This window comes from Leptospira kanakyensis, from assembly GCF_004769235.1.
Taxonomy (GTDB): Bacteria; Spirochaetota; Leptospiria; order Leptospirales; family Leptospiraceae; genus Leptospira_A; species Leptospira_A kanakyensis.
Genome location: NZ_RQFG01000018.1, coordinates 57672 through 115342 on the forward strand (window position 1 = coordinate 57672; position 57671 = coordinate 115342).

At 37.9% G+C, this 57671-nt stretch carries 56 protein-coding genes, 1 pseudogene and 1 riboswitch (2 of these 58 cut by a window edge); of the genes and pseudogenes, 27 read left to right on the forward strand and 30 right to left on the reverse strand.

The window, feature by feature from the left end:
* On the forward strand, window positions 1–477 hold the final stretch of the coding sequence (locus EHQ16_RS12750; RefSeq protein WP_167482661.1) for a hybrid sensor histidine kinase/response regulator. It extends 1962 nt beyond the left edge of the window; only the last 477 of its 2439 coding nucleotides appear in the window; its start codon lies beyond the left edge, outside the window; its stop codon occupies window positions 475–477.
* Here EHQ16_RS12750 and EHQ16_RS12755 read toward each other — a convergent pair.
* From EHQ16_RS12755 to EHQ16_RS12770, 4 genes are all read right to left on the reverse strand, one after another.
* A complete protein-coding gene (locus EHQ16_RS12755; RefSeq protein WP_135634006.1) occupies window positions 469–1038 on the reverse strand; it encodes a DUF1569 domain-containing protein in 570 nt (189 codons plus the stop codon). The genes EHQ16_RS12750 and EHQ16_RS12755 overlap by 9 nt on opposite strands.
* Window positions 1038–1775, reverse strand: coding sequence for a TerC family protein (locus EHQ16_RS12760; protein WP_208742300.1), 738 nt, complete (start codon window positions 1773–1775; stop codon window positions 1038–1040). The genes EHQ16_RS12755 and EHQ16_RS12760 overlap by 1 nt, the downstream gene beginning before the upstream one ends.
* A gap of 77 nt (window positions 1776–1852) precedes the next feature.
* Window positions 1853–3286 (reverse strand): hypothetical protein, encoded by a 1434-nt coding sequence (locus EHQ16_RS12765; RefSeq protein ID WP_135634002.1) that lies wholly within the window; start codon window positions 3284–3286, stop codon window positions 1853–1855.
* Window positions 3283–4221, reverse strand: a complete 939-nt coding sequence (locus tag EHQ16_RS12770; protein WP_135634000.1) for an RluA family pseudouridine synthase — start codon at window positions 4219–4221, stop codon at window positions 3283–3285. Before EHQ16_RS12770 ends, EHQ16_RS12765 begins: the two co-directional genes overlap by 4 nt.
* A gap of 56 nt (window positions 4222–4277) precedes the next feature.
* On the opposite strand from EHQ16_RS12770, the gene loa22 reads away from it, so the two are divergent.
* Entirely contained in the window at window positions 4278–4847 is a 570-nt protein-coding gene (loa22, locus tag EHQ16_RS12775) for an OmpA family outer membrane lipoprotein Loa22 (protein WP_208742301.1), read from the forward strand.
* Window positions 4848–5007: 160 nt separating this feature from the next.
* A pseudogene (locus EHQ16_RS12780) lies at window positions 5008–5347 on the forward strand (LIC10707 family hydrolase); the annotation flags it as partial.
* On the opposite strand, the gene EHQ16_RS12785 reads toward EHQ16_RS12780, so the two are convergent.
* Complete coding sequence (locus EHQ16_RS12785; protein ID WP_244242072.1) at window positions 5329–6927, reverse strand: 7TM diverse intracellular signaling domain-containing protein; 1599 nt, start codon at window positions 6925–6927, stop codon at window positions 5329–5331. The pseudogene EHQ16_RS12780 and the gene EHQ16_RS12785 overlap by 19 nt on opposite strands.
* A 182-nt stretch (window positions 6928–7109) precedes the next feature.
* On the reverse strand, window positions 7110–7688 hold the full coding sequence (locus tag EHQ16_RS12790; RefSeq protein WP_244242073.1) for a hypothetical protein: 579 nt from the start codon (window positions 7686–7688) through the stop codon (window positions 7110–7112).
* A 324-nt stretch (window positions 7689–8012) separates the two neighbouring features.
* Here EHQ16_RS12790 and EHQ16_RS12795 point away from each other — a divergent pair, with 324 nt between their 5' ends.
* Both EHQ16_RS12795 and EHQ16_RS12800 read left to right on the forward strand, forming a co-directional pair.
* On the forward strand, window positions 8013–8480 hold the full coding sequence (locus EHQ16_RS12795; protein WP_135633996.1) for a DUF1801 domain-containing protein: 468 nt from the start codon (window positions 8013–8015) through the stop codon (window positions 8478–8480).
* A 103-nt stretch (window positions 8481–8583) separates the two neighbouring features.
* Entirely contained in the window at window positions 8584–9603 is a 1020-nt protein-coding gene (locus EHQ16_RS12800; RefSeq protein WP_135633994.1) for an alpha/beta hydrolase, read from the forward strand.
* 35 nt (window positions 9604–9638) lie between these two features.
* Here EHQ16_RS12800 and EHQ16_RS12805 read toward each other — a convergent pair whose 3' ends face one another.
* Both EHQ16_RS12805 and EHQ16_RS12810 read right to left on the reverse strand, forming a co-directional pair.
* The gene (locus EHQ16_RS12805; RefSeq protein ID WP_135633992.1) at window positions 9639–10073 is read right to left on the reverse strand and encodes an SRPBCC family protein; all 435 of its coding nucleotides are present in this window, start codon (window positions 10071–10073) and stop codon (window positions 9639–9641) included.
* 99 nt (window positions 10074–10172) lie between these two features.
* Window positions 10173–11141 (reverse strand): LA_2444/LA_4059 family outer membrane protein, encoded by a 969-nt coding sequence (locus EHQ16_RS12810; RefSeq protein ID WP_135633990.1) that lies wholly within the window; start codon window positions 11139–11141, stop codon window positions 10173–10175.
* A 151-nt stretch (window positions 11142–11292) separates the two neighbouring features.
* Here EHQ16_RS12810 and EHQ16_RS12815 point away from each other — a divergent pair, with 151 nt between their 5' ends.
* Window positions 11293–12906, forward strand: a complete 1614-nt coding sequence (locus EHQ16_RS12815) for a fumarate hydratase (protein ID WP_135633988.1) — start codon at window positions 11293–11295, stop codon at window positions 12904–12906.
* A 127-nt stretch (window positions 12907–13033) separates the two neighbouring features.
* Window positions 13034–13408 (forward strand): SRPBCC domain-containing protein, encoded by a 375-nt coding sequence (locus EHQ16_RS12820; protein WP_244242074.1) that lies wholly within the window; start codon window positions 13034–13036, stop codon window positions 13406–13408.
* Window positions 13409–13512: 104 nt separating this feature from the next.
* Here EHQ16_RS12820 and EHQ16_RS12825 read toward each other — a convergent pair whose 3' ends face one another.
* The 3 genes from EHQ16_RS12825 to EHQ16_RS12835 all read right to left on the reverse strand — a co-directional run bounded on the left by EHQ16_RS12825 (window position 13513) and on the right by EHQ16_RS12835 (window position 17701).
* Window positions 13513–15555: a cation:proton antiporter gene (locus EHQ16_RS12825; protein WP_135633984.1), complete on the reverse strand. Its 2043-nt coding sequence runs from the start codon at window positions 15553–15555 to the stop codon at window positions 13513–13515.
* A 39-nt stretch (window positions 15556–15594) separates the two neighbouring features.
* Window positions 15595–15718, reverse strand: a riboswitch (cyclic di-AMP (ydaO/yuaA leader).
* Between the two features lie 117 nt (window positions 15719–15835).
* The gene (gene fumC, locus EHQ16_RS12830; protein ID WP_135633981.1) at window positions 15836–17227 is read right to left on the reverse strand and encodes a class II fumarate hydratase; all 1392 of its coding nucleotides are present in this window, start codon (window positions 17225–17227) and stop codon (window positions 15836–15838) included.
* Window positions 17228–17368: 141 nt separating this feature from the next.
* Window positions 17369–17701: a hypothetical protein gene (locus EHQ16_RS12835; RefSeq protein WP_208729526.1), complete on the reverse strand. Its 333-nt coding sequence runs from the start codon at window positions 17699–17701 to the stop codon at window positions 17369–17371.
* 136 nt (window positions 17702–17837) lie between these two features.
* Between EHQ16_RS12835 and EHQ16_RS12840 the strand changes: the two genes are divergently transcribed.
* The 3 genes from EHQ16_RS12840 to EHQ16_RS12850 are packed head-to-tail and all read left to right on the forward strand — an operon-like array spanning window position 17838 to window position 18988.
* Window positions 17838–18290, forward strand: coding sequence for an ATP-binding protein (locus EHQ16_RS12840; protein ID WP_135633979.1), 453 nt, complete (start codon window positions 17838–17840; stop codon window positions 18288–18290).
* Window positions 18291–18338: 48 nt separating this feature from the next.
* Window positions 18339–18581, forward strand: coding sequence for an AbrB/MazE/SpoVT family DNA-binding domain-containing protein (locus tag EHQ16_RS12845; protein WP_135633977.1), 243 nt, complete (start codon window positions 18339–18341; stop codon window positions 18579–18581).
* Window positions 18578–18988, forward strand: a complete 411-nt coding sequence (locus tag EHQ16_RS12850; RefSeq protein ID WP_135633975.1) for a type II toxin-antitoxin system VapC family toxin — start codon at window positions 18578–18580, stop codon at window positions 18986–18988. Before EHQ16_RS12845 ends, EHQ16_RS12850 begins: the two co-directional genes overlap by 4 nt.
* A gap of 3 nt (window positions 18989–18991) precedes the next feature.
* Here EHQ16_RS12850 and EHQ16_RS12855 read toward each other — a convergent pair whose 3' ends face one another.
* The 4 genes from EHQ16_RS12855 to EHQ16_RS12870 all read right to left on the reverse strand — a co-directional run bounded on the left by EHQ16_RS12855 (window position 18992) and on the right by EHQ16_RS12870 (window position 20840).
* Entirely contained in the window at window positions 18992–19369 is a 378-nt protein-coding gene (locus EHQ16_RS12855; protein ID WP_135633973.1) for a type II toxin-antitoxin system VapC family toxin, read from the reverse strand.
* Window positions 19366–19572, reverse strand: coding sequence for an AbrB/MazE/SpoVT family DNA-binding domain-containing protein (locus tag EHQ16_RS12860; protein ID WP_135633971.1), 207 nt, complete (start codon window positions 19570–19572; stop codon window positions 19366–19368). Before EHQ16_RS12860 ends, EHQ16_RS12855 begins: the two co-directional genes overlap by 4 nt.
* Window positions 19573–19833: 261 nt before the next feature.
* The gene (locus tag EHQ16_RS12865; RefSeq protein WP_035983131.1) at window positions 19834–20097 is read right to left on the reverse strand and encodes an RNA recognition motif domain-containing protein; all 264 of its coding nucleotides are present in this window, start codon (window positions 20095–20097) and stop codon (window positions 19834–19836) included.
* Between the two features lie 257 nt (window positions 20098–20354).
* Window positions 20355–20840, reverse strand: a complete 486-nt coding sequence (locus tag EHQ16_RS12870; protein WP_135579545.1) for an FKBP-type peptidyl-prolyl cis-trans isomerase — start codon at window positions 20838–20840, stop codon at window positions 20355–20357.
* A gap of 99 nt (window positions 20841–20939) precedes the next feature.
* Between EHQ16_RS12870 and EHQ16_RS12875 the strand changes: the two genes are divergently transcribed.
* Window positions 20940–22616: a Na/Pi cotransporter family protein gene (locus EHQ16_RS12875; protein ID WP_135633969.1), complete on the forward strand. Its 1677-nt coding sequence runs from the start codon at window positions 20940–20942 to the stop codon at window positions 22614–22616.
* A gap of 14 nt (window positions 22617–22630) precedes the next feature.
* Here the strand turns inward: EHQ16_RS12875 and EHQ16_RS12880 are convergent, their stop codons facing one another.
* Both EHQ16_RS12880 and EHQ16_RS12885 read right to left on the reverse strand, forming a co-directional pair.
* Window positions 22631–24607, reverse strand: a complete 1977-nt coding sequence (locus EHQ16_RS12880; RefSeq protein ID WP_135633967.1) for a 7TM diverse intracellular signaling domain-containing protein — start codon at window positions 24605–24607, stop codon at window positions 22631–22633.
* A gap of 68 nt (window positions 24608–24675) precedes the next feature.
* The gene (locus EHQ16_RS12885; protein WP_135585617.1) at window positions 24676–25002 is read right to left on the reverse strand and encodes an LB_289 family protein; all 327 of its coding nucleotides are present in this window, start codon (window positions 25000–25002) and stop codon (window positions 24676–24678) included.
* A gap of 123 nt (window positions 25003–25125) precedes the next feature.
* On the opposite strand from EHQ16_RS12885, the gene EHQ16_RS12890 reads away from it, so the two are divergent.
* The 9 genes from EHQ16_RS12890 (at window position 25126) to EHQ16_RS12930 (ending at window position 33723) form a co-directional block, all read left to right on the forward strand.
* On the forward strand, window positions 25126–25593 hold the full coding sequence (locus tag EHQ16_RS12890; protein ID WP_135633965.1) for an LIC_11090 family protein: 468 nt from the start codon (window positions 25126–25128) through the stop codon (window positions 25591–25593).
* 117 nt (window positions 25594–25710) lie between these two features.
* Window positions 25711–26550, forward strand: coding sequence for an MbnP family copper-binding protein (locus tag EHQ16_RS12895; RefSeq protein WP_135633962.1), 840 nt, complete (start codon window positions 25711–25713; stop codon window positions 26548–26550).
* Window positions 26551–26607: 57 nt separating this feature from the next.
* The gene (locus tag EHQ16_RS12900) at window positions 26608–27807 is read left to right on the forward strand and encodes an MbnH family di-heme enzyme (RefSeq protein ID WP_135633960.1); all 1200 of its coding nucleotides are present in this window, start codon (window positions 26608–26610) and stop codon (window positions 27805–27807) included.
* Window positions 27807–28709: a hypothetical protein gene (locus EHQ16_RS12905; protein ID WP_135633958.1), complete on the forward strand. Its 903-nt coding sequence runs from the start codon at window positions 27807–27809 to the stop codon at window positions 28707–28709. Before EHQ16_RS12900 ends, EHQ16_RS12905 begins: the two co-directional genes overlap by 1 nt.
* Entirely contained in the window at window positions 28706–29617 is a 912-nt protein-coding gene (locus tag EHQ16_RS12910; RefSeq protein ID WP_135633956.1) for an LIC11086 family outer membrane transporter, read from the forward strand. Before EHQ16_RS12905 ends, EHQ16_RS12910 begins: the two co-directional genes overlap by 4 nt.
* Before the next feature lie 65 nt (window positions 29618–29682).
* Window positions 29683–30930 carry a crotonyl-CoA carboxylase/reductase gene (ccrA, locus tag EHQ16_RS12915; RefSeq protein ID WP_100789222.1) on the forward strand — a complete coding sequence of 416 codons (1248 nt, stop codon included), beginning with the start codon at window positions 29683–29685 and terminating at the stop codon, window positions 30928–30930.
* Between the two features lie 176 nt (window positions 30931–31106).
* Entirely contained in the window at window positions 31107–31538 is a 432-nt protein-coding gene (locus tag EHQ16_RS12920; protein WP_135633954.1) for a VOC family protein, read from the forward strand.
* 52 nt (window positions 31539–31590) lie between these two features.
* Window positions 31591–32601 (forward strand): zinc-dependent alcohol dehydrogenase family protein, encoded by a 1011-nt coding sequence (locus EHQ16_RS12925; RefSeq protein WP_135633952.1) that lies wholly within the window; start codon window positions 31591–31593, stop codon window positions 32599–32601.
* Window positions 32602–32805: 204 nt separating this feature from the next.
* Window positions 32806–33723, forward strand: a complete 918-nt coding sequence (locus EHQ16_RS12930) for a hypothetical protein (RefSeq protein ID WP_135633950.1) — start codon at window positions 32806–32808, stop codon at window positions 33721–33723.
* A gap of 139 nt (window positions 33724–33862) precedes the next feature.
* Here EHQ16_RS12930 and EHQ16_RS12935 read toward each other — a convergent pair whose 3' ends face one another.
* From EHQ16_RS12935 to EHQ16_RS12945, 3 genes are all read right to left on the reverse strand, one after another.
* The gene (locus EHQ16_RS12935) at window positions 33863–34264 is read right to left on the reverse strand and encodes a DUF2721 domain-containing protein (protein ID WP_135633949.1); all 402 of its coding nucleotides are present in this window, start codon (window positions 34262–34264) and stop codon (window positions 33863–33865) included.
* Window positions 34265–34269: 5 nt separating this feature from the next.
* Entirely contained in the window at window positions 34270–35226 is a 957-nt protein-coding gene (locus EHQ16_RS12940; protein ID WP_135633948.1) for a fumarylacetoacetate hydrolase family protein, read from the reverse strand.
* A gap of 85 nt (window positions 35227–35311) precedes the next feature.
* Window positions 35312–35533, reverse strand: a complete 222-nt coding sequence (locus EHQ16_RS12945; RefSeq protein ID WP_100789227.1) for a DUF1858 domain-containing protein — start codon at window positions 35531–35533, stop codon at window positions 35312–35314.
* Window positions 35534–35597: 64 nt separating this feature from the next.
* On the opposite strand from EHQ16_RS12945, the gene EHQ16_RS12950 reads away from it, so the two are divergent.
* A complete protein-coding gene (locus EHQ16_RS12950) occupies window positions 35598–35996 on the forward strand; it encodes a 6-carboxytetrahydropterin synthase (RefSeq protein WP_135585653.1) in 399 nt (132 codons plus the stop codon).
* 312 nt (window positions 35997–36308) lie between these two features.
* Window positions 36309–38117, forward strand: a complete 1809-nt coding sequence (locus EHQ16_RS12955; protein ID WP_135633947.1) for a PAS domain S-box protein — start codon at window positions 36309–36311, stop codon at window positions 38115–38117.
* A gap of 51 nt (window positions 38118–38168) precedes the next feature.
* Here the strand turns inward: EHQ16_RS12955 and EHQ16_RS12960 are convergent, their stop codons facing one another.
* Complete coding sequence (locus EHQ16_RS12960; protein ID WP_135633945.1) at window positions 38169–38786, reverse strand: TetR family transcriptional regulator; 618 nt, start codon at window positions 38784–38786, stop codon at window positions 38169–38171.
* A gap of 149 nt (window positions 38787–38935) precedes the next feature.
* On the opposite strand from EHQ16_RS12960, the gene EHQ16_RS12965 reads away from it, so the two are divergent.
* Both EHQ16_RS12965 and EHQ16_RS12970 read left to right on the forward strand, forming a co-directional pair.
* A complete protein-coding gene (locus EHQ16_RS12965) occupies window positions 38936–40021 on the forward strand; it encodes a ferredoxin reductase (protein ID WP_135633943.1) in 1086 nt (361 codons plus the stop codon).
* Window positions 40022–40088: 67 nt separating this feature from the next.
* On the forward strand, window positions 40089–41270 hold the full coding sequence (locus tag EHQ16_RS12970; RefSeq protein WP_135633941.1) for a fatty acid desaturase family protein: 1182 nt from the start codon (window positions 40089–40091) through the stop codon (window positions 41268–41270).
* A gap of 88 nt (window positions 41271–41358) precedes the next feature.
* Here EHQ16_RS12970 and EHQ16_RS12975 read toward each other — a convergent pair whose 3' ends face one another.
* The gene (locus EHQ16_RS12975) at window positions 41359–43077 is read right to left on the reverse strand and encodes an acyl-CoA dehydrogenase family protein (RefSeq protein ID WP_135633939.1); all 1719 of its coding nucleotides are present in this window, start codon (window positions 43075–43077) and stop codon (window positions 41359–41361) included.
* A 288-nt stretch (window positions 43078–43365) separates the two neighbouring features.
* On the opposite strand from EHQ16_RS12975, the gene EHQ16_RS12980 reads away from it, so the two are divergent.
* Window positions 43366–44172, forward strand: coding sequence for a dienelactone hydrolase family protein (locus EHQ16_RS12980; protein WP_135633937.1), 807 nt, complete (start codon window positions 43366–43368; stop codon window positions 44170–44172).
* Here EHQ16_RS12980 and EHQ16_RS12985 read toward each other — a convergent pair.
* The 6 genes from EHQ16_RS12985 to EHQ16_RS13010 are packed head-to-tail and all read right to left on the reverse strand — an operon-like array spanning window position 44121 to window position 52609.
* Window positions 44121–47231: an efflux RND transporter permease subunit gene (locus EHQ16_RS12985; RefSeq protein ID WP_135633935.1), complete on the reverse strand. Its 3111-nt coding sequence runs from the start codon at window positions 47229–47231 to the stop codon at window positions 44121–44123. The two genes, EHQ16_RS12980 and EHQ16_RS12985, sit on opposite strands and share 52 nt — an antisense overlap.
* A 2-nt stretch (window positions 47232–47233) precedes the next feature.
* The gene (locus tag EHQ16_RS12990) at window positions 47234–48373 is read right to left on the reverse strand and encodes an efflux RND transporter periplasmic adaptor subunit (protein ID WP_135633933.1); all 1140 of its coding nucleotides are present in this window, start codon (window positions 48371–48373) and stop codon (window positions 47234–47236) included.
* Complete coding sequence (locus tag EHQ16_RS12995; protein ID WP_135633931.1) at window positions 48370–49701, reverse strand: TolC family protein; 1332 nt, start codon at window positions 49699–49701, stop codon at window positions 48370–48372. Before EHQ16_RS12995 ends, EHQ16_RS12990 begins: the two co-directional genes overlap by 4 nt.
* A gap of 39 nt (window positions 49702–49740) precedes the next feature.
* On the reverse strand, window positions 49741–50136 hold the full coding sequence (locus tag EHQ16_RS13000) for a hypothetical protein (protein WP_244242075.1): 396 nt from the start codon (window positions 50134–50136) through the stop codon (window positions 49741–49743).
* A gap of 4 nt (window positions 50137–50140) precedes the next feature.
* Window positions 50141–51229 (reverse strand): DUF1574 family protein, encoded by a 1089-nt coding sequence (locus EHQ16_RS13005; RefSeq protein ID WP_135633929.1) that lies wholly within the window; start codon window positions 51227–51229, stop codon window positions 50141–50143.
* A 9-nt stretch (window positions 51230–51238) separates the two neighbouring features.
* Entirely contained in the window at window positions 51239–52609 is a 1371-nt protein-coding gene (locus tag EHQ16_RS13010; RefSeq protein ID WP_135633927.1) for an MBOAT family O-acyltransferase, read from the reverse strand.
* Between the two features lie 91 nt (window positions 52610–52700).
* Here EHQ16_RS13010 and EHQ16_RS13015 point away from each other — a divergent pair, with 91 nt between their 5' ends.
* Together EHQ16_RS13015 and EHQ16_RS13020 are read left to right on the forward strand one after the other, a co-directional pair.
* Window positions 52701–54665 (forward strand): acetoacetate--CoA ligase, encoded by a 1965-nt coding sequence (locus EHQ16_RS13015; RefSeq protein WP_135633925.1) that lies wholly within the window; start codon window positions 52701–52703, stop codon window positions 54663–54665.
* Window positions 54662–55423 (forward strand): hypothetical protein, encoded by a 762-nt coding sequence (locus EHQ16_RS13020; protein ID WP_135633923.1) that lies wholly within the window; start codon window positions 54662–54664, stop codon window positions 55421–55423. The genes EHQ16_RS13015 and EHQ16_RS13020 overlap by 4 nt, the downstream gene beginning before the upstream one ends.
* Window positions 55424–55434: 11 nt before the next feature.
* Here EHQ16_RS13020 and EHQ16_RS13025 read toward each other — a convergent pair whose 3' ends face one another.
* Both EHQ16_RS13025 and EHQ16_RS13030 read right to left on the reverse strand, forming a co-directional pair.
* The gene (locus tag EHQ16_RS13025; RefSeq protein ID WP_135633921.1) at window positions 55435–55851 is read right to left on the reverse strand and encodes a c-type cytochrome; all 417 of its coding nucleotides are present in this window, start codon (window positions 55849–55851) and stop codon (window positions 55435–55437) included.
* A 36-nt stretch (window positions 55852–55887) separates the two neighbouring features.
* A protein-coding gene (locus EHQ16_RS13030; protein ID WP_135633919.1) for a LamG-like jellyroll fold domain-containing protein crosses the window boundary here: on the reverse strand, window positions 55888–57671 show its 3' end. The gene runs 4093 nt beyond the window's last position; the window shows 1784 of its 5877 coding nt (coding positions 4094–5877); its start codon lies off the right edge, out of view; the stop codon is at window positions 55888–55890.

Below are 57671 nucleotides of genomic sequence, written 5' to 3' on the forward strand. Positions count from 1 at the left end.
CTTTGTATGAATATCCTCGAAGCCCATTTCGGAAAACTTCGTATCAAGTCAGTACTCGGAGTGGGTTCTTCTTTTGAAATTTCTTTATCTAAGAGTACCAAGTCTGTCCTTCTTGTGGACGACTCTGGAAACTTTAGGTCAGACTTAGCGGAGGTTATGCGAAGAAATCAATGGATTGTGATCGAAGCAGGAAACGGGGAAGAGGCTTTATCACATCTCTCTCGGATCACACCATCTCTACTCATCACCGATTTACAAATGCCTGGGATGAATGGAATATCCTTAATTCATGAATGGGAAGGCCGCCGCCACAAAGACCAAAAAATTCCTATCATTTTGATTAGTTCGGACGCCCCTCTTTCTGGTGGTGATAAATTTTTAGAAGAAGAGGGATTGGAATCTATTGTTTCTGCTTATCTTTCGAAAATGTATAAGGCAGAGGATCTCTGCCAACAAATAGAATTTATTTTACCCTAACACTCGTTCCATGTGATTTTTGATATGAAGGCTATGTGCCACATCATATTCTTCTTTGGTGAGTTCTCCATAAGCAAAATGAGGTCTTAAGGACGATTCTTTTGTTTTGGAAAAATCATCAATGGCTTGGATGAGTCTTATGATTCCGGCTTTGACTTCTGTGGCATTGGAAATGTCTTCTGCCCCAGGGATGGGTTCTTCTAGTCCGTGATTCATTTTGTTTTTGAATGCAAAAATAGAAAAGGCTACCTTCCCAATGGAACCACGAAAGATAGCGGACTTCATTTCTGGATATCCTTTGAGAGAATATTCAATGCTTTGGGCACAGTGGGCAAATACCTTTCCAACACTCCAATTCCCCGAAAGTTTGATCCCTTCGGGATCGGATTGTAAACTGACAAACAATTCACGAAGGTCAGCAAGATCATCAGCTTCAGCCCAAGGGGATTCTTTGGAGGGATCTTCTTTTGTATTTCCCTCCGTTGTCCCCTCCGCTCGAAGTGGGATTTGGAGGATGGTATAAGACAAGGCTGTTTTTTTTAAGAACTCTTTACGTTTCATTAGAACTTTCCTTTTAAGTTGATGGGTTTTTCCGGTTTGGAGCGGAGTTTCATATTTAGGAATTCAACGATCACAGAAAAACACATAGCAAAGTAAATATAACCTTTAGGGATATGTAATTCCAAACCTTCCCCAAGAAGTGCCACACCAATCAAAATTAAAAAACTAAGGGCTAAAATTTTAATTGTAGGGTGTCTGTCCACGAAGTCGGAAATACTCCCACTGGATAACAACATAAAGCCCACAGACAAAACTACCGCCGTAATCATCACACCTAATTGGTCAGTCATACCCACAGCGGTGATGACTGAATCCAAAGAGAACACAATGTCTAAAATCATAATTTGGATGATGACTTTGGTAAAGGAAACACGTTTGCCAGTTCCTTCTTCGGACTCAGATTCTCCTTCTAGTTTGTGATGGATCTCTGTTGTGGACTTGGCGATAAGAAAGAGTCCTCCCAAAATCAGAATGATGTCTCGGCCGCTGATCGCGTGGTTGATGATTGTAAAAACCGGAGCCGTGAGTTTCATAATCAGAGAAAGTGAAAATAGCAAAAGAATTCGTGTCCCCATAGCGAGCACCAAACCAATTTGGCGAGCCGACTTTTGTTTTGTTTTTGGCAACCGAGAAGAAAGGATGGAGATAAAGATAATATTATCGATCCCCAAAACAATTTCCAAAGCAGTTAGGGTAAAGAGCGCAAGCCATACCGATGGGTCTGAGAGAATTTCAATCATAACGTATCCTAAAGTTCAAAAAATGAAAAATGAATCAATCTAAATCTATAGTTAGGGGACAGGTAAGTATAAAACTACCGTCTATAAAAATACCAACCCGCGCATTCTTCCACGAGCCTTGTTCCCTTCCACAAATCCAAATTTTCTTTGTTATCTGTAATCCCCCAAGAAAATTCATCGAAAGGTTTTCCCCCTAGGCCCTTGTCCCAAGTTTGGTTGGAAATCCAGGGATAGTAGACCCCTTCTTTGGTAAAAGGAACCAGAGTCCAATTTTTTTCGGAAAAGGCATAACTGTATTTGATGGGCCAATAAGTGGCCGCTCCCGGAATGTTCGGGTCAAACTTAGATAAACATTCCATTCGGTGGGCCCGTTTGGTTTCTCCTTCCTGGACCTTTTTGGCGAGAAGGGGGTATTTATCATTATAAAAGAAAACTATCCCGAGAAACAAAACTAAGGTGGCGATGCGCCGAACGAGTGGTAACATAAGAACCAACCGAACGATGATAAAGATCATACAAAATGGCAAAAATAACAAGTAGCGAAAGTTAGGTTCTATTTGGAAAATAAATAAAGCAATCACCGAAAGAAAAGGTAAAAAAAGAAAAACCAAATCTAAAAAATGTTTTTTAAGTTCTAAACGAAGAAATAAAAATAAAACATAGAAAATACAAAGTACAAAATATAAGTAATACCAATCAGCAAAGATTGAATGTTCGGTGACAGAACGAACCACTCCTGAAATCCAAAGTTTAGGATCATTAGAAACCAAATCAATTGCAGTTTGGATTCGTTCCATCGTGGGAAGTTCTTTGGCGGTTAAAATTCCAATGCCTAACTTTCTGATTCCTTGTTGCCAAACCTTACCCAAACCAAATCCAAGAAAAACCAAACCAATCGGATAAATGGATTTTTTTCGCAAATGGATGATTGTATACACGAATAGAAAAGGGGCAACATTCACAAAATACCAATATTCAGAAATCCAAACAAGGGAAATCAAAATGAGAAATCGGAAACTTTGGATGCGATTTTTAGAATCCCAATGATTGATTTCATACAGAGTGTAGGCAGCAAAGAAAAAGATCATGGCATGGAAGGCCGGTAAAAAAAACTGACCGAGACTATTTGGCAAAACCCCAGCCAATGCCAAAATTCCTAAAGAAAACAAATATGCCTTTTTTTCTTTGAAACCCAGAGCCTTTGCTAAATAAAAAGGCATCACAAAGGACAAAAATCCAAAAGCAAAATGAAACCAATACACAGACTTTAAAACTGGATACGTGAATACAGCAATTAAGATCTCGGGGAAAAGATAGGAACAAGGAGGAAGATTCCAACCTCGAACTCCCGTCCATCCTCCCACCCAAAAATCCCGGGCAAACAAATAGGGATAAAACACATCGCTATTGGTTCTTTCACCCAAATGGTTTTCATAAATGGCATCGTAAAACAAATGAAAGGTGCCAAATAGAACCAAAAGTATTAAAATCGGTTTTAAATTTCTCAATAACTAGGACATTTCCTTTCAAAAGTTTTGAACCTTTCTGGAAAATCAAGTTCCACTAAGATTCGTTTGTCTGCAATGAAGGGATGTGGGAATTCCAATCGTTTGGCAAAAAGTAGCAGTCCGTACTGCGTATAATCTTTTGCCGAACGAGAGTACAAAGTATCTCCTACCACAGGACAGCCAATTTTTGACATATGAACACGGATTTGGTGGGTACGACCTGTTTCCAAACCCAGTTTCATCAAACTGTATTTACGTCCGGTTTGTGTTTGGACAATTTTTTCAGTTTTGTAATGGGTGACGGCCATTCGCCCATCTTCCCTTACACACATCTTCACTCGTTCGACGGGATGGCGACCAATGGGTAGATTGACAGTCCCTTCCGATTCCACAGGAGCTTGTAAAACCCAGGCGTAATACGTTTTATCCACAAGTCTATCTTGGAACATTTTAGAAAGTGCTGCATGGGCACGATCGGTTTTGGCAATGATGAGAACCCCTTCTGTGGGTTTGTCGAGCCTGTGCACAATTCCTGGACGACGTTCACCACCTGTGCCTGATAGGTTTTTGAATTGGTGGAGGAGACCATTCACAAGAGAAGGTTGGTCATCTCCCGGTCCACTGTGACAAGCAATCCCAGCTTTCTTATGGATAACCATAAATTCGTCCTCATCATAGAGAACAGGAATGTCCATGGGAATGGGTTCGAGTCTAGAAGGTGGCCTTGCGATCACATTCACGACGTACTCTTCACCAAGAGTCACCTTATATCCGTTTTTAGTGGCCAGTTGTTCTTTGGTTTTGTTTGTCACAAATCCAGAATCAATCCACTTTTGAACGGTAGAACGGCTGAGATCGTCTCCGGCATTGTCTTTTAGAAAGACATCCAGGCGACTTTGGTCATAATCTTCGGAAACGGTTACAAATATTTGCATTTTCGGTTGTTATCTAATGAAAAGAACTAAACTATGGAAACATTAAGGTAGGTCAACTGATGAAAAAAGGATTTTTTTTAAGCCTCATCCTCCTCGCAGGTCTTTCGCTTTCATTAACGAATTGTTCGTCTTCTGAAGAAAAAGAAACTCCGAAAGACACAACTTCCACTACGGGAACAACATCCACTGTATCTTCCAGAGATCTCAATGCAGCTCTTTTGGATGAAATCAATGTAGCACTCAAAGACTACCGCTATCCAGATGGTGTTCGTCGCAGAGGTTTTAGCTACAAACAAGCGGACATCCAAGCAGAAGATTTCAAAACTTGGGCAAAAGACAACGTTTCTTACATCAAAGACGCTCTTGCAAAACTTCCTGAAGGATACGCTTTAGAAGTGACTGGTCACGCAGACGCATCTGGTCCAGAAGAAGCAGAAGGTGCTAAAAAAGGTAACGGATACTATTCACAAATTCGTTCTGACGCAGTAAAGGATGCACTTGTAAAACAAGGGATTCCTACTGACAGAATCGTAACAAAAGCATCCGGTTCGTCTAAACCAATTTCTGGTTTTGATGAAAAAGACGCGATCAACCGTCGTGTGACTTTCCAAGTCGTTTCTAAATAAGAAAGTAATCTTTCTCAATTAGAGATCTTTCTCTAAATCAAACCCACCTTTTGGTGGGTTTTTTTATGCCTAAATATTTGGGCGCCTCGCATTGGTTATGCGAATGAAAATTCGGATGCTGTAACGACCGCGCTTTTCGTTCCAATCCTTCGGATTTCCACTGCAATCGCTGGCGCGGGGTGGGAAACTAACAAGAAAATGGTTATCTTTTTTGACAAAGATTGCAGTGAAACATATGAACGTCGTATTAATTTTTGAACTTCACCTAACGTAGCTCTGGTTATTTGGGAAATGATTTTTGGAGCAATGCCCTTCTTCTTACCTTTATGCCTTGGAAATTTGGATCGGTTGTGGATCGAGTGGTGTACAATACCAAAGCCATCCTTTACCAATTAAAGAATCCGCGTCGGAATAAAAACATATTGGTGATGGGAAATTTTCCAAATATCTCTTACAGCCCAACTCTCGGGCATACAAGTTCCTATTTTAAGCCGGTTTCTTTCAATTGTTTGCGATAGTCTGTTGGTGTAACACTTTTGATACGTTTGAAGGATTCGTTAAATGCTGATTTCGAATTAAAGCCAACTTCAAAGGCAACTGTTAGTATATTTCTTTCTGGATTTGATTTCATTAATTCACATGCTTTTGCAATCCGAAAACCATTAATCCATTGGTTAAAGTTGATTCCTAATGTTTGATTGATGATTGCTGATAATTGATCAGGTCGCAGTTGGAACTTGGAAGCAACATTTTGTAAATTCAAATCTTCATCTAAATATAAGTTTTCTTTTAACAGTGAATATTCGATATCATTTAGAATTTGTTCGGGATTTAGATTTGCGATTCGAAGGTTTGAAATATTTTGTTTTCCAGCATTCAAAGAAAACATAGGAATTTCTTTTGTTTCGTTAATCCTTGCGAATAAAGCAAATTGAAACAATATGATTTCAAAAAAGTTACCATATTGAATGGCATTACGCAAAATAAAATGATCTGGTAATAGATTGAATGCATATAAATTAAATGATACGATAGCAAATAACAAACAAAACCAAGCAATGATGTAATATTTAGCCATTTGGTATTTTTGTAAAAAAATAAAAATGCCAGCTCCCATCAATGTAAACGAAACTAAAATTGCTAAAAAATGAATGATCTGATCACAGATGATGTTTTTAATCAGTAAACTTAATATTGCGTTGGTTACGATCAGAACGGAAAACGTAAATATTGGAATTTTTAATATTGGTAGTCGTTTCGGTAATAATAAAAAACGATTTGAAAATAGTATGACACTAAATAAGGCAATGGAACCAGAAAATACTAGACTATGATCATTCCATTGGATCGAATTTGGCCAGAAATAAATTTTTCCATAACCTGTATAACTGATTTGATACATCCCTGAACAGAATATATAAAAACAATAATACAAAAAACTTGTATTTCTCGTACTCAAAAAGATACTTAAGTTTAGGAGAAATACAACAAACAAAACACTAAAGAAAACTATAAAATGATCTCGAGTTTGGATAACCGATTGAATCATTTCTTCTTTAGTCCAAAGATTTGGTGCAAACAAAAAATTAGAAACCGTATGAGCTTCTATATAGAGAATTTTTTGATTTTTTAATTCTTTTGTATCGATTCGAAAAATTGGGAATGGATGGTTTGGAAATAATGATAATCTTTTGGGATAAATATCACCGTCGAAATTAGTTATTTGGCCTTTTGCCGTATCTTGAACCAACTTGATAGAATCAAAGTAGGCTACTTGATTCTCTAAATATAATTCCTCCGGAATTTCATTACCATTCCATTCGAGCCGAAAATAAACAGGTTCTGTGTAAAATCCTAATTGTAATGGGGAATTTAAGTTAGTCCATTTTAAATGGGAACTGTATTTTAAGTCCTTTATTTCTTGGTTTTGTCCCATAGAATATTGGAATTGAAAATTGTCTTCAGAAATGTTGTTTTCTATTGGTAAACAATTGTATGAAAAACAAATACAGATATAAGTAAGAACCAGAAAAAAATTATTAATCCTGATACAATATGAACTCAGGTATTTCTTTTTCATTCTCCTGATCATCCATAAATGTTAAGAGCTGTCAAAACGAATTCTTTCTGTATCAAATAAGTAACAATGATCTTAGTTAATTTTCATACACTGAAATATTGATATATTAGAATCATTATTGAAAATTTGAACTATAGAAGGTTGGAATTTAATAAAAACTCAAACCTTCATTCTAGATTTGATTATCCGCAGCTACTACGGGGAACTATAGTTGCTCCGCCACCACCAGTATGTCTTAAACTAATCTCACAAGGAACGTTACCAACAGTAAACGAACGAGGTTGGGTTACACAAACTGACGCGCCTCCTTCTCTCACATATCCATAATAGTAATAAGGAACCGAGTTTGTGTTGGGGGAGGGCACAAAATCAAGGTATTTAGAATAGGTGCCGTTTTCAATGTTTGTCGTTTCTACTGCGGGTTGTGTACAAGAAGAATCATTATATAGACCTGCTCTTGTTGCAGTAGCACCACTTTCATTAAAAAATACGACTTGCGCAGGTGCAGTTGAAGTTCCAGTTACCAAAGCGGTTAACATACTTGTCTCTTCACAATCTGATTCCGACTGTTCACCAATTGGTAAAACAGAAATAGATTTAGTTTTTTGGTTAGTCTGACTATTGGTTGTAGTTGCGGGTATGTAGGCAAAGCAACTTTTCTTTTTTTCGCAATTGGAAAATATAATTTGCATTCCTAATAAGATGCATATACCATTTAGTAGATATGGATGGGTTTTTAAGATTTGGATTGTTTTGAACATTTCTTTTTCCTTTCTGTTGTTGGTGTTTAATTCTTTCCTCAATTATGAATTGCTAATGAATTGATGAAAGAGTCTAACTAAGACAAACGATCAAAGGAAAGTGTAGTCAATTTATTTCATTAAAATTGAATTTCTTGGTTTCAAAAAAGTGAATCACTTTTTATTCAATTTTTTTTGGAAATCAGAACGGAATCATAAATCCGGTCGATTGAATTTGCTCTTGCTTTATGTTTCGCAAAAGAAAGATGATCCAGTTTTAAATTTTCTCTAATAATTCTCAAACAGCTTTATCATAGCATTAGAAACATTAACAAATATTTAACCATGCCAAACACTGCCGAAGAATACATCCAATCCTTACCAGAAGATCGAAAAGAATCTTTCATCAAACTTCGAAACATCGTTAAAAAAAATCTCCCCAAAGGTTTTGAGGAAACCATCCAGTACAAAATGATTGGATTTGTTGTTCCCAAAAAAACTTATCCTGCTGGTTATCATGTCACTCCGGAGCTTGCGCTTCCCTTTCTCCATATTGCATCTCAAAAGAATGGGCTTGCTCTCTATCATATGGGAATTTATACCGATTTACAATTACTCAAATGGTTCCAAAAAGAATATCCCAAACATTGTAAAACTAAACTGGATATGGGAAAAAGTTGTATTCGTTTTAAAAAGTTAGATGACATCCCTTGGAAGTTGATTGGAGAACTGGTATCGAAGATGGGCCCCAAGGATTGGATTCAGATTTACGAAAAAAATCTGCCAAAGAAAGTAACTTCTAAAAAGAGTTAGGTAGGATGACCTTTTCGTTGTATCTCTCTGCTCGCTGGGTATTTCAAGATATGGTGATCAACCTATAGTTGACATATCTTTTTAATCTTTAAAAATTATATTTATGAAATCCTTACTTAGACTATTTAGTTTAGTTTTTTTGGTAACTTTGTTTTCCTGCGTTTCCTCTATCGAAAAACCAGACAGCTATAGTAAAATTTCGCATTGGCATAGATACCAACATTTCCTCCCAGACTACCTAAGGTTTAAAAAGAACAATCTACCCAAAGAAGAATTTGTCACCATTATGGATTACCAAGTTCATGTGGATCGATACATAAAAAAAGATGCCGACTGCAAAATCATTCTCATCCATGGAGGTGGAGGAAACGGACGGATCCTTGGAACGATTGCTGTTGGATTAGAGTCTCTTGGTTGTGAATGGGTGGCTCCCGACTTACCAGGTTTTGGTCTTACAAAAATTCCTGATGATAAAAGATATGTTCCTTATGAGGATTGGGTTTTGGTATTAAATGAATTCATTCAAAAGGAAAAACAGAGAAATCAAAAGTTGATTTTGTTTGGGCTCAGTATCGGTGGAATGCTTGCTTATCAAACAGCTGCTTACAATGGTGAGGTGGATGGACTGATCGCAACAACGCTTGTCGATCCAAGAAATTCAAAAGTGCGAGATGCAATCGCCTCTAACCGGTTTTTCAGTCGAGTGGGAATGCCAATCAATTCTGTTTTTTCTTTTGTCACCAATGGAATGTATTTTCCCATCAAATGGTTTAGCAAAATGCAATACATTACGAACGATCCAAGTTTTTCAAAAGTCTTTGCTGAAGATCCTTATGCGGGTGGTTCGAAAGTTAGTTTGGGGTTTTTAAATACATTTTTGAACTATAGCCCTAAGTTAGAGCCAGAAAAATTTGAAGTATGTCCCGTACTACTAGCGCATCCAAACATTGACCCGTGGACCCCAAAAGAATTGAGCAAATCTTTTTTTGATCGAATCCCATCTAAAAAAGAATATGTAGAACTCACAGGAGCAGGACATTTCCCTTACGAAGAACCAGGGGTCTCTGAATTAAAGGAATCCATCACAAATTTTGTTGGTCAGTTAAGATCGAAAAAAGATTAAAATAGAAAACAATTTATTTCATAAAAACAAATCGATCAAAGAGATTCAGTAAACTGTTTGAAACTTTGTAAATGTTGGAGGGATTGTTTTCGAAACATGGGTTGTAATAAGAAAGAAAACCATTTCATCGGAGCTTTCAGGCGAAACTCTTGGACAGAAGTATAACGGGTTAGATTGGGAGAGACCGCTTCAAATTGGTTTTGTACTAAATTCCAAATCCCACTGATTTCGTAAGTACCAGAAAATTCTTTCGGTAAATTTCGAACGGTAATGGTTTCTTCCATTTCCATTTTTCGGCCATTGTGGTTGAAAGTCAGTTTGGATTTGGCACCCGGTTGGCCGGGGGTTCCAGAGATAGGTTCAAATGATACTAATCCTGTCATCCATCGTTTCAAACTCTCTGGGTCATCAAATGTTTGGATCACAAAGTCTAGTGGTTTATTGATATCGATGGAAACCGTGTATTTCATAGTTCCCAGATGATATATCCCTTCCTCTCTTAAGTCAAGTAGGGAACCACTAGTTCCATTTACTTTTGATGGTAACGTGTAATTGAATGATACGGATCTCTAAAAACTCACCATCACACCCAAATAAATTCCTCGAAGGGTATCAAAGTTTTCTGATTTTTTTGGGAGGTTCCATTCCCAATTGCCAGTGAGGGAAGGATTTTGTGATCCTAAGTTTTCTGTACTGCGACTGAGTTGGATTTCGTTGTAGTTTAAATAAGAGAATTTAGAAACAATCAGATTGTAACCCACAAAGAATTTCATATTAGGATGAAAGGAATAGGAGAGAGAACCATCCAATTCATAACCTCGAAAGATTCCTCCTGTTCCGGCGGTGGATAAAGAATATTGGAACCGGTCTTCCATTAGGTTTGGTTGTTTGAAAAATCGAGTGCCTTGTGTGTAGAATACATCCATTGTTAGGCGAATTGCAAAATCATAGGGAAGTTGGTAGATACTTTGAACTGAGACTTGTGGACCGTAGGTGAAAAAGTATTCTTTAAAGGTTCCTTGGCCTAAATAATTTCCATAAAGATATCGGTTGATATTTCGAACCCCACCTCCCAGATTCAGTTTCAAATCTTTAGTAGGCGTAAAGGTTTTGTAAAGGTTCAGTTCAAACTCAGACCTTGCCATCGGCGAAAGATAAAACCGAGAGAGGTTCCCTCCTTGGGCTGATTGTTGGTAAAGTAAGGTGTTTGCATTTACGATTTCAATTTCGAAATAAGAGAGTTCCAGTTTGAATCCCTTTTCTAAGTTTTCATAACTGAATAGAAAAGGAATGAGAACCTTTCCATTTTCCTTCAGAGCCGAACTGGAACGTGTGGGGACAATGGATTCGTTTTTATCAGTGAGAGAACTGTATTCATACGGTAGGTATTGGTAGGTTTGTCTTTTTAAGAGCAAACTCCATTCCGATTTTTTACTGTTTCCTTCTGGTACGGGCCTTTCTGTTTCCCGACCTTCACCCTCAGCAAAAACCATGGAAGAGACAGAAACAAGGAATATGTAGATTAGGTTCTGTTTCATTTTCCTTTGTTATAGACTGATTTTAGAAAATGGAAACGATTTTTTCCATTTGGATATTTGTAATCTTCTGGGTGTTTCCAACAGTCCCTGCAAAAATTCATTTACGAAAGGAGGAATCCCTCGAAATTAGAAGTTATAAATAGAGGTTACCATGCCAGAGTTTTTTTACGCCGATCCTTTTCCTTTAAACGGGGACACCACCGAATACAAATTACTCACAAAAGATTATGTGAGTACAGTTCCCTTTGGTGATAAAGAAATTCTAAAGGTGGAACCGGAAGGACTTACCTTCCTGGCTGAAAAGGCAATGGAAGATGTATCCTTTTATTTAAGAACTGCACATCTTACAAAAGTTCGTAAAATTTTAGATGATCCTGAAGCAACACCAAATGATCGTTTTGTGGCAATGGCCTTACTCAAAAATGCGGTAATTGCTGCAGACAAACAACTTCCCTCCTGCCAAGATACAGGAACAGGGATTGTGATGGCAAAAAAAGGCGAGTATGTGATCACCGGTGGCGATGATGCAGAGGCACTTTCCCGTGGAATTTATAATACCTATGTCAATCGAAACTTACGTTATTCACAAGTGGTTCCTCTCACAATGTATGACGAGGTCAACTCTGGTTCCAATTTACCTGCTCAGATTGATATTTACTCCACTCCTGGTGACAAATACAGTTTTTTATTTTTGGCAAAAGGAGGCGGGTCGGCTAACAAAACCTATCTTTTCCAAGAAACAAAAGCACTTCTCAATCCGGCTTCTCTCGAAAAATTCATAACTGAAAAAGTATCCAACTTAGGAACAGCGGCTTGTCCTCCTTACCATATCGCTGTTGTGATTGGAGGGACTTCTGCAGAAGCCAATCTTAAGACCGTAAAACTAGCGTCAGCTGGTTATTTGGATCATTTGCCAACGAAAGGTGACAAGTTTGGTTCTGCTTTCCGGGATGTGGAACTCGAAGAAAAGATGTTACTTGCGGCTCAAAAATCGGGAATCGGAGCTCAGTTTGGTGGCAAGTATTTGGCTCATGATTTTAAAGTCATCCGCCTCCCACGTCATGGTGCTTCTTGCCCAGTGGGACTTGGTGTGAGCTGTAGTGCCGATCGTAACATCAAAGCAAAAATTACAAAAGACGGAATCTATCTAGAAAAACTAGAATATGATCCTTCTAAGTTTTTGCCAACCATTGATGAAGTGGATTCAAATACTGAGTCTGTACATATCAATCTCAACCAACCAATGCCTGAGATTTTAAAAGTCCTCACCAAGTATCCTGTAAAAACACGTGTTATGTTGTCGGGCCGTCTCGTTGTGGCTCGTGACATTGCTCATGCTAAGTTAAAAGAAAAATTAGATAAGGGCGAACCTCTTCCTGACTATTTTAAAAACCATCCAGTGTATTATGCAGGCCCTGCCAAAACTCCTGAAGGAATGCCTTCGGGTTCTTTTGGTCCAACGACTGCAGGTCGTATGGATAGTTACGTCCCTCTTTTCCAAGAAAAAGGTTATTCCATGATTTCTCTTGCCAAAGGGAACCGTTCTAAAGTGGTTACCGATAGTTGCAAAAAGAACGGTGGGTTTTATCTTGGATCCATCGGAGGACCTGCCGCCCTTCTTGCGAAAGAAAATATCAAAAAGGTAGAAGTCCTCGACTTTCCAGAGTTAGGTATGGAAGCCGTTTGGTCGATAGACGTGGAAAACTTTCCTGCCTTTATCGTGGTGGATGATAAAGGAAATGATTTTTTCCAAATGTTGAATTAAGTTTATATTTAAATTCACAGTTTTCGTTGGATCAAAAATTCGAAAACCGTACTAAGTGTACGGTAAAAAAATTTTGAAACCGTACAAGGTAAGGCAAATTGAGATGTGTAAAACAATTAAACAGAAAGTGAAATTTAAAGCCTCACCTATGACAATTTACCAATGCATTGCTGATTCGAAGAAGGTCACTTCACTCACTGGGGAAGCGGCCACAATCAGCAAACATATCGGTGGTACGTTTTCCACTATGTCTGGAAAAGTTTCCGGAATCATCGTCGATCTTGCTCCTTCAAAACGAATTGTCCAAGCTTGGAGAAGATCCGATTTTCCCGAAGGAATTTTTTCGATGGCATCCTTCACCTTCAAAGAAACTTCTGAAGGTGGAACTGAGGTTGTACTCACGCATCGTGGTGTTCCGAAGGAACTTATCCCTGATATAGAAGAAGGTTGGCGCCAAAACTATTGGGATAAGATTCGGAATGCGATCAAAACTTTAGTTTAAGAGAATCGAACCAAGGAAAGGAATACTTCCCTTGGAACGAATCATTTTAGATTTCACATTTCATTTGAGAAAAACCAAAGGAAATGGATTAAAATTGAAAACGTTTAACTTCGTTTTTTACCCAAAATCAAATAGTTCTTTTTCAGAAATTCGAAGTCTTTCTCTGTGTTCCAATCTCTAACAAATACGTGATGGTTTGGATCAAAATGATCCCCATCCTGCCATTGTTTGAATAAACTTGGATCTCCTCCCAAGCTGTTGATGATGGAAACTGCCACTTCTGAATCGGATTCCATAAAAATTTTGTTTAATGATTCTAGTCCTTTGTTTACGAATACTGCCACCGAACAATTTGAAGATTTGATAATTTTTTTAATTGGGCCTTTGTTAATTTCTTTCCATGACTCTACGTTAGGTGATCCTAATATCAAAAGATCTGGTTTGTATTCATCTAACTGTTCCCATAGGGCTGTTTCAAAATTTTCGGATGAGGAAAATTGAAAGTCCACAGGGATTCCTTCATTTGCAGAAATAAATCTAATATTTTCGAAGAGTATGGACATTTCATACTGAGATTGTTCAATATCAAAATTATAGTTTTGATTTACATGAAAAGTTCTGAAATTTGCGTTTGGAAAAATTTTATAACAAAGTTTTACCAAATCAATGCCTGTTTTGGGTCTGGCAAAGGCGATCAAAATTTTGGGATGAACACTTTGACCTGAGTTTTCCAAAACAGGGACAATATCAGGACTACTTTTCTTTTTGAAAAGTTTTTGCACAAGGTTGATGGCCGGGCCACTCATTGCCGTTGTAACCAAAGCCATAATCACCATAATGGTGAATAATTCTGGCCCGATGATTCCCATTTCTAATCCAATGTTTAAAACTATGAGTTCCATAAGTCCTCGAGTATTCATGAGGATTCCTATGATTAGAGAATCTTTCCAGGACTCACCCAAAAACCTGGCGGAAATGGTACTGCCACCTAACTTACCGAAAATTGCTACAAACAGAATCAATAAACAAATCAAAAATAAATTTGGATCTGATAAAAGACCAATTTGAGTTTTTAAACCAGAGTATGCAAAAAATAAAGGTAGAAGAAAGATTACACTTACATCTTGGAATTTGTTAATGATGATTTTTCTAATTTTATGATTTGCTGGGATCGTAGAACCAGCGATAAACGCTCCAAACAATGAGTGGATCCCCATTGATTCAGTAAATAAGGATGAAAAGGTGAGCCAAATAAAAAGAAAAAATACAATGTAATTTGGTAAAAAATCGATATTCTCTAATTTCGAAAGACTACTCGCAAACCTTGTTCTTACATATTTGAATGCCAAATAAAGAAAGAGAACCACTCCCAAAAAACAAAGTAAAACTCCGGACATGGAATCCGAAGAAGTGAGCCCTAAAATCAAAGCCAAAATCAACCATGCCGTGACATCATCCGCTGCGGCACATGTGATGGCGAGAACTCCCGATCTCTCCGTATTTAATTTTTTTTCCTGAATGATCCGTGCTAACACAGGGAAAGCTGTGATCGACATGGAGATACCCAAAAAAAGACTGAAGGATAAAAATGAAACTTTTTCTGGTGCTAGTGTTTCAAATAAAAATAAAGAAGAAATCACGCCGAGTAAAAAGGGAAACATGATCGATACATGGCTGATGACAACAGCGGTATGTAAACTTCCATGTAAATTTTTCCAGTCGGTCTCTAATCCGATGAGAAACATGAAAAAAATCAAACCCACTTGGCTAAGTAATTTTAATGAACCCATGGAAGAGGCGGGGAATATCATTTCTGAAAATTCTGGTGCCAACATACCAAGTAGTGAAGGCCCTAGTACCAAACCACCAGTGATTTCTCCGATCACGCTGGGAATTCTAATTAACGAAAACAAAAACGAAAAGATTTTGCATGTAACAAGGATTAGTAGAATTTGCAGAAGCAATCGCCCAAAGGGAGATTTTAAATGCGCAACAAAGCCGACTAAAAAAGAAGAGAAGTTTAATTCCAAACTCAAAGGATTTAAACCATGATTGAGTGGGAAATACAACTGACCGAGGTAAAAAACAAAAGCGAGTGCGCTGAAAAAAACAGCTACCGCTAGGGCGTAGAATAGTGAGGACTTCATAAACTTCCTTCCTTACAAAAAATAGTTTGCGGAAGGTGATTTACCTTCCCTCAAAGTCGCCGAGGTTAGCTGTCGGGCTAGGATTGAGAGATATCCTCTGCAATTGCAGTACGCCCCAAAATTTGGTTCCCCCGTCTCTATAAGAGCTAGACAAGGGCAAATAAAAAGAATGGGATAAAAAAGTCAATCACTTTATTAAGAAAGATATGTATTGCATTTTATAAGTCGGTATATTATGATATACTAATTTACGGTTTTGTTTGATCTTTAAAAGGAAAAACTACTCTTGAGGTGAGATCATCTCTTCCGGTTTCACCCATTCGTCAAACTGCTCAGCCGTGAGGATTCCTAATTTGATTCCTGCTTCTTTTAGGGTAGAGTTTTCTTTATGAGCGGTTTTCGCAATTTTGGCCGCTTTGTCATATCCAATATGTGGATTGAGTGCAGTCACAAGCATCAGTGACCGGTTTAAGTTCTGATCGATGGTTTCAAGGTTTGGTTCTATTCCTCGTGCGCAATGTTCTTCAAAAGATACGGTTGCATCCGCTAACAGACGTATGGAATTGAGAACATTAAATATAATCAGTGGTTTGAATACATTCAGTTCAAAATTACCGGAAGATCCTCCTACATTCACGGCAACATCATTTCCAATGACCTGTGCGGCAACCATCGTCATGGCTTCCGATTGTGTGGGATTAACTTTTCCTGGCATAATGGAAGAGCCGGGTTCGTTTTCGGGAATGGAAATTTCTCCAATCCCTGCGCGTGGGCCAGAGGCCAACCACCTGATATCGTTTGCGATCTTCATCAGAGAAGAGGCAATGGTTTTCAAAACTCCACTGACTTCGACTAACGAATCATGTGCGGCGAGTGCCTCAAACTTGTTTTCTGCGGTGATAAAAGGAAGTCCTGTTTCTTTAGCAATCGCAGCGGCAGCTCCCGCTGCAAACTCAGGATGGGTATTGAGTCCTGTTCCCACAGCTGTTCCGCCAAGTGCCAATCGGTAAACAGAAGGTAAGACCCGTTTGACTCTGTCTATGGAATACGAGAGTTGTTGTACATAACCCGAAAACTCTTGCCCTAATGTGAGAGGAGTGGCGTCTTGTAAATGGGTTCTTCCGATTTTGATGATGTTTGTAAACTCTTTCGATTTTTGATCTAAGGTATCATGAAGCGATTGTAAGGCGGGAATGAGTTTGTGAACTAATTGTTCGGCACAAGCAATGTGCATGGCTGTAGGAAAGGTATCGTTTGAACTTTGTGCTTTGTTGACATCGTCATTGGGATGGATGGGATTTTTGGAACCCATAGTTCCGCCTGTCATTTCAATGGCACGATTCGATATGACTTCGTTCACATTCATATTGGTTTGTGTTCCCGATCCTGTTTGCCAAATGACAAGAGGGAAGTGGTGATCCAAAGTACCTGAGATCACTTCTTCCGATGCCTTGATGATGAGTTCTGTTTTTTCTTTGGGTAAAATTCCGAGTCCATGATTTGTGATGGCTGCGCACTTTTTTAAAATCCCGAGAGCCCGAATCATTTCTCTGGGAAATTTATCATTACCAATATGGAAGTGGTGGAGGGAACGTTCGGTTTGTGCACCCCAATAACGAGAGTTTTCTACTTCAATTTCACCCATAGAGTCGGTTTCGATTCTTGTTTTCATATTCCCTCGCGAATCAATAGAGATACATTCTATTCATTATGTAGACAGAGTTTGTTTGGAGAATCGAAAAATAAAAAGGTATGAAAGAGAAAATGATACTCTCCCGCATAAGATTTTCCGGGAGAGTTTTGTTTTAGAAAATTAAAACGGTTGGTAAAATGCTAGGTAAGCTGCCGCGAGTCCCAAAAGCGGAAATACAAACCAAAGGATTTTGGCAAATTTTTCTTTTTTGGAAGCCATTGCTAAAAGTCCACCAAACGCAAGCCAGATGACGATTTTTAAAATCACCCAAACTGGAAGTGCGGAATGAGAAATTCCTCGAAACTTCATCAGGCCAAATCCGGCAACGATGATGAGTAGGAGGGCTACTCCATGAGTGATGGCCGCCACAGTTTTGAATTTGTTCTCCGATTTTTTTCCCCCGTTGACGGTGTAGAGAGTGATTCCCCCGAGCGATAAAAATAAAAGATACATTCCGAAAATATGGATGAGTTTATAAGCTTCGTATGACACAAAAGTCTCCTTGTTTCTGTTCTATCCTTTCAGATAGAATCATTCCAGGCGAGATTTTTCTCTTTCCCTAAGGGGAAAAAGAACTAGGATTTAGAAAATGGAACCGACGAAATCAGAAAACTTGAGAACCGATCTCAGTAATATCAATACAAACAAAACATTACTTGCTTTAAGAGGAATTCCTGGTTCCGGAAAAACTAGTTTGGCAAAAGCCCTTTCTCTTACGAATGGAGCCCCTATCTTTTCGATTGATTCCTATTTTGAAAATGAAGTTGGTGAATATCATTTTGATTATCAAAAAAATCATTTAGCATACAAAGACTGCGAATCCAAAACAAAACAAGCTCTCGAACATGGTGTTCCTTTTGTGATCGTGGATAATACATTTACTTTGGATTGGGAACTTTCACCTTACACTCAATTGGCGAAAGAATTTGGATATAGATTTCATGTTGTGACTGTGGAGAACAGGCATGGTGGAAAAAATGTACATCAGATTCCAGATGAACAAATCGAGAAGATGAAAGCAAAGTATCAGGTGGTTTTGTAGGGGGGGATTGGGCTTGACATTTCCTTACTTTTTCTATTAATGTAAGGTATGAAGCTGAGATCAAAAATAACTTCAAAATATCAGATAACGATACCTAAAGAGATTAGAGAATCGTTAAAACTTTCAATGGAAGATGTGATTGAATGGTCAATTGATGAAAAAGGGATTCATATCGAATCAGCAAACAAACCCTTTTTGGAATATAAGGGGTTTCTCAATCAAGGATCCTCTGATATTAAATCAGATATAGGAAAAGCCTGGAAAGAAAGGGCAAAAAGATATTCAAAATGAAATTGATTTTAGATACAAATTGTTACATTTCGTTTTTGAATCAAAGAAATTTAGAACAACATACAAAGATGGTGCAATTTTGGAACGAGGTATCTCGTTTGGAACATGAAGTCATTTTGACTTCACATAATATTTCTGAAATAGTCTTTGTATTCAAAAGTATTTACTCTATTGAACAAAACAAAATCAATCAAATGATAAGAGACTTGATTGCAAATCCAGGTGTAAAATATGAAGCAGCTTATGATCCAGACCTAATATTCCAATTTTGGCCTCACAACATTAAAGATTATGGAGATGCAGTACTTGCGGCAGCCTGTCAAAATTTAGATGCAAAAATTGTTACATTCGATCAGAATTTTTCCAAGTCCTTAAAAAAATTGAATTTGGAAGTGCATTCAATTTAAAATCTACTTATCGAAAAATTTCACCCCTGGTAGACCCCTGATATCATTGTATTGAGTCCAAAGTGTTGCTTTATTTAATTGGGCTGTTGCATAAATGATGCTATCTGCCATTGGAATCGAATTTTCTACACTGATCTTTGCAGCATAAATAGAAATTCTCGAATCCAAATTGATCACCTTGCCGAGTTGCATATGGGCTACAATTTTAAGAGCAAGGTCTTCACCCTTTTCTTTATAAACTTTTTTGAAAATTTCAAATAAAGACAAACTTGGAACAAGCAAGGTTTCCGTTTTTTCAATGGCTGCAGAAAATAAATCCGCTCGATTCGTCCCGCTGAAATACTCTAACCATCCAGAAGAATCGACTACATTTAAATTCAAATTCGATCTCCATCACGATCTAATTTCCTGTCCATACCGGATAACAAACCTTTCAATTTTTTAATGGGTTCTATAGGGATTAACTCCATACGATTTCCTAATGTTATGATTTCGAGTTTCATTCCAGCTTTAACACCAATTTGTTCACGAATTTCTTTTGGAATGACCACTTGAAATTTTGGTGAGACGGTTACTTTTCCCATATCGATACCTCTATCGTATTACTAAATGATGATCGATCATTTGTCAATGGGATAAGATGAAGAAATGGGAAAGAATTTATTTTGAAAAATTCAGTCTAGACAACAAATCTTGAGTATTCGTTTGTGTTTTGGTAATTGGGTTAGATAGAGTTTAAATGGAGGAGGAGAGGTTAGTGTATTGTTTTTAATTCAAAAACGGGGAAGGCAAAAAAAACCGCCGCGTAACCTTAAGTTAAGCGACGGTCTTTTAACAAACTTGGATTATCTCCAGTTGTTTGTTTTAGGTTTTGCGATGTTTACTTTCATCTCACGGTTAAGAATGTTCTTTCCGTTAAGTTCTTTAATTGCGTTATCAGCTTCTTTTCCATCTTTCATTTCGATGAATCCGAAACCTTTAGAACGGCCAGAATACTGGTCAGTGATGATTTTTGCAGAAGTTACTGCTCCGTGTGCTCCGAAAAGCTCACTGAGTTTACCTTCAGTCATATCGTAAGAGAGGTTGCCAACGTAAATGTTTACTGACATAGTTTTTGTCCTGTTTGTTAAAGTTGACTCGGGAATTCTAGATTTACAATCGTCGGAACCCTAAATAGGGATTTTGGGTAAGAACTCCAGAAAAATGCAGGGAAAAACTTAGGAAAGCTACCAGCGTGCAAGCTTGAAAGGACTACTTCGGCGGTGAAAATCAACAATACTCTGAATCTTCTGTCAGTGTAATTACCCTTTCTAAAAAAAGCAATCTGAAAGAAGACCCAGAGAGAAAATTACGAAAAAAGAGAATTCTAGTGGTGGTGGTGTCCGCCTGGACCGTGCACGTGACCGTGTTGTAATTCCTCTTCTGTAGCTTCGCGAATGGACTTAATTGTCACCGCAAAGTGGAGGGTTTCTCCGGCTAACGGGTGATTGCCGTTCAAAATGACATCTGCATCACGAACTTCTTGTAAGTATAGAACCATTCTACCTTCAGGAGTGTCGGTTTGGAATTCCATTCCCACTTCTAACTCTGCTTCCGCAGGAAGTTCCGTTTTGGGAACTTGAAAGATCAGAGCTTCGTTATATGTCCCATAACCATCTTCAGGTGGTACAGTTACATTTTTAGAATCTCCGTTCACTAATCCTTCTAGTTCTTTTTCCAAACCGGGAATGATATTTTGCCAGCCGTGGAGGTATAATAGTGGTTCGTCTGATTGGTCCAGAGTTTCTCCCTGGGCGTTCTTTAGGTGATAGGAAAATCCTACAACCATTCCTTTGCTGATGGTTTTTGACATATTGGTTACAAAGTACCAACGGAAAAAAATACTGCAACCGAATAAAAGGTTGGTACCAAATTGTAATCAAAGAAATTAAACCTTGGAAATATTACATCTATGAATTGGTCACTACTTATTCAAGTTTTAGGTGGGCTCGGGATTTTCATCTACGGGATGAAATTACTAAGTGAGTCCTTACAACGTGTGGCGGGAGATCGGCTTCGTTCCTTTCTTTCGTCTATGACGAGAAACAGAGTTTCTGCTGTTTTCAGCGGACTATTTATTACATCTACAATACAATCCAGCTCGGCAACCACCGTTCTTGTGGTTGGATTTGTGAATGCTGGTTTAATTTCGCTCGCACAAGCCATCGGTGTCATCATGGGGGCCAATATTGGAACCACCATCACTGCTTGGATTGTATCCTTTTTAGGTTTTAAATTTAACATTGCATCGTTTGCATTGCCAGCTGTGGCAGCAGGGGTGATCTTAAATTTTTCACGCAAAGAAAGCAGATCCGGTTGGGGAAGTTTCCTCATTGGATTTGGATTTTTGTTTTTAGGATTGGATTATTTAAAAAGTTCCGTTCCTGATAGTGCAAAAGATCCGGAAAGTTTTCTCTTTTTACAACAATATACAAATATGGGATTTAACACCATATTGTTATTCGTTCTGATTGGAGCTTTGTTAACGATTGTTATCCAATCTTCTTCTGCTTCTACAACGATTACCATTACACTCGCATTCTCCGGTTATATACCAATTGATGCTGCATACGGTATGATCCTTGGTGAAAACATTGGAACAACAATTACGGCAAACCTTGCCGCCATTCCAGGAAATCGAAATGCTAAAAAGGCAGCACTCGCACATACCTTGTTCAATGTGTTCGGAGTGATATGGGCGCTCCTTTTCTTCAAATTTTTCACCGGTATTGTCGATGATTTGATTCCAGGGGATCCACTCACTGATAAAGAATCTACAAGGTTCCATATTTCGCTTTTCCATACAATGTTTAACATCACAAACACTCTCATTCTCATTTGGTTTGTGAATACAATCACCAAAGTGGTGAGTGCCATTGTGGATGGATTTGCTTCCAAAACAGGAAAAGATAAAGATTCCATTCGACTTTTGCAAGCTGGATCTGTGAAAACAACAGAACTTGCGATGGTAGAACTTGTTGAGTTTACTAAAAAAATCATTCGTGATACGTATGATTTCCTTCGTTTGACTGAACAAATTTTATTACAACCTTACGATGCAACTCGTGTCCTTCAGGTATTAAAAAAAGAAGAAGAGTTAGACCAAGTTCGAACAGAGGTTTTGACTTACCTAAACCAAATCCAAGAGACCGGTATTACCGGAAACTATGCGAAAGACGTTTTGGGAATTATGGAAAGAGTGAAGGCTGTGGAAGAAATGGGTGATAACTTTGCATCCATTGCTAGGAAAATGAGAAAATCGTACCGTCAAAAGGTATCCCTGGACAAAACGTTCGGTCATACAGTCAAAGACCAAATTGATTTACTCAAACACCACTACGACATTCTACTTGTGAACTTGGACCAAAGTGAAACTTTCGATATCCTTGGAAACCCGCAGATTCGTAACCAAAGTCGTGAGTATCGTTTCCAAATGATTCGTTCTGTGAAAAAGAATGATTCTAAAGTGAAGAAGAAAAAGTATCAGAAAAAAGACAATTTGATGCCAGCACTTCTTTATCGTGATATTTCTCGTAACTTGGACAATATTTCCAGATTACTAAATGCGGCAATTTATGCGGACGTTTAGTCCGCATTTGTTTGTTATTTAATTTCAAATAGAATAAAAGTTATATCGTCGTCTGCGGGGCCTTCTTGGTTTCGTAGACGAATGTGTTCATCAATCCCACCATACAAAGATTCTACGGATTCTGACTTTCTTTTTAGTAACCAATTGATGAGTTCCTCTTCTCCCGAATCACCATTTTCCCACAAATCCCAAATCCCATCGGTAAATAGTAAAATTTTATCTCCAGTCGATAGTTTATGAGTTTCTTCTGGATATTGGACTTCTTTTGAATATCCAATGAGTTTGCCTTTGGGTCGGATCACTTCAATTGATGTAGAATTTTCATTGAACTTATATAAGGCGGGATGGCCTGCATTTGCCACTTTTAAAAGTTTCTGTTCCAAATCGATAAATATGGCACTGGCCGTTAGAAATTGATTTTTATAATTTCCTGCTAGAGAAACATTGATACTTTCCAAAACCTTTCCTGGTTTGTTCGCAAAAGCCAAGGTTTGCATATAAGCAATTTTTAACATGGCCGCTTCAATGGCAGCCGGTACACCATGGCCAGTGACATCTGCAATCAAACAACAGATTTGGTGTTTGCCAAACACCGTAAGATCATAAAAATCACCACCCACTAGAGATGCTGGAAAATAACCGGTTTTGATTACAAGGCCTGGAAATTTGGGAAGGATTTGTGGGAGTGTTGACTCTTGTAATTTTTGGGCTAGTTTAAGTTCTTTTCCAAAAGCAATTAACTTTTGTTTGTCGATTTCTGCTTTGAGTTGGATTTTGTCTTTTTCTTCTCGAACCACGGAAATTCTGTCACCAAGTCCAAATGCCATGAGTAAAACTTCAATGGCCATACCCACTTGGAATGAATTCTCGGTGAAAACATTGACCGGAAAAAATCCCATATATTTCAGAACAGTGGCAAGCCCACCTACAATCACCATAAAGTATCCGTAAAAATAAAATCTTGCTGGTGGAAATTTTTTGACAAAGGCTACGTAATAAGAAACGAACAAAGCAAAGAATGCTAATAAAAACGAAAATATATCTCCTGTTTGGTTCATCAACCGGTAGGACAAAAAAGGCAGGAGGCAAATACAAATCACTGAAAGAATCATGAGTCCCAAAAACCATTTCCGAATCATCGGCGCATTGGTTTTTAAATTCATAAAAGTAATACTCATTGGGAAACAGGTGAGTAAAAATAAAAAGTAAAGTAAGTTGTGTGAGTTGTATACTAACTCAGGAGAGTTCGGGAAAAATAAAACAGGTAACAGTCCTTGTAAAGAAAATTGGAATAAAATGGCAGAAATACAAAGATACAAAACATAAAAAATATATGCTTTGTCCCTAACCATAAAATATACAAAAAGATTGTAAATGCTCATGACACCAACGATTCCAAAATAGATTCCTTGGAGTAAGGTGTCCCAGGTTGTAAAAGTATAAAAATTCTTTTCTTCCGCAACCATAAGTGGAACGGACATAGAACTGTCTGTTTTTATACCAACAAAATAAGTAACGGTTTCACTTGGTAACAAATCGGTAGCAAAACTAAATCCTCGGTAGTCCCTATCTCTGTTCTCAAAAGGATAACGTCTGCCTTGGGTGTTTTCTGAAACGTCACCTGATTCTCGTAATGCGAAAAATTTAACTTCATCGAGTAAAGGGTATTTGATATAGGTGATGATGCGTTTGTAATCGTTTACATCGTTATGGATGACAAAACAAAACCAATATTGTCTGTCCGTATTACCGAAATTTGGTATGACTCCGTTTGAGTTTTCTAACGGTAAAGTTTGGAATGAATCTGAAACTTCGAGAACGGTATGGATTGGAGGATTTTTGGTAAAATATACTAGTTGGCCGGACAGGTCAAAAGGTTCTCCCTGGATGGAGGAAAACGGGATAGGGATGGTAATCGGACAAGTTTTTGGTTCAGCGAATAAGTTTGTATGAAAGAGACATAACAGAATTAAGGTGAGGGTCTGTTTCATACAGGAAGGTCACAGTATAAGACGAAGACCTTCCTTTGTAAATCTGTTTGTATTAGAAAAAAAAGGAATTAAGCGGTGACTGCAGGAATTCCTGCAAGGATACGAAGAGAGTCGTAAGCCTTTTCTTTTTGTTCTACTTTGGTTTTGTTCACAGCCTTGCGGATGATCACGTCCCATTGTTTTTCTGGGTGTTCCATTTTCATGTTTTCCAGAAGTTCTAGAATGTTTTCATCATCGGATGCGTTAAAAATTTCATCCGAATCATATCGAAACATTCCAAAAAGGGAGTCGATATAATCGCCCACGCTCATGGCTTCTTTCTCTCCGGGTTGGATCTTTTTCTTTTCTGCTTTTCGCAGTTCTCTTTCCCTGCGTTCAAGTTCCGTGCGTTTCATCTGATGGCCTCTAGCTCGTTTGCATTGGTTCCAAGACCATGTTTTCAAAGGGCAGGAGGGACGACACCAAATTTGTCCAAAAATTGGCTCGATTTTTGGGTTGGGTGGCTCACTATGGGGTAGATGCTCTGCAAACGGTGGATTGCCGGTAGTCTGGCCTTGTTTCTTTGCACCCAATTCTTATTTTTAGGGAGTGGGTTACTGGGGTATTGCGTCGAATCCGCGTCAAAAATCTGCCAATGCAACCATGGATCCAAAAAGGAAAAACATGGGAATGCAGAAGATAAACTTTTTTCTGAAGATCGGGAAACCTCAACTTCCTTAGTTTCCTCGCATGACCACGCTAACAATTCGGAAGAAACCCTCAAACCCAGTTGCCATGATGCAAAATCGGGAGAAGCCCACCTTTGTTCCTGCAAAAAACAAAAGAAAGATGCTCTTAATTTACGAACCCATCACCAAACGATGGATAGACCAAATTTAGCAGTGAAATTGGTTACCTCATCTGATATCATTTATAGAATGACTGAGTCTCCTTCCACTCTTCTGGATGGAAAAATCCCTTCTTTACTTCGACCACCCCGTATCTAAATTCTAAAATTTCAAATTTAGTAGATTGATTGGTGAATGTTTGAATGAGTTTTCATTTTAACTTTTCCCATCGATTGATAACAAAACAACAATCGTATTTTAGAATATTAGGTATTTATGAACATATTTAAGAAGTTTTTTATTTTTCTTTCAATACTCGGGGTGGTTTCCTGTGATCCGAATTCCAAATCAGACGACAACCAAACCTTGGCATTGTTGGCTCTGGCGATGCCACAACCTGTGAATCTCAACTTTGAGGCATTGGCGAATGGCCAACCCCTAGTCACTGGTTCGAATATTACAGCTGATAGTAGAACTGTTCAGTTTCGTGACTTTCGATTGTATATTTCGGAAGTGAAACTAGTAAAAGCTGATGGATCAACCGTAGATGTATCCTTGTCTACTGACAATGTTTGGCAATCCAATGGAGTGGCTCTTGTGGATTTAGAAACAACAAGAACAACCGAAACAAACAGTAAAGTAACCGGTACTGTTGCGGCGGGAAGTTATACTGGCATTCAATATACAGTCGGCGTTCCGGAAGCATTAAATCATTTAGATAGTACGAATCAAAAGTCTCCTTTGAATATTGGTCTTATGTATTGGTCTTGGACAGGTGGATACAAACATTCAAATATCGAGTTTACTTATGATGGTACAAATTGGACTAGTTTGCATTTAGGATCTACTACTTGTAGTGGAGCACCAAACTATGGAAATTGTACGAAAAAATTTCGTGCTTCCATTCAACTGACTGGCCAGTTCAATTCTGGGAATCAAAAGATATCTCTTGATGTAGACAAATTACTCAATGGACATACATACGGAGCAATGGGTATGTGTATGCCTGGGGATGGTTCTGCAGCCTGTTTGCCTTTGATCCGTGCCTTTGGATTGAATGAAACGAATGGTGCTGCCGATGGAACATACACTCAAAGGATCTTTAGTTTAAAGTAGTATTGTGTGGGTTGGTATCAAGTATACCAACCCGTTATACTGTTAAGGATATCGATTATGAAATTTTACCTCCCTTCTTTATTTCTTTTTTTTAGTTTTCTCTTTAGTTGTAACATTCTTCCGTTCCAAAAAAAAGAAAACAACCAAGACCTATTACTTGCGGCACTTGGAATTTTAGCTACAGCCTCGGATTGGAATTGGGATTTGCCACCTGGTTTTCCCGTGCCAAATGTTCCTTCGGACAATCCTATGTCCAAAGCAAAAGTAGAATTAGGTAGACATTTGTTTTATGAAAAGAAGTTGTCTGGGAACGGAACGATGGCTTGTAGTGGTTGCCATTTCCAATCCTTGGCATTCGCTGATGGAAAAGATTTTCCTAGTGGAATCACAAGTGAGGCTCATCCAAGAAACGCTCAACATCTTTCGAATGTTGCCTATATGCCAAGGCTCACTTGGAGTAATCCTAAAATGACAAGTTTGGAAATTCAGGCTCGCGCTCCGATGTTTGGAGAAACACCAATAGAACTTGGTTTGCAAAATAATAATTTTTTAAATGAACTATCATCCAATCCAATTTACCCTCCTATGTTTGAAAGAGCATTTGGCGGTTCTGGAGTTAATGAACAAAATGTACGTTATGCGCTTGCGAGTTTCCAAAGATCGATGATTTCAGGAAATTCCAAATTTGACCAATACAATTATAGAAACAACAAGTCTGCTCTCACAGCATCTGAGATACGAGGACTCAATTTATTTAATGGGGAGGTAGCGGAATGTTTCCATTGTCACGGCGGATTTAATTTTACGGATACTTCGTTTCATGGTGGGGCAACGGAAGAATTTTTTTATCATAGCAATGGAATTCACACAGATGCTTATTACGCGGGTCTCCCTAGCAACAAACGAGGGTTATTTGACTTAACAGGTGTCGCATTCGATACAGGGAAATTCAGAGCACCATCTCTACGTAATATTGGGGTCACTTATCCTTATATGCATGATGGCAGTTTTATGTGTGACAATGCGAATAATCCCAACATTACAAGCGGTAAATCAAAAACTGATTGTGCAAGAGATGCTTTAACAAAGGTAGTGGATCATTATCGTAGTGGTGGGCAAAACCATACTGTCAAAGATTCAACTTTAATAAGAGCTTTTACCATTACCAATTCACAAAGAGATGATATGGTGAACTTCCTTTTGGCTCTAACGGATGATGAGTTTTTAACCAATCCCAAGTTTGCGAGTCCCTTTTGATGAAACAATGTAATTATCAGTGGATTTTGTTCTTACTTGCAGCTTTACTTTTCTCTCACTGCACTTTTGGTTCAGTGGGGGACAGTAACAAAGAAAAACAAACAATCCTTCAAAACTTAATCTTTTTTAATAACAACCAAACTGTAGCCGTAGGAACCAATCTTCGCAGTTATGATGACCAAGCGGACGATAACCTAAATCAGTTTAGTTTGACGAGTAATTCCGTAGGTTATAATATCACGATCCAAAGTAGTTCTTATATTAATTGGGAAACTGGTAGTTATCGAATCAACCCACCTAACCAAACCTTGGGTGTGTCTACTTCTAGTTCGGAAAGAATTTCCACAGCTACAGGAAAAACACATACTCCGTATACGGTGCCTTTGGATTTACCAGCGGATGATTTATATGGTAAGACTTATCCTTTTTTATCTGCTTCCACTGTTTCCAATATCACTCAGTACAATAGTACGATGGAAACCGGTGCTAGTTTTCTTTATCCAAACACGAGGATTTCCAGTATGCCACTGGGTGTCGTGGCGGTGGCAAATACAAGTTGGGAAGAAATTTATATCAGGATGGATGTTACTGGGGGAACCACAAAATCAGTAACCATACTACTGCCTCAAGGTTCCAAAACCATCACACCAAAGTGTAAGATTCCCATTAAAAATAGTCGGAGTGGAAATATTGAAATTCTATTTTCATTGTCTGCTTTGTTTCAAGATAGATCTGTTTCTGGAACACCTATTCGATTTTTAGATACCTTGAGTGCTAAAGCGGATCCAGTTGTCATTTCTAAAGTATCAAATGTTGACCTTTATAATATCCTATTGCAAAATCTCCAAGCAGAAGATATTGTTTTTAGTTTTCCTGGTTGTTTCCCTGGAGTGGAACGATGAAACAAAGTTTTTTAGCATTCATTCTATTTTTATTTTTCGTTCATTCAATTCATTCGCATCACACGGGTTCGTCGGATAGTCCGAATGCAACTGCAAGATTTGTGGATCCCTTTACCGGAAAAAGAGAAAAACCAACTAACTATTTGGTAATGACTCAAGATTATTACCAGTCTACTCGTGAGAATAGCCATCTCTTCACAACGACAGCCTTTGCTGAGATGAATTTTTTTGATGGAAGGTTTGCTCTCAATGCTTCTGTTCCTTGGAACTACTACCAACAAAGGGGAAGGGAAGATGCGGCAAGGATTGGAAAAACCTATCTTGGTTTTAAATACCAACCGTTTTTTGATTTGGACAAACCTTACTTTTTTGTGATTGAAGGATCCGTTGGATTCCCTAGTGGACCTGACACAGACCGATTCACTGGTGGAAATTATTATACAGGTTCTGGATTTATCAAACTTGGATACTTGTATGAGAAGTGGTCCTTTGTGACGAAGATCGGAGGATTAAATCCCCTTTCTCGTCCCCAACCAAACAACTTACAAGACAATGATGGGATTCCTTATTATGCTCGTAAACCTTCAGCTTCTCCGCCGGAACCAGAATATGAATTCAAAAAAACTGCTCTCATTTCCGCGTATGTGACGTATTATTTGATGCCGGAGATTTCTCTTTTTACCGGACTCTTGTATCGTAACCCCTATAATGGAGTGGATTATTCCAAAGAGAAAGATAAAGCCAATCCATCCTATTTTACGGAGGCGAGTGCAGGGTTTTCTTGGAATTTTTCTGAAAAATATAATATGAGTATTGCCTATCGATACCCGTTGCAAAGGGATCGTGAGTATCGACTCTATCAATCTGCGTGGACATTTGCCTTCTCTATGGAGTGGGGAAGCGATTGACATTAGATGCCTTTTTTAAAACGTTCTAAGAAACTCTATAAATTTTTAATCGTAAAAGGTAATCTATGAGCAACGTAGAAATCGTACCAGTAGGGGAACTACCTCCTATTGGAGTTGTGCCCAAAAAAATGCACGCGCAGGTCATTCGCCCGGAACGTTACGGCGAACCGAAAACTTCTTTCCAATCAGAAGTCATTGATGTTCCGGAGATCGGTCCGAACGAAGTTCTCGTAGCCACTATGGCTGCTGGAGTAAACTATAACAACGTTTGGGCAGCCCTTGGATATCCCGTTGATGTGATCGCAGCTCGTAACAAAAAAGGTGAACCAGAAAAATTCCACATCGGTGGATCTGACGCTTCAGGCATTGTTTACAAAGTTGGAGCAGAAGTTAAAAATGTGAAAGTGGGTGACGAAGTTGTTGTCCATTGTGCGATGTGGGATCCAAAAGATCCATGGGTTCTTTCTGGAAAAGATCCAATGTATGCACCTTCCCAAATCATTTGGGGATACGAATCCAATTGGGGTTCCTTTGCACAATTTTGCAAAGTACAAGACCATCAGTGTCTTCCTCGACCACAACACCTAACATGGGAAGCATCCGCTGCTTATATGTTAGTTGCTGCTACAGCATACAGAATGTTACACCACTGGAAACCAAACGATGTAAAACCTGGTGATGTTGCTTTGATTTGGGGTGGAGCCGGTGGACTTGGTGCTATGGCTATCCAAATTGTAAAAGCAGCTGGTGGAATTCCAATCGCTGTTGTTTCCTCTGATGACAAAATTGATTTTTGTAAAAACTTAGGTGCTGCTGGTGTGATCAACCGTAACAAGTTTAAACATTGGGGTGGACTCACTTCTGATATCAACAAACCAGAAGCTTTTGTTGAGTGGACCAAACAAGCTCGTGAATTTGGAAAAGCGATTTGGGACATTGCTGGCAAAGGCAAAAATCCTCAAATCGTATTTGAACATCCAGGGGAAACGACACTTCCAACTTCCGTATTTGTTTGTGAAACAGGTGGTATGGTTGTGATTTGTGCGGGAACTACAGGTTTCAATGCAACAGCTGACTTACGTTATCTGTGGATGAGACAAAAACGTCTGCAAGGTTCTCACTTCGCAAACGACGACAACTGTCGTGATCTCAACCAACTCGTGATCGATAAAAAAGTGGATCCAGTTTTGGCAGAAACATATAGTTTCGAACAAACTGGTGAGTGCCACCAATTGATGCGCGAAAACAAACACCCATCAGGAAACATGTCAATCCTCGTTGGTGCAAAAACTACAGGTCTTGGGAAGAAGTAATTCTTTTCAGGTGAGTATTTAGAGTACATGTCCCCGCCCTATTTAGACTGGGTGGGGTTAACCACCCGCCACCCAATGGCTCCATCTACCATGAAACTTCCGTTTTGTGAATCCCATTTCCTCTATCATAATTTTTATTTCTCGAAAGTTCATATTTAAACTAAAGGAGTTCGTTTATGTATCCACGAATCAATTTAATCACCTTGGGTGTTGCCGATCTAAAACGCTCCATCGACTTCTATGAAAGGGGACTCGGTTGGAAACTTTCAAAAGAAAGCAATGATAGCGTTGCTTTTTTTCAAATTGGAGCTCTTGTTTTTGGTTTATTCGGTGAGGAGGCTTTGGCTGAAGATATCGGAATTCCATTTCAAAAACGTCAAAAGTTTTCAGGTATCACACTGGCTCAAAACCAATCCAGTGAGGCAGAAGTAGATGCCGTAATCAACAAAGTACGCGCATTAGGTGCAGAAATTCTTAAAGAACCTACAAAGGTTTTTTGGGGAGGATATAGTGCTTACTTTAAAGATTTTGATGGTCATATTTTCGAAGTGGCCTTTAATCCCTTTTTTCCTTTGAATGAAGATGGAGAAATTGTATTAAACAAATGATTCGTATTATCGTTGTTATGTTTTATTTTTTAAATGTTAATTAGGGGAAAGTATGAAACAAGCACAAATCAATAGTTTTGGTTTGGATCATTTAAAAATTGTAGAGGTCCCTGAACCTGCTAGTCCCGGTGCTACGGAAGTGCTCGTTCGGCTGCGTGCGGCTTCTTTAAACTACCGTGATTCTTTGGTTGTGGAAGGAAAATACAATCCAAAATTTCCACTTCCACTCGTTCCTTGCAGTGATGGCGCGGGGGAAGTCATCAGTATTGGCTCTGGAGTCACTGAATGGAAAGTGGGAGATCGCGTTCTTCTTACTTTCGCTCCTAAGTGGATTGCGAAAGAAGCAACTCATGCAGAAATGCGACATACCATTGGAGGCCCTTTACTAGGCACCTTACGAGAGTTCGCTTTAGTTCCAGAGACTGGCCTTGTTCGGATTCCAACACATTTGTCTTATGAAGAAGCAGCCACCTTACCTTGTGCAGCCCTCACCGCCTGGTCTGGTTTATTTCAATTTAGCCAATTAAAACCAGGTGAATTTGTTGTTGTCCAAGGAACAGGTGGTGTTTCTATTTTTGCCTTACAGTTTGCGAAATTGGTTGGTGCTAAAGTCATTCTTACTTCATCTAATGATGAAAAGTTAGAACGAGGAAAAACTTTAGGGGCTGATTACCTAATCAATTATAAAGAAACACCTGAATGGGGAAAAGAAGTCCGTCGGATCACAGAAAAAGTAGGAGCCGATCATATCATTGAAGTGGGAGGAGCTGGAACCTTGGAACAAACCATTGCCGCCTGTCGTCCGTTTGGTGTGATTCATTTGATTGGAATCCTTGCTGGTAAATCAGGGGAACTGAACTTACTCCCTGCTGTTATGAACAATTTAAAAATCCAAGGTCTTGTTGTCGGCGGAAGAAAAGCCTTCATCGAAATGAACGGGGCCATTGAAGCTTCTGGCTTACGACCTGTGGTTGATAAAGTTTTTACCTTAGAAGAATCGGCCGAGGCAATCCGATACTTACGTTCGGGATCTCATTTTGGAAAAATTGTAATTCGAATTTAGTGGCAATTCTACTGAAGCAAGACTGATTTTTTTAGCCTAACCAACGGAACTCACGATTGGGCCTTTCCCTTAAAACAGGGATTTTGTGCTAAACTATGAACTTATAACGAAAATTATGCTATAATCGTTAGTTCCATTAAAAAAGTTTAACAAATTCTCATTGACGATAAACTAACGTTTGGTGCATCTTGCGTTAGGTTTTATATGAAAAAATTGATTCAGTTTGTGGTATTTTTTGTTTTTATTCTAAATTGTTCTTCTAAGTCTGAAAATTCTTCAGAAGACTCCTTGTTACTGCTGTTACTTGCCGCCCCTAAGTCTACCTCAACTGGCACAGGCACTGATGGCGCTGCCTGTACTTCCGATGCAAATTGTGCGTCAGGTTTTTTATGTGTAAGTGCCTTTAATTTAAATCAATCAACAACAACGAACCGGTGTAAAGCGATCCCAACTAGTAGTGGCAGTATTACAATTAATGGCACTGCTTCCAATGGAACAATCGTAACAAATAGTCCCCTAGTTGATTTTGACCTAAATATTACATCTACCGCAGATCATATCATCACTGCATTTACAACTACTAGTTCTGTCGATTTGGTTTTGGAAATAACAAACGCTGCTGGGACAGTTGTTCGAAACTCCTCAGATACAAATACATCTGGTGCAAGTAGAGAACGGATAAAAGACAATTTTACTATTGGCACATACCGTGTTAGAGTAAAAAGTTATTTTGTATCGGGAGTTTTTGGAGGAACTGTAAAGGTACAAGTTGTGAATAATCCTTCTGCGGTAAATAGTGGAGGTAGTTGTAATTTTCTAACGAATGCGGGTGGAAGTTCTTGTTTTGACTTTTCGGCCGGAAATACATTTTCTTCTGCACTCTGTGGTCCAGGAGGAACTTACAATGCCACAAGTAGTTGTGCTACAGTCAACGCCGGTGCAGCCCCAACAATTAGTGGTAGATGTTCCTATTCTATCAATTCTACCACTGCCAATGGACAAGGTATTGTTACGAGAGTATATTATAGTGCTGGAACCGGCGTTGTCGCACCTGTAAATAATACGGTTGGTGTTACCGATTGTAATACTTTAGATAACCTAGAGAGGGTCATCTTTCAATAATACCTAAATATCGGAACCATATAAGTGAATGGAAAAATTTCCGTTCACTTTTCGCCTTATGCAATGAATTCTAAGAAAAGTTCTAATTGATTGATAGGATTATCATAGTTAATAATCTTTATTTTGTCAGGTAGACATTTTATTTAGAACCTGAATTCAAAATAGAATTTCGTTCAATGTCTAATGCAATCACCGATAAGTGTATTTCAATTAGCGCTAAGATAAGCGAAATCACCATAAACAAAAGTGATGAAGCAAATAAAATCCATGCCACAATATTATAAAATGGGATCATACCCATTGAACAAGTGCATAAGATCAAACTAAAGATTCCTGCACTTTGAGAATATAAAATGAGTGAAATACGAAAACGTAAATTGTGAATTTGTTTTTCTAAAATTTCTGATCTGGATGTTTCATATTCACTGAGCAGTTGTCTCGAAAGTTTGGCCAAACCAAAAAAACGATTGGTATAAGCAAGCATCAGTAACGAAATCGCTGGAAATAATAGTCCTGGTATACTGTATGTTAGGTTGTCCAATGAAATTAACCCTGTTTGACCAAAAGAATTTGTTCCCCCAAATCCAACTTTCCATCAGAAGTACGGATCGTAGCTTTGATTTCATCACTTGGTTGTAAATACTGAGATCTTCGTTTTTGGCCTTTGATAAAAACTTCCCACTTTTTATGTTCCGGTAGAAAACTTGCAAATATTTGTTTTAGTTTTCCCGGTGCTTTGAGTGCACATCCCGAAGGTGTTCCCGTGAGCAAAACATCTCCTACTTGTATCCTTGCAAATTGTGAAAGTTCGGCGATACTTTCTTTTGGTGGATAAACCATTTGGTTTGATTTTGCAGATTGTCTTATCTTCCCATTTACGGTTAGATTTAATTCTAAAGATTCAATCAGTGGATAATCATCTGGTTCTAAAACAGAAAGTATGGGACCTGCTGGTAAAAAAGTCCGGTAAGATTTTCCTTTATACCATTGTAATTGTGGGAGTTGGATGTCTCTTGCCGAAATATCATTGGCAATGAAGAGAGCAGCAATGTAATCATTCGGATTGTAGGAGTTAATATCAAGAGAGGAATCAATCGTTTTACCGAAAACAATTCCTAACTCGATTTCATAATCTAAAAGTTCGACATGGTGTGGTCGGATCACATCACCGATAGCAGTCGTGAGAGCAACATCCGATTTGGTAAAAAATAAATTGTATGTTTTTGATTTGGGATTTAATCCAGATTCCAATGTATGTTTGTGATAATTGGCACCTTGGCAAATGATTTGGCAGGGAGCAGTGATGGGAGAAAGAATTACCACATCTTCTTTCCTCAGTGTTTTCTTAGATTTGGTATTTAGTTTAATTCGTTTTTTTTGAAGATCAACTAGCAAATCTTTGGTGGTTTTATCACCTGTTTGTAATGGAAGGATTTTTTCATCGGTAACAAGCCCCCAATCAATTTTGTGTTTATATTGGAAACGTACAAATTGTTTTGCCATCGTAAACCTACGAAACTATAGCTTGGGTGATAAAAAAAACACGAGGGCCACTGGGACCCGGCGGTAGACGGAAAAGTTTTTTGGTCTATTCTTCTGCGAAAAGATTGTTTAGGGAGTCGATAAGAGTGTCTACTTCGACACCATAACCCATACAAACTTGTTCTATTGTTTCTACTTCGTTAATAGAGCAATGTGAACATCCACCTAAATGGTAGCTGGAGAAAACTAGACCTGCTTCCGGGTGGATGGCAATAGCCTCTCCCACAGTCATTTCTTTAAAAAAGCGCGGTTTTGTTGTTTCAGTCATCTTAAGAACCCCAAGGAAGGAAATTACTATACAAATATTGGACTATGCTCTATTCGTCAATGGAATGTTTACCCAAGAAAACGGGAAATTTTACGTCCGCATTGAGGGAAGGTTTGAATCGGCCCATTTCCTCTACCAGTACTTTGCCGATGGTTCTGACGAGCCCATCCACGGCCATTCCTGGAAGGTGGAGGTGTTTTTAGAGGGAAATACGAACATTCGTCCCGACGGTATTTCTTACGATTTTCTAACGGCTCGAACGAAACTGATGGAACTGGTGCATTCCATCGACCATATCCTCATCAATGACCATCCGGATTTTAAGGGGATCAATCCTACTTCTGAAAATGTGGCGCGTTGGTTCTATTCAGGTTTGAAGGCAGATGTAAAATCTTCTGAAGGGAAAATCCGGCGGATCGTGATTCATGAAGGGCCTGAAAATCTCGCTTTCTTTGAACCATAAAATTTTTCTTACCAATTACTTTATAACAATAGTTAGGTATTTGTCCTTAGTACCTTGAAAAAAGAACAGATGGTATAAAAAACAATCCGTAGTTTGGATTCTTACATAAAATTTACTCAAACAAACAAATGTTTGTGATAAAAAATCGACATAATGTATTCGTCATCGGCTAGTCTAACTAATTAGGACTACAAACGCACAACATATGCCTTCTATTTTTATTGCACAAGTTTCGTTTTTTTTTCATAAAAAATTGTCACCTTAATCGATTGCTTTTCTACAAGCTCATTATGAAAATCGGTAGAAGACTCCATGCCACTTACAGAACTCAAACATAGTTTAGGTCATATTCTGCTTGTGGAAGATGAAGCCATCTTGGCCATCTCACAATCTGAATTTTTGAAAAACAAAGGGTATTCTGTACAATACGTTTCCAATTCAAACGATGCTTATGATTATATTTTATCTGGAGAACGAGTAGATTTAATACTTATGGACATCAATCTTTCTGATGGTATGGATGGAATCCAACTTGCAGAAAAAATTCTTTCTCACCGTGAAATCCCAATTCTATTTGTGAGTGGTTATTCTGATAATAAAATTTTGGATCGTGTTTGTAAGGTAAAACATTACGGATATGTAACTAAAATTTCGAGTCCAGACATAGTTGAGTGTATGATTAAATCCGCACTTCAACTTTATCAAGCTGAACAATCGTTAGCTTTTCGTGAAAAAGAACTTCGTATCACTTTTGAGGCAATGGGTGATGGGGTCATTGTTCTAACACCGGAAGGATTAATTAGAGAAATCAATCACAAAGCTTTAGATATGTTGGGATACCAAAAAGAAGAAGTATTAGAAAAAGATCTGACTTCTTTTTTATATTTAGTCCAAGCAGAAGCTAGAACTCGAGTTTCTTATTCTTTTTTAAATTCATCAAACAATCTCATCCACACAGAACGAAGAAACGACTTAATTATTGTTTCTCGTAGCGGTCGTGAAACAAACGTTACAGAAACTGTTTCACCTATTTTGGATGATGAAAAAAATCTAAATGGAATTGTAATTATTTTTAGAGAAACTCCAAACGCATCGATCATGGTTCCACCAAAAGATGGCGAAAGTGTATATGCAAAAGTATTCCAGCTGAGTCCCATTCCAATGGCGATTTCTACTTTAAAAGAAGGAACTTATTTGGATATGAACTCTTCGATGGAAACACTTTTCCAGTTAGAGAAGTCAAAAGTCATCGGTAGAAAAACGGAAGAGTTTAAGGCTTGGAGTAATCCAGAAGAAATTGAAAGGTTAAATAAAGCTTATCAAGAAAATGGAAGGATGTCTGGCGAAAGGATGTCTGTTCTGCATACTGATGGGAAAAAATTTGATGTATTGGTTTTTAGCCAAGCTTTTGAAATTGCTGGGGAACGTTTTATTTTATGGATCAACTTGGATGTCACAAAGATTTTAGATATGGAAGGTCGACTTGCCAAGTCAGTAGAAGAAAAAGATGTTCTATTGAAAGAATTGCAACACCGAGTTAAAAATACCCTCGCTATCATTTCGGGGCTTCTCAATCTAGAATCGTTTAAAGTTGAAAATGAACTCGCCAAACAGTCGTTCCTTAACGCTCAATCTAGAATCATGTCAATGTCAAAGGTTTATGAAAATCTTTATCAATCTGAAGATTTAGAATCTGTAGACCTTCGTAAATATATAGAAGACTTAGTATTTAGTCTCCATGATATTTTTGTTCTCAATCCCACAAAAATTAAGTTTGATGTCAAATTAGAAGAGATCCGTTTGGATCTAAAACGAACTCTACCTTTGGGTTTGATTTTGAATGAATTACTCACCAACGCTTTGAAGTATGCTTATCCTAGTGAAAAGGGTGGAGACGTAAGGATTCATCTTTCTCGTTCCAATGATAATATCATTTTATCGGTGGGAGATGACGGAGCAGGTTTGCCCGATTCAGTCAATATCGAAAAAGGGAACCATTTTGGTTATGAGTTGATTCGTAGTTTGACTTCTCAGTTAAAAGGTGTATTTTCTTCTGTTTCTAAAAAAGGAGAAGGGCTTAACATCATGATTTCCTTTCCAGTGAAATCGAATGATAAGTGATTGAGATGTCAGGCGCTGAATCATTCAACTTAACTCACTTCAAAATATCGGTTATCTTTTTTTCCTTCCCCTAATCGTTCCAATAAAAACCAAACGAACTTGTTTGATGGTTTGTAATTTTATTTTTCGCATTTCAGAATGAGCATCTGTGGCAAGATCTAAATAGTCTGAGGCCATAAGAAAACAAATACTAACAATTAACTCGGAAGCAAACTGAATGTCTAGTTGTGGGATCATCTTGGGCATTCGCATGTCTTTGGCTAGTTCGACAGCAATTGCGTTCATCGATTCGCGAATTTTCTCCCGGATCTTTCGGTTGCCTCCCGTCCGTTCTCTGGAGATAAAACGGAAAAGGGATCGATTGTGCGTAACATAGTCAAAAAAGAAACCAATGGTCAGTTGTAAGGCCGATTTGTAAGCCCCTTTGTTTCTGGCATCCCCCACGATGGTTTGGATCCGCCCTCCACATTCGTCCACAAGTGACAGGCCCAGTTCTTCCATATTTTTAAAATGCCGATAGAAGGCTGCAGGGACAATCCCAGCCTCTCCTGCCACTTCCCGAAGGCTAAGATCCCCCAAACCTTTCTCCTCTCCCATCAATTGTAAGGCACTTTCGAGCAAATTGTCGTGGGTGCGGAGCTTTTGGGCGTAGCGTTTGTTGAGTTTCATGACTGAATTCAGTAAACGGTCGTTCACTTTTTTTTAAAAAGCAAGGACAAAAAGGCCAATTCGGAGTTGACATACTTAACAATGTAAATTAACACTATTAAATATCTCTGTGAACGAGTGTTCACTTAAATGCGAAATACGAGGCGAAAATGAAAACATTTCCTTTTATCTTTAACGAACCACGGCAGTTCCTCAGCTCCTTACAAGGGAAAGAGTGGGCTGATTTTCTTTTGGGAGAAATCAATCCGCGGTTCTCTGTCACTGCCATCAAAGCAAAAGTCGTTGCTGTTCGGGAAGAAACAGCTGATGCAAAGACAATCGTATTGAAACCCAACTGGTTATGGAAGGGTTTTCGTTCAGGCCAACATGTTCCTGTGACTGTAGAAATTGCAGGAAGGAGAGTGACTCGGTTTTATTCTTTGTCTTCACGGCCAGATGATAAACTTTTAAGTATCACCGTAAAACGCCAAAAAGGTGGACTTGTATCCAATTTTATCAATACAAACATTAAAAAAGGCGATGTATTAGAGTTAGGTGAGGCAACTGGTGAGTTTGTCCTTCCCAAAACTTTACCTTCTAAGTTTTTATTTTTAGCAGGTGGTAGTGGAATCACTCCGATTCATTCCATTCTGAAACAACTAGAGGCAAATCAATTTAAAGGAAAAGCCACTCTTCTTTACTTTGTTCGATCCTTCGAAGATATCATTTTACGTTCTTCTTTAGAAGAAATTGCAAAATCAACTGGATGGTTAGAAATCAAATATATTTTTTCAGATGTTCCTAAAGAAGGATATGATTCAGGATTTTTAACCAAAGAAATTTTGCAAAAGTATGCAGAAGATTTAAAATCCTATTCTGTTTATGTATGTGGGCCTGCCCCCATGCAAACCAAAGCACTTTCGCTTTTAGAAGGTAACGAAATCAAATCGGAACTTTTTTTGTTACCCGGTCAGACTTCTTTGAAGGTAAAAAAAACGGGAACGGTAGATGTCTTTTTATCTTTAAGTCACAAAACCATTCAGGTAAAAGGAGAACGTTCTTTACTAGAAGAACTCGAAGACCAAGGGATTTATCCACAAAGCGGATGCCGTATGGGAATTTGCCATACTTGTGTTTGTAAAAAAGCAGTAGGTTCTGTAACAGATCTATCAAATGGCGAAGTATCTGAGTTAGGTGAAGAGAATATCCAAATCTGTGTTTCTCGTGCCGAATCAAATTTGGAATTAGAACTCTAATTTTGGTAAATCAGAAAATTCACCACTAGGATCTCGAAAATTAAAGTATTCATCATAGGAAAATAAAATGAAAACAATTAGCAAAACATTAAACCACGAAGAAATTGAAGCCTTTGGAAAAGAAGTGGATTCACTCCGCGAAGAAGTGATGGCCAAGGTCGGTAAAGAAGATGCAGATCATATCAGATCCATCTATAAAATCTATCGTTACACAGAGATTTTAGGTCGTGGCCTCATCCACTTTAGTTTTGAACCTATTTCCTTTGTGCTTGGTTCACTCATTCTTGGTGGATCCAAAATCATAAACAATATGGAACTTGGTCATAACGTCCTTCATGGACAATATGATTGGATGAACGATCCACGATTTAACTCCCGTACTTTTGAATGGGACATTGTGAGTGATGCTCACCAATGGAAGTTTTATCATAATTATATGCACCATACTTATACAAATGTTCTTAATAAAGATCATGATTATGGATATAATTTTACCCGATTGACAGAAGGTCAAAAGTGGAAACCAGTTCACCTAACACAGCCTTTCACAAATATGTTTTTGGCGATGAACTTCCAGTGGGGTGTGGGAGCTCACGGTTACCGAGTGGAATATATGGAGATTCCGAAAAAACAAAGAAAGAAAAAATCTCTTAAGGATTATAAGGCAGTGTTCTTTAAAAAAATTGAACTACAACTTGTAAAAGATTACCTTTTCTTTCCACTCCTTGCCGGTTTGAATTTTCCAAAGATCATTTTAGGAAATTTGATCGCAAATTTGATTCGAAATCTTTGGACTTACGCTGTGATCTTCTGTGGGCATTTTACAGAAAATGCAGAATCTTTTTCCGTAGATGATATTGTTGGGGAAACAAAAGCGCAGTGGTATCTAAGACAACTCAAAGGTTCTTCTAACTTAGATGGTAGTAACTTTTTTTATACGATGACTGGGCATTTGAGTCACCAAATCGAACACCATATGTTCCCTGATATGCCAGCAAAACGTTACCGTGAAGTGGCACCTCGTTTGAAAGAAATTTGTGCTAAGTATGGTCAACACTACAATACAGGAAGTTTCGTGAAACAGTTTGCTTCCGTTTGGAAACGAATCGTTGCTTATTCTTTTCCTGATTCCATTGCCGGAAAGTTAATGGGAAATAAAAAGAAATACTTAGAACCAACTGCGTTACTTTCGCAACCCAGTTTTCAGATCTCCCTTCCTAGTGAAGAGAAGTCAGCGACTCTCACATAACCTGAACTTGACGAATTTCCCACTTGCGCATTGTGGGGAATTCATTCCTTTCCTTTCTTTCGGGTCCTCATAACGAGGGCCCTTTTTTTTAATCCTTCAAATGTTTCAGTCTAATTTGATTTGCAGATAGAATGGCCAAACTATCCAAATGAAATCCTTTACACCAAGTACTACGAAGTTCTTTTCTACTAGTGGATTTGTTTTTGGCTCTTTCCATCAAGTATCCTACCACAACTCTTGCTGCCGATTCCACCACTTCAAAACTATGGGCTTCTTTTGTTTCTTGTTTTTCGATGGATTTATATGCATCAACAATGGATTCAAATAGAGTTCGGATCTCTTGGAGTTTGGTATTGGATTCTGATCCTTTTGCCAAATGATCTAGATAACTACGGAAAGTTCCTGTCGGGCTCATTCCAGAGGTAATGCCACCAATGGCTGCGTTCACTTGGATTTGTGTGGTTCCATCATATATATTGGTGATTCTTGCATCTCGATAAAGTCGAGAAAGATCATAATCTTCTGTATACCCAGCACCACCTAATACTTGTAATCCATCATAAACTAAGTCATTACACATTTCTGAATTGTAGTATTTGGATATGGGAGTGAGTGTGTTTGCCACTTTTTCCCAGAATTTTCCTATTTTGGATTCTTCCGGGGAAACGGTTCGCCCATCTTCATACCAATAGTATTTATCTACAGAAAAGGCAGCTTCCACCATTAGACAACGCATTCCCGCAAGTTCACGTTCCATTCGGTCCAACATACGACGGACAGCCGGAATTTCATAAATGGGTTTTCCAAATTGGATTCTTTCTTTTGCGTATTTAAGAGCTTCTTCATAAGCAGCAGTGACTATCCCTGTACCTTGGGAAGAAACACTGAGACGGGCACCGTTTAACATTCCCATTACATACTTTACAAGTCCGAATCCTTCTTTACCAACAAGATAACCTTCACTGTTTTCAAAGACGGTTTCGCAGGTGGCGGAGGCTTTGATTCCTAATTTTTTTTCGATACCTTGCACCGCATAATCTTTGTTCTCAACAATAAAAAAAGAAAGTCCTCTCGCACCACTTTCTTGGGTTCCTGTTCTTGCTAACGTGAGAGTGATACCCGGGATACCATTCACTCCACAGGCTACAGTTTGAAATCTTTTGGTTCCGTTGAGATACCACTTACCATCTTTTTTTGTAGCTTTGGTGGTAATGTTTGGTAAATCAGATCCGAAGTCTGGTTCTGATAATCCCATAGTGACTGTATAGTTTCCTGAAATTAGTTTTGGAATCCATTCTTCTTTCATTTCATCAGAGGCACAGACTTCCAAAATGGCGGCAAGCCCCATACTTCCCACTGCAATGGTAATAGAACTATCGGATCTATACATCAATTCCGCAATCATCGCCTTTATGATGCTAGGTGCACCTAGTCCACCATACCTTCTTTTGAATGCAACAGGCCCAAGTCCTGCATCATGATACATTTTGATTACATCCACCATCTCTTGTGGATGGATCACGTTTCCATTATCAAATTTTAGACCTTTGGAATCCACAGTTGCAGCAACTTGGGAAACATACATCCCACTGATTTCTCCGCAGGATTTTAGGATTTCATCATAAAATGATTTCGCCTCATCGATATTAGATGGTGCATACTCTAGTCGAGGGTTATTGTTTTCGGAATAAAGTTTGGAATCAGAATAGTTATTTTCATAAATAGGAACAATTTCATTCCAATCAATTAATTCGTAAAAATGTTCTTTTAAGTCTTCGTTGGTTTGAAAGTAGTTACTTTGGATCATAAAAATTCCTTTTGAGTTAGAAGATAAATTTTAGTAATGTGAGGCGATTAAAAAAAATCGTATAACAAAAAAAATTGGAAAATTAGATAGATGGTGAACCGATCGGTTTCCTTTTTTTTGTGAATTAGCCCAACAAAAACGAACGAAGGTATTGTTTTTGGATGACTCCAAATCTTCCTATATTTGTTAGAAATTAAGGTTTCTTTTTTTACAATTCCCAAGTAGAATTCAAAATCTATCTCTACCGAAAAAAATCGTGCCCGTTTTTTTCTGTGGAACAGGAGACGTATGAAACAACTCATTTCTATTTTTGCGCTCGTTTTCGCCATTAAGTGTGCGAGTGTACCAACTGCACAACTACCGATAAAGTCTTCCATTTCTGGAAATCCAGTGGAATATAAATTGGATGGAAAAACCTACGAGGGATTTCTCGCCGTTGATTCTTCTGTTATAGGAAAACGTCCTGGTGTCCTTGTGATTCACGAATGGTGGGGAGTGAACGAGTATCCCAAACAAAGAGCCAAACAACTTGCTGATTTAGGTTATGTTGCTTTTGTGATGGATGTTTATGGAAAAGGAATTCTTGCAAAAGACCATGTAGAAGCTGGGAAACTTTCTGGTGCGAATGGAGAACCGAAAGTGATGCTCAAAAAAATCTACAAGGCTCTCGAAATTTTAAAATCAAACCCAAATGTTGATACTAGTAAAATTGGAGCCATCGGATATTGTTTTGGTGGTGGCGGAGTCATTGAACTAGCATTAGATGGTGCTGACTTAAAAGGCGGAGTTGTTTCTTTCCATGGTTTCCTTAGTAGCAAAAACTTGGCTTCCGGTGCAAAAAAAATAAAATCAAAAGTTTTAGTGCATCATGGTGCAGATGATCCTTTTATTCCTAAAACGTCTGTGGAAACATTCATCAAAACAGTGACTGATGCAAAAGCTCCTGTTACTTTTATCTCTCACCCAGGAGCCGTTCATGGATTCACAAGACCTGGGGCAGAAGCTCGTGGACTTCCTGGTCTTGCATATAATGAAAAAGCTGACTACGCATCCTTTGATAGTATGAAGGATTTTTTCACGTCAAACTTTAAATAGACGAGAGGAAGGACAAACAGCGTCAGGGCACTTGCTGAAACTAATCCTCCAATCACTACGGTTGCTAGAGGTCTTTGGACTTCGGCACCTGGTGAGGAACTGATTGCCATAGGTATAAATCCAATGGATGCCAAAAAGGCAGTGGTGAGTACAGGGCGAAGTCTTGACAGTGCAGCCTCTTTCACTGCTTCTTCTTTTCCTTTCCCCTCTTGTTCCAAACTCCGAATGAAACTGATGAGTACAAGTCCATTTAGAACGGCAATTCCAAACAAAGCAATGAATCCCACTCCCGCTGAAATACTAAATGGTAAATTCCTTATGTAAAGAGCAAAAATTCCTCCAGTGATGGCAAACGGAACATTGAGGAAGATGATGATTGCCGCTGATAATTCGTTAAATGCAAAATATAAGATTAAAAAAATAACGAGTAGTGTAATCGGTACAACAATGTATAAAGTTTTTGTTGCAGATTCAAATTTTTCAAACTCACCTCCTGTGGTATAGTGGTAACCTGATGGAAAATTGATTTCTTTTTCTAAAACAGATTGAACAAGTTTTACCGTACTCACCATATCACTTCCTCGAATGTTAAATTGTACTAAAGCATAACGATTTTGATTTTGGTGGTAGATTTGTACAGGCCCGTCTTCAATATAAATTTCTGAAAGTTCGTGTAAGGGAGCAAAACTATTTTTCCCAACCTTAACTGGTATGTTTTTGATTTGTTCTGGGTTTCCACCTACATCTGTTTTCACAACGATATCGAATCGTTTCATTCCTTCATAAACAATACCAGCAGGAACTCCCGAAGAAATGGATCCGGTAACACGACCTATATCGATGATTGATTGGTCGTATCTTGCTAACTTTTCTCTGTTGGGTTTGATCCTTAAATATTCCAATCCATACAATTGTTCGATACGTAGGTCAACGACACCGGGAATGTTTTTGATTTTTTTAGAAATTTCTTCTGCTAAAGATTTTAGTTTTGTTAAATCATCTCCAAAAATTTTGATTCCCACATCGGCTCGGATCCCAGCCATAATTTCATTGTTCCGCATTTCAATTGGTTGTGATAAACCATAAGCCACTTGTGGAGCAACTCTTTCAATGATCTCTTGTAACTTGAGTTCAAGTTCCTCTTTGTTTAGTTTCCATTCGGATCTTGGTTTCATATCCATATACATATCGGTTTTTTCTACACCCATAGGTTCAATGGCAAGTTCTGGTGATCCTGTTCTCGAAACTACTTCTGTGATTTCTGGAATTTCTTTAAGAATGGCCCTTTCTATTTTCATAGAAGATTCTAAAGATTCAGTTAACGTTGTAGATGGATACCGGCTAATTTCGATTAGGAGATTCCCTTCATCTAGTTTTGGTAAAAATTCACCCCCCAACCGAAAGAATAATATAATAGAAAGAAGAAGAATTCCAATACTGGAATAAGTGACTTTTTTAGATTCCTTTAGACAATATTCTAATTTTGGTGTATACCATTCGTGAATTTTTTGGAAAAACTTTGTTTCTCCTTCGGCAATATGCCCTCCTTTTAAAAAATAGGAAGCAAGAACGGGAATGAGTGTGAGTGTTAAGAAGAACGCGCCAAGTAAGGCAAATAAAACGGTTGTTGCCATTGGGATAAACATTTTGCCCTCAGTTCCGCTTAAAGTAAGAATTGGGATATAAACAATTCCTATGATGATTTCTCCATAAATAGTGGCCTTTCGAACTTCTATCGTTGCACTTAAAATGGTTTCTTTTTGTTCTTTGTCGGTAAGATCTCTTTTTAATTCTTTGCGTTTTAATCCCAAACGTCTGTGTGAGTTTTCAATCAAGATGACTGCACCATCTACAATAAGTCCAAAGTCAATGGCACCCATAGACATTAAATTGGCAGGCAGGTCTCGTAAAAACATAAGTGAAATAGCAAACAACATCGCTAGTGGAATCACAGAGGCAATGACAAGCCCCGATCGAAAATCACCAATCATCAGAAATAGTATAATGATGACAAGGATGGCTCCTTCTGATAAATTCCATACAATAGTGTTTAAAGTATTTTTCACCATGATCGAACGATCATAATACGGTTTGATTTTCATACCTGTGGGAAGAGTTTTTTCTATCTGAGTGATTTTTTCTTTTACGGCTGTAGTGACCTCTAGTGAATTTTCACCGAGTAACATGAGTGTTACGGCACCTACCACTTCAGACTTACCTGTTGCCGTGGCTGCACCTTTTCGTAATCTAGCTCCTTCCACAATTTTACCAATGTTACTTAAATAAATAGGGAATCCATCTCCCATTTTACCTACTTGGATTTTTTCAAAGTCAGTGATTTCTTTTAAAAGACCGTCGCTACCAACAATCAATTGTTCGCCGGATCGTTCAATATACCCACTCCCTGTGGAAATGTTGTTAGATTCAACGGCAGTTACAATTTGATTGAGTGATACACCAAGTGAAGCCGCTTTAAAGGGATCTACAATGACTTGATACTGTTTAGTTTTGCCGCCAAAACTATTGACTTCTACAATGCCGGGAACTGTTTTGAGTGCAGGATTGATATACCAATTCAAATAAGTTGTGAGTTCCATCTGAGTATGAAATTCACTCTCTAAGGTGAATTGAAATACTTCCCCAAGGCCTGTTGTGATGGGGCCAATGACTGGTTTTCCAAAAATGGCGGGAATATTTTCTGATGCTTCTGTTAATCTTTCGCTGACAAGTTGCCTACTTTTCCATAAATCAGTTCCATCTGTAAATACGGCAGTCACAAGGGAAAATCCATAGCGAGAAACGGATCTAACTTCTATTAAGTTTGGGATTCCTGTGATGGCTCTTTCTACAGGTAAGGTGATGTACTGTTCGATTTCCAAAGTAGAGAGAGAAGGGGAAGTTGTGATTACTTGGACTTGGACGTTGGTGATGTCAGGTACTGCATCTACTTTTAAGTGATTCAATGAATAAAAACCACCAAACACAAGTAATACTGTTAAAATAATAACTAAAAGGCGATTTTGTAGAGAGAATTGAACGATTTTTGTTAAAAATTCCATATTTATTCTCCACCAAACGTAGATTTGAATAAGATGGCTTTGAGTTCAAAGGCAGATTTTGTGACTATTCTTTCTCCTGGTTTGATTCCAGAAAGGATTTCCACTTGTCCATCATTCACATTTCCTATTTCGACTTCTGTCCATTGAAACTCATTCGGTTTGGTTTCAATAAATATAAACTTTCGATTTTGATAAGATTGTACTGATTCTTCAGAAACTTGTATACCTTCCTTTTGATTCACCATTAGGATGGCTTTTCCGAATAAACCAATCTTTGCTTTACGGTTTTTGTTTTTAAAAACTACCCTTGCATGAACCGTTCTCGATTCTGGGTCTACCTTTTCGCCAATATGTTCCAATGTTCCTTCAAATTCCAAATCAGGATAAGCATTCAAAATAATTTTTCCTTTATCACCTTCCGAAAGATATTTTAAATCGTTTTCAAATATTTTTGCTTGGAACCAAAGAGAAGAAAGTTCGGCAATGGTGGTTAGAATTTGATTTCCTAAAATGATGGAACCGGGAATGGCATTTCGGGAAAGAGCAAGCCCTGACCTTGGTGCAAATACAGTATATACTCCAGAAGCAGAATTATCGATCGGTAAGCCATTTGCTCGTAAGTTTTCTTCTGCCGCATTTTTTTCTGATTCAACAACTTTTAGATTTGTTTCTGCATCGATAAACTCTTGTTTTGCGGCTAAATTCATTTTAACCAATGATTGGATTCTAATTAAGTTTTGTTCGGCTGCGGTAAATTTTGACTTTGCTACTAAATAAGTTGATCTTAGTTTTGCAAGTTCTGGTGAATCGATGGTAGCTAGTTTTTGACCTTTTTTGATGGTATCACCTTCTACAAAAAAAACGGAAGTGATACGCCCTGAAATCCTTGCCGGTACATCAATGATTGCATCTGGTACTGCTTCTGTTTCACCAATCAGTTCAATTTTTGTTTGGATGGATTCTTTTTGGATGATTTCAGTTTCTATTCCTAAACTTTTCTGATTTTCTAAAGAAAGTTTTACTAAGTCTTTGGTTTCTTTTGTGGATTCTAAATCGTTATTAGTTTTACTAAACTTCCAAAAATATATGGAAGCAGAAATCAAAAGAAGGGAAAAAATTAAGATAAGTGTTTGTTTTTTCATGGTTTGACCCCTAATGAGTCGCTAGGTAATCCGAGAACACGAACAAGTTCAATTTGAGATATTTCAAATTCTGTTTTTGTGTTCAGGTAATTCAGTTTTGTTTGTAAAAGAATTCTTTGTTGGTTGATTGCATCTATAATTTTAATTTTGCCAAATCGAATTGCTTCTTGTAGATTTTTTAAATCTAATTCTGCCCGATCCATTGTTTGTGTATCATAGAATTTAATTTCTTCAGACAATGTTATGTAGTTTGTTAGAGCAAATAAAACTTCTTGTTTGATATTTCTTGAAACCGATTCCTTTAGTTCTTTGGAATTATCAATTTTTGCTGAAGCGATGATGGTCTCTCCTTCGTAGTCTCTCCAAATTGTCATTGGGAAACTGACCATACCACCAACTACTTTTTCATTGAATCCGTCATTTTGCGCAAAAGCTCCTAAACTTACGTTTGGAATTTTTTGTCGTCTTACTTCGTTTTGGCGGAGTAAAGCCAATTCTATTTCCTTTTCTGATAACATCAGTTCCGGACGCATTAACATAGCCATTTGAATCAATTCAGTTTTTTCCCGAGAAAGGTCTTTTGGTAAAATCCAATTTTGAGTTTGTATTGTATCTTTATCTAAAGGAAATCCAAGTAATACTTCCAATTCAGAATTTGTATTTTCCGAAAGTCTATGGATTTGGTTCCAGATTTTATAGATTCTAATTTCTTCCGATTCTGATAAGGATTCATCGATTCCAGGAGAAAGTCCTTCGTTCACTCTTGCTTTTGAAATTTTTTTTAATTCTTTAACTAGGTTTAAATTATCACGACTGTTTTCTTCTTCTAAATAAAGATATCGAAAACGAGTGATTTTTTTTAGTGCTTCGAATTCCAAAGACCGCCTTACAGATTCTAAACGAAAAACTTGTGCTTTAAATTCTTCGTCAGCAATTTGGACAGCAATTTCTCTTTTCCCATTAGTAAAGATCTCTTGGTTGACCATAACTTGAAAGTTATTTGCCGCATTTGGCCCAGATAGAGATACGGGTCCAGAAGATTCTCCTTTTCTTGTAGCAATATAACTACTAAAAGTCGGATTTGACGGAAAATAGTAAGAAGCAATTTTTTTCCTACCTGAGATTTCCTTTAATTTGATTTCTTCGATTCGATAGTCAGGATGTTTACTAACGATACATCGACTGAGTTCTAATATCGAATTGTCTTTTCGACAACTGTTCGTTGAAAATTCGTTAGGTTCTCCCTGTATTGGAAAAACATAAAAATGGATATAAACCAAACAAAATAGAAATACATTCCTCTGTTTGGGATAAAAAATAAAATTCATAAAACCTCCAAGTGTTTACGCAAACGAATTGCGAGTTAACTAAGTGAGGTTGTATTTAGGTGGTCGGAAAAATGTGTTTACTGTAACAAGTTGTGGAATTTGTAGTTCCGGTTGGTGGATATAAACTTTATGGAGTTGGATGAGTATGTGAGAGAGGTATAAGTCCCAAGAACAGGAAACAATAAAATTACAAGGGCAAGAGAAACAAACATGATCTGTGTGTTCCCCATCTTCAGCAAGTGAATGACCTGGATTGACACCTAAGGTATGATCCAAAAAAGCATAAGGACATCCACTTTCAGGAGAACCGATCAGTCCACAATTGACCTCATTGTCGACGATGCGTTGGTACATAAAGTTGGCAGAAAATAGAAGTACAAAGCCAAATAGAAAAAATTGGCGTAAGTATTTGGCTTTTTTCTGTCCGAGCTTCATAAGATTACTTATAGTTTGGAATTTCCTTTGCAGTTTGCAATAACTTATCTGCAATTTCTGGCACACAAATCGGAGAAACATGGCTACAATCCACATAAGTCTGGCAATTTGTATTTCCTTCGTTCAAACTTATATAACGAATATTTTTTGAATTTGGATCGATATATTGTTTAATATTTTTATTAAAAAGATCACCACCGGTGATTTTTTTTCTTATGTCTTGAAAGTAGGGGTGGATCTGCGGTTCCCAAATGACCATCGGAATATTATGTTTCTCTGCATGATCTATGATCTTACGAAAGAAATTAATTTCGGGATTCGAAATTCGGTAATTGTTTAAAAAATAAAGTTTTCGAGACTCCGCATAACCAACAATTCGATCTTGGTATTCTTTTTCGGGAAAATTATTTACATGATAACCAATGTGATCAGGTGCAAATTGTTTTTTTTCATTCATATAAGATGACAACCCGATGAAGTAATCATCATTGGCGACTCTTTTGCCTGAGGCTAAATTTTTTACCGCAAGGATTGGATTGAAATGGTAATTGTAACCTAAAAATAAAAGTCGAGCAATGATATCTCGTTTGAATTGTGGGTTCATTGCATCGTAGATGTCCAGGAGCTCATCTTCGTGTAACATAAGTTCTGCCCACTTTGTTTTGTATGTATACACATTGTTTTCATTGAACATTTCTTCTGAAAACTCTAGAAATAGAACATCAGGTTTGAATCCTGAATCTGTCATGGACTTTATGATTAAATAATATAATAAAAATTCAGATGCTTTAATGGCTGTTCTTGTTTCAAAATAAACAGGTTCTTGGATGATCGACTTGGATACTGGAATTTCTTTCCATTGGTGGAAACTTTCTGATCGAGAAGTTCCCGTAACAACTACCACCCGTTTACCACTTTTTTGGATGGTTTTATTTTCCTCCCAAATGGTTGGCATACCTAAAATTAAATTCTGGCCGGCTTTATAAGTCCTTCTGCCACTTTCGCGAATTTCAGGAATACAAATTAACTTATCTACTACAATGACTAGGAGTAAAAGTAAGAAGGGGATAAAATAAATGCGAATGTCTTTCATAAGTTCTCTTTAAAATTGGAAGTAAATGAATGTTTCCACTGGGGATTCGATTTTGATGAGAGCGAAATAAACTAAAAAGATAAGAACTGGAATGATCCAATTTACGTAAGGTTTTAGTTTGTTTGAGAAATAATTTTTGAATTCTAAAAATTGTAAAAGGTAACTAACGGCCATTAGTCCCCAAAAATCAGGACGGTATATAAACTTACCTGTTTGGTTCAATGCAGAAGACCAAAAGATATATATTTTGTTTAACGAATCAATTCGAAAGAAAGTAGCAAGGATACAAAAAATAGCAAATACCCAAAGAGCAGCCAAAATCTTTTTTCCAAAACTCATAGACTTCCGGTCCGGTTTTCCAAAAGCAATTCGTTCTATAGATAAAAAGATCCCGTGAAAAAATCCCCATAAAAAGAATGTATAAGTATTCCCATGCCATAATCCAGATAAAGACATAACAACGATGGTGTTGATATTATATCTTATTTCTGAAACTCTGTTGCCACCTAACGGAATATACAAATAATCGCGAATCCAGGTAGAGAGAGTATAATGCCATCTAGACCATAGTTCGCTAAAACTTACTGATAAAAAAGGAGATCGGAAGTTTTCAGGAATTTCGTAACCTAATAAAAAGGCAGAACCTCTTGCTAAATCTGTATAACCAGAAAAATCTCCATACACTTGAAAAGAAAAAGCAACGGTAGTTAGCAAAATAGAAATTCCGTCATAATCACCCGGATTCATATAAACAGGATTGATGATTTTAGCCAATTGGTCGGCGATTAAAACTTTTTTGACAAGTCCAGAGATGATGTGAAGGATTCCTCTTTGTAAAAAATCAACGTTAAGTTTTGCATTATCAATTTGGTCATAAAAATCGTCGTGGCGCATGATCGGGCCTGCGATGAGTTGTGGAAAAAATAAAATGAATAGTAGAAAATTCATAAACGGAGATTCGGTGAATTTTCCTCTCCATGCATCAACAATGTATGCAATCATTTGAAAGGTATAAAAACTAATAGCAAGTGGTAAAACGAATTCCGACAAAGATTGTAAGATGGGTAATGATAATTCACCTTCTTTCATCAAGTATTGGAGGTAGGTCAAAATGTACTTAAAAAAACAGAGATTGATAAGGTTGAGGCCAACACCAAGGTATAAGTATATTTTTTTTCTAGTTTTTAAAATCCCCAATACACAAAAATGAGAGATGACGATGAATGTAATAAAATGGATTAAAAAAGAACCACTCCAGTATCCATAGAATAACAGAGAGAAAATGATGAGAACGTATTTGCGAAACTGAGAAGGTAAAATCCAATAAATAGAATAACAAGCTACAAAAAAGTAAAGATAGTCAATGGAATTGAACAGCATTTTCCCTAGAATTTCTTCGATATTTTTTTCTACCAGCCATTTTACACAATCATACTTGCCTCTAAAATCAAATCCAGAAAGATCAGTCCTCATGGCGACTCAAAATATACTTTGGACACCTCATTCAAAAGAGACAAACCTATCCCGTTTTTTAGGCCATCTGGAAACTAAATTTAATAAATCATTTTCTGATTATGTTTCTTTGCATAAGTTCTCGGTAGATGAATACCAATCGTTCTGGAAAGAATGGTTATCCTATTCTGGTTTTAAGTTACATCGTGAACCGGAAAAAACAATGGAAACAGGTACCCATTTTTCAAAGTCAAGTTGGTTCCCTGGTGCCTTGTATAATTTTGCTGAAAATTTGCTTGAAGTTGGAAATCCAAATGATGTTTCTTTGGTGTTTTATTCGGAAGATGGCCAAATTCAAAGATTAACATATTCAGAATTAAAAATCGAAGTTTTAAAATTACAAAAACATTTGTATGCGCTCGGTGTAATAAAAGGGGATCGTGTTGTCGGCCTAGTTCCGAACGCACCTATATCCACCATTGGGATGTTGGCTACCACTTCGTTAGGTGCTATATGGTCTAGTGCTTCACCAGATTTTGGTGTTCGGGGAATCCTTGATAGGTTTGAACAAATCCAACCTAAAGTTTTGATTTCTGTGGAGTCTTATTTGTTTAAAGGCAAAAAAATATCCATAGTTGATAAGTTGGAAGAAGTATCAAACAAACTCACAAATGTTATTAATTCAGAATTCAAACAAACTTTAGTTTATGATTTTGTGGAACCTATCCAAGATTTTGGTAAAATCAAATTTCCATTTCATTATAAAGAAATCGGTTCTGTAAATCCAGGAGAGAAACTTACATATACTTCGATTGGTTTTTCTGATCCAGTTTATATTATGTTTTCCTCTGGAACAACAGGTCTTCCTAAGTGTATTGTCCAAGGTGGGGGAGTGCTTCTTAATCACACAAAAGAACTTTCGTTACACTGTAATTTGTCTAAACAAAATCGTTTTTTTTATTATACAACTTGTGGTTGGATGATGTGGAACTGGTCTCAGTCTGCTTTGGCATTAGGTGCCACTCTTTATCAATTTGATGGGAATCCATTCCATCCTTCCTGGGAAACTTTATGGTCAATGGCAGAGAAAGAATCCATCCAAGTTTTTGGAACGAGTGCCAAATACCTTTCTGTTTTAGAGGAAGAAAAAGTCTCCGTTCAATCCAAGTATTCATTAGTAGATTTGAAAGTGATTCTTTCTACGGGTTCACCATTACCTAACTCCGGATTTCGTTATGTGTATGAAAATATAAAAAAAGATGTGCAACTGTCTTCTATTTCCGGAGGAACAGACTTAAATGGATGTTTTGCTTTGGGAAATCCCAACTTACCAGTGTTTGAAGGTCAAATCCAATGTAAGGGTTTGGGTATGGATGTACAAGTATTCAATGATATGGGTAAGTCGGTAGAAAATGAAAAAGGTGAGCTCGTTTGTCCTACACCATTCCCTTCGATGCCACTTTCTTTTTGGAATGATGAGTCGGGTGCCAAATACAAATCTGCCTATTTTGAAACTTACGATAATATTTGGTGTCATGGTGATTTTGCATCTATCACACCAGAGAATGGACTTGTGATTTATGGTCGCTCTGATGCTACCTTGAATCCAGGTGGTGTACGGATTGGAACTGCTGATATTTACTCTGTAGTTTCAACGATTCCGGAAGTGAAAGACAGTGTGATCATTGGCCAAGAGTATAAGGATGATGTTCGTGTTATTTTGTTTGTGGTTACGGCAGATGGTGTTTCTCTAGATGATGTTTTAGTCAAAAAAATCAAAGAAAAAATCAAATTGGAAACTTCTCCGAGGCATGTTCCGGCATTAATACTTTCTGTTCCAGAAATCCCATATACTGTGAATGGGAAAAAAGTAGAAATTGCCGTCAAACAAACAGTAGCTGGTTTGGAGGTAAAAAACAAAAATGCTTTGGCAAATCCAAATTCTTTGGACTATTTTAAAAACAGAAAGGAACTGAGTGTATGAATCCAGGATTTAATATTTTTGGATTCTTGGTTTTTTATTTCTTTCTTTTCACCAATCTTTTTGCAGAAACAAATCCAACTCATCAGTACTCTTGTTTTCAAACTAACTGTATTTCTTTTGATCTTCCTTCCAGGTGGTTTCTAACCGAACGAAGATCCAATGGAATCGCAACCAAGTTTGATCATTTCAAAACCTTACCCTTAAAAGAAGAATCAGGCCGAGAAATCATTCCTGCTCTAGTGATCCTTTTTAAAGAATCAGAAAACAAACTTCCTCTCCATCCGATTATTTTTCATGCAGAGTCTCGAAGATTTAGTATGATTACAAATGTTCGTAATTCTTTCTCCTTACAGAAAATTCCTAATGTTGAAAATAGTTATAAATTTTTAGGAATATTCGGAAATTTTAAAGATAAAGAAGATATTGTTTTACAACATTATATCACAGCAACCGAAGATAAATTTGGATTCACCATTATCATTACCTGTTACGAATCTGTTTATCCACAGATAGAAAAAGATATAAGGCAATTTCTGGACAGTTTGTCCTGGTATACAAGACCTTTACCATGGAAATTTAAAAATCCAGAAGAACAGATATCAAAAGCAAAAGAATTAGAATCCAGTGCTCTCGATCGTTTGAAAACCAAAAAATCGGAAGAGATATCTCTTGCTTTAGAGGAATTAAGTGATTCTTGTGAGTTGGGATCTGCTTCTGCTTGCGAAATGTTTACTTTGTTTATGAATTTAGGAAGATAACAACGTTAAGGTTATCTTTGCATCTTTTGGATGTATTCTGCCACTGCATCAATTTCCTGTTTTCGCATATGTGCATAGGCTTTCATATAGGTTCCTGGAATTCCGTTTTTAATGGTTTTGGCTATGGCTTCTTTTGTAGATCCATAAATGTATGTAGACTTGTCTTGAAAGTTCGGAACACGCGAGTTGGATAACAAGTGTGATCTGGTTCCCCTTCCATTACCCACCATTCCATGACAGGCAGCACATCCATTTTGTACATACATCGCTTCGGGAAAAGGAACGGTCACGGCCGGAGGAGGAGGTGGTTCTTTGATTGGTGATTCATTTTCAGGCGAACAATGAGGAAAGATAAAGGAACAACAAACCAATCCTAATAAAACAAAATAAGTTTTTTTGAAAACCTTTGATTTTCCAAACTGAATCATAATAAATTATCCTAAACTTTTAGCCAATAAACCAGATCATTCGCAAAGAATTCCTGATCCAGCCAAACTTAAATTGTATTTTTGCGACAAGTAACAAAAAACAATTTCTCTGCCTGCACTGGTTAAACTAGTTTTATAATAAATGACTTCGCTGATATGGCCAGAGAAATAGTTAGTGGTTGAGGCATCAGTTCCCAAATAGACATTGTTCTGCGTAAAAGTTTGTGCCGTGTTCATTGTGAATCCATTACTGAGTCCGCTGGAAAATAATCCGAATTGGGTAGCTCCTAGGTGTTCAACGGCAATTAAATAAGGAGTGAGTGTCCCGGAAAAGATTGGACTGCTATAACCAACATCACCAAATCCTAGTTTTGTCATATGCACCCGATTGCTTTGTAAGTGGTAGGATACACCTCCAGCCGCTGATTCTAATAACGGGCCATCGGTAACATTGGTTCGGCTAAATGCCAAAAAGAAAGTGGAGTTGTTGAAGGGAAGGTCTAGGGCTGTTCCTCTATAGAGATACTGGGAACTAGCACCAATAAAGTTGACTGATGGTTTGTCATTGTAGCCCACATTGTTGTATGTAGGCGCTGCGGGTCCATTAAAAAAGGATGCCGCATTCCCACTGCGATCATGCCATGTAGTAATGGGTGTGCCGTTTCCTTGGTTTGATAAACTATCGGCACTTAGGTGGAGTCTTAAACTGCTAAGACCTAATGTAGGTGACCATGAAACCACTTGTCTCGGATCATATCCGGAGAGGGCTTGGATTTCATTTGTACTTAAAGCTCGGTTATAAATCAATACATCGTCAATGAATCCGGTAAAATTAGTGGTGAGATCGGCTCTCGTTCCAATTGTGAAGGCAGTTGGTGTTGTATTCCAAGTATTTTTAATTTGAGTATCAAGTAAAACTCCATTGTGGTATAACATCGCCAAGTCACCGTTTGTTGGCCCATGGAATACACCACAAAGTTGGTGCCATACATTTTGATGGTTATAATAATATCCTTCTACATCATTTGTATATCCTGAAAAAAGGTATTTACTCCCAACATTTGCCGTACCCAGTGAAATCATATTATCGGTACTAGCCTGACCATAACTCACCATTGTGCCGGGGTCTGTTAAATTGGATTTATAATTCACACAAATAGTACGTGGTTTTTTGATTTTAGGCAAATGGGTGTCGGTTGTGGAAATATTTATATAGTTAGTTCCATTGGTAATAATGGCGCTTGCTGCATTTCCAAATCGATCAGTAAAAAGACCTACACCCATATTGGTCACTTGGTTGCCCATTCCACTGACATCTTGGAGGTTATTATTAAAATCAAAACGAGCGACAAGGCCCACAGGAATTTGTGCAGAAATCAACCTAACTTCTTTTTGGTCGAGGGCTTTGGAATAAATTCGTAAATCAGCCATTTTACCTGCAAAATTCTGAGTTGCGAATGTCATAACTTTTCCAACATAAATACCTGTTCCTGGAGTTGTTGTGACAAGACCTGCGATATTGGACGGGCCAGCGATCACAGTTCCATTGTTGTAAACAGTTCCGACAGTTCCATCAAAGGTTCCACAAATATGCGACCATTGGTTGATAGGGATTGAGTATGTTGTAAATACTTCACCGCTTCCCAAACCTCCAAATCGAATGACATTGGATCCACCAGCATTTTTAAATAAGGAAAGAATAAACTCCGAATTGCCACCAGGAGCCCCGTAAGAAAAAATAGGTGAGTTATCATTTCCATTGACTGGATATCTTTCTGGATGCACCCAGACACAAACACTCCTTGGGTGTTGGCCCAATG

Coding starts and splice junctions, on each gene's coding strand:
- EHQ16_RS12990 (WP_135633933.1), bottom strand. CDS start 48,373: ATGAAAAAACAAACACTTATCTTAATTTTTTCCCTTCTTTTGATTTCT.
- EHQ16_RS12910 (WP_135633956.1), top strand. CDS start 28,706: ATGAAACAAAGTTTTTTAGCATTCATTCTATTTTTATTTTTCGTTCAT.
- EHQ16_RS12870 (WP_135579545.1), bottom strand. CDS start 20,840: ATGTCAAAAACCATCAGCAAAGGAATGGTTGTAGGATTTTCCTATCAC.
- EHQ16_RS13005 (WP_135633929.1), bottom strand. CDS start 51,229: ATGAAAGACATTCGCATTTATTTTATCCCCTTCTTACTTTTACTCCTA.
- ccrA (WP_100789222.1), top strand. CDS start 29,683: ATGAGCAACGTAGAAATCGTACCAGTAGGGGAACTACCTCCTATTGGA.
- EHQ16_RS12965 (WP_135633943.1), top strand. CDS start 38,936: ATGAAAACATTTCCTTTTATCTTTAACGAACCACGGCAGTTCCTCAGC.
- EHQ16_RS12955 (WP_135633947.1), top strand. CDS start 36,309: ATGCCACTTACAGAACTCAAACATAGTTTAGGTCATATTCTGCTTGTG.
- EHQ16_RS12865 (WP_035983131.1), bottom strand. CDS start 20,097: ATGTCAGTAAACATTTACGTTGGCAACCTCTCTTACGATATGACTGAA.
- EHQ16_RS12895 (WP_135633962.1), top strand. CDS start 25,711: ATGAACATATTTAAGAAGTTTTTTATTTTTCTTTCAATACTCGGGGTG.
- EHQ16_RS12970 (WP_135633941.1), top strand. CDS start 40,089: ATGAAAACAATTAGCAAAACATTAAACCACGAAGAAATTGAAGCCTTT.
- EHQ16_RS12995 (WP_135633931.1), bottom strand. CDS start 49,701: ATGAATTTTATTTTTTATCCCAAACAGAGGAATGTATTTCTATTTTGT.
- EHQ16_RS12950 (WP_135585653.1), top strand. CDS start 35,598: ATGTTTACCCAAGAAAACGGGAAATTTTACGTCCGCATTGAGGGAAGG.
- EHQ16_RS12875 (WP_135633969.1), top strand. CDS start 20,940: ATGAATTGGTCACTACTTATTCAAGTTTTAGGTGGGCTCGGGATTTTC.
- EHQ16_RS12790 (WP_244242073.1), bottom strand. CDS start 7,688: ATGTTCAAAACAATCCAAATCTTAAAAACCCATCCATATCTACTAAAT.
- fumC (WP_135633981.1), bottom strand. CDS start 17,227: ATGAAAACAAGAATCGAAACCGACTCTATGGGTGAAATTGAAGTAGAA.
- EHQ16_RS12860 (WP_135633971.1), bottom strand. CDS start 19,572: ATGGGAAAAGTAACCGTCTCACCAAAATTTCAAGTGGTCATTCCAAAA.
- EHQ16_RS12785 (WP_244242072.1), bottom strand. CDS start 6,927: ATGAAAAAGAAATACCTGAGTTCATATTGTATCAGGATTAATAATTTT.
- EHQ16_RS12925 (WP_135633952.1), top strand. CDS start 31,591: ATGAAACAAGCACAAATCAATAGTTTTGGTTTGGATCATTTAAAAATT.
- EHQ16_RS13025 (WP_135633921.1), bottom strand. CDS start 55,851: ATGATTCAGTTTGGAAAATCAAAGGTTTTCAAAAAAACTTATTTTGTT.
- EHQ16_RS12920 (WP_135633954.1), top strand. CDS start 31,107: ATGTATCCACGAATCAATTTAATCACCTTGGGTGTTGCCGATCTAAAA.
- EHQ16_RS12755 (WP_135634006.1), bottom strand. CDS start 1,038: ATGAAACGTAAAGAGTTCTTAAAAAAAACAGCCTTGTCTTATACCATC.
- EHQ16_RS12905 (WP_135633958.1), top strand. CDS start 27,807: ATGAAACAATGTAATTATCAGTGGATTTTGTTCTTACTTGCAGCTTTA.
- EHQ16_RS12890 (WP_135633965.1), top strand. CDS start 25,126: ATGCTCTGCAAACGGTGGATTGCCGGTAGTCTGGCCTTGTTTCTTTGC.
- EHQ16_RS12800 (WP_135633994.1), top strand. CDS start 8,584: ATGAAATCCTTACTTAGACTATTTAGTTTAGTTTTTTTGGTAACTTTG.
- EHQ16_RS12985 (WP_135633935.1), bottom strand. CDS start 47,231: ATGGAATTTTTAACAAAAATCGTTCAATTCTCTCTACAAAATCGCCTT.
- EHQ16_RS13010 (WP_135633927.1), bottom strand. CDS start 52,609: ATGCTGTTCAATTCCATTGACTATCTTTACTTTTTTGTAGCTTGTTAT.
- EHQ16_RS12940 (WP_135633948.1), bottom strand. CDS start 35,226: ATGGCAAAACAATTTGTACGTTTCCAATATAAACACAAAATTGATTGG.
- EHQ16_RS12980 (WP_135633937.1), top strand. CDS start 43,366: ATGAAACAACTCATTTCTATTTTTGCGCTCGTTTTCGCCATTAAGTGT.
- EHQ16_RS12835 (WP_208729526.1), bottom strand. CDS start 17,701: ATGTATCTTTTATTTTTATCGCTCGGGGGAATCACTCTCTACACCGTC.
- EHQ16_RS12840 (WP_135633979.1), top strand. CDS start 17,838: ATGGAACCGACGAAATCAGAAAACTTGAGAACCGATCTCAGTAATATC.
- EHQ16_RS13020 (WP_135633923.1), top strand. CDS start 54,662: ATGAATCCAGGATTTAATATTTTTGGATTCTTGGTTTTTTATTTCTTT.
- EHQ16_RS12825 (WP_135633984.1), bottom strand. CDS start 15,555: ATGAAGTCCTCACTATTCTACGCCCTAGCGGTAGCTGTTTTTTTCAGC.
- EHQ16_RS12900 (WP_135633960.1), top strand. CDS start 26,608: ATGAAATTTTACCTCCCTTCTTTATTTCTTTTTTTTAGTTTTCTCTTT.
- EHQ16_RS12880 (WP_135633967.1), bottom strand. CDS start 24,607: ATGAAACAGACCCTCACCTTAATTCTGTTATGTCTCTTTCATACAAAC.
- EHQ16_RS12945 (WP_100789227.1), bottom strand. CDS start 35,533: ATGACTGAAACAACAAAACCGCGCTTTTTTAAAGAAATGACTGTGGGA.
- EHQ16_RS12770 (WP_135634000.1), bottom strand. CDS start 4,221: ATGCAAATATTTGTAACCGTTTCCGAAGATTATGACCAAAGTCGCCTG.
- EHQ16_RS12845 (WP_135633977.1), top strand. CDS start 18,339: ATGAAGCTGAGATCAAAAATAACTTCAAAATATCAGATAACGATACCT.
- EHQ16_RS12850 (WP_135633975.1), top strand. CDS start 18,578: ATGAAATTGATTTTAGATACAAATTGTTACATTTCGTTTTTGAATCAA.
- EHQ16_RS12960 (WP_135633945.1), bottom strand. CDS start 38,786: ATGAAACTCAACAAACGCTACGCCCAAAAGCTCCGCACCCACGACAAT.
- EHQ16_RS12815 (WP_135633988.1), top strand. CDS start 11,293: ATGCCAGAGTTTTTTTACGCCGATCCTTTTCCTTTAAACGGGGACACC.
- EHQ16_RS12810 (WP_135633990.1), bottom strand. CDS start 11,141: ATGAAACAGAACCTAATCTACATATTCCTTGTTTCTGTCTCTTCCATG.
- EHQ16_RS12885 (WP_135585617.1), bottom strand. CDS start 25,002: ATGAAACGCACGGAACTTGAACGCAGGGAAAGAGAACTGCGAAAAGCA.
- EHQ16_RS12795 (WP_135633996.1), top strand. CDS start 8,013: ATGCCAAACACTGCCGAAGAATACATCCAATCCTTACCAGAAGATCGA.
- EHQ16_RS12805 (WP_135633992.1), bottom strand. CDS start 10,073: ATGAAATACACGGTTTCCATCGATATCAATAAACCACTAGACTTTGTG.
- EHQ16_RS13000 (WP_244242075.1), bottom strand. CDS start 50,136: ATGAAGCTCGGACAGAAAAAAGCCAAATACTTACGCCAATTTTTTCTA.
- EHQ16_RS12930 (WP_135633950.1), top strand. CDS start 32,806: ATGAAAAAATTGATTCAGTTTGTGGTATTTTTTGTTTTTATTCTAAAT.
- EHQ16_RS12975 (WP_135633939.1), bottom strand. CDS start 43,077: ATGATCCAAAGTAACTACTTTCAAACCAACGAAGACTTAAAAGAACAT.
- EHQ16_RS13015 (WP_135633925.1), top strand. CDS start 52,701: ATGGCGACTCAAAATATACTTTGGACACCTCATTCAAAAGAGACAAAC.